The organism is Flavobacterium sp. Root901, assembly GCF_001429765.1.
Lineage (GTDB): Bacteria > Bacteroidota > Bacteroidia > Flavobacteriales > Flavobacteriaceae > Flavobacterium.
The window spans coordinates 461372-519042 of the sequence record NZ_LMJB01000006.1 but is presented as its reverse complement, the minus strand read 5'-3'; the positions used below and the strand labels follow the sequence as shown (position 1 = coordinate 519042).

The following is a 57671-nucleotide window of genomic DNA, read 5'->3' as shown; positions in this document are numbered from 1 at the left end:
ACTGGTGCAATTCATTTTCGGTCACATTGGGACAGATTTCCGTTACCGATTTTAAAAATAATGCTGCTCCTGACTCCATTTAACTTATTTTAGAATAATAAAATATAAATTTAAGAATTTTAACCATTAAACAACAGGAATAATAAGCAGGCAAATAATTCATTTTCAATTTATTGCATTATAGAACAAAATAAAAAAATCCCATTTCGAAATGAAATGGGATTTTATAGTCTTACAACCTGATTTTAATAAACTAATTCAAATAAGTTTAATTAGCTGCCAAAGCTTTTAGGGCAATATATCGATCTAGGCTTTTAAAATTATACCCTTTTGATCGCATCGATTTAATATAAGATGGTGTTGTACCAGTGGCTTTTGCGCCTACAATTTCTTCCAGATCAAAATCGTCAAATCCAAGGCTTTTGTATTCATTCACTAAATCTGGTGTAACTTCCTGGGATTTAAGCGCAATCAAATTTTCTGCTTCAATATTTTTATATCCTGCATTTTGAAAACTTTTTATATATTCCGGCGTTACATTTAGTGACTTCATGGCGATAAGATCACTTTTTGAAATGTTATTGTATCCCAATGCTTTAAAAGAATCTATAAATGCTTTATCAATGTTTAAGGCTTTAAAAGCAATAATGTTATCATCACTGTCATCGTCGTCATCCTCATTTTTACTGGATTTATTTTCAGCTTTGTTTTCATTTTTAGTAGAACTGCGAAAATCGTTAATGTATTTTGCATCAATTCCCTGCGATTTTAAAGCAATAATATTTCCCGGACTTACGTCTTTATAACCTGAATTTCGTATCTCTTCAATAAATGCATTGTCGATACCAAGTGATTTAAATGGAACAAGATTTTCTAAATCAATATCCGGAATTGATTTTTTAATAGAAGTAATATATGCCTGGTCAACTTCTAATGCAGCAAGCGGAATAATTTGATCTTTGTCTAAATCTTTAAAACCATTTTTCTTAAGCATTTGAGCATAAGAAACTTTGATGTTTATCAGAAAGAAAACAATCAGGTCATTCTCTTTCAGCTCCACTCCTTCTTTACGCATCGCGGTGCTGTACTCTTTGTTTGAAGTAAATTTATAAGTTCCCATTCCTCTTTCTCCTTCAAATTTTCCGGTAAAAGACATTGTACCGGCTTCGCGGGTAAGCGTAAATTCGCCTTCTTTATCTCTCGGAATACTGCTTAACTCACTTAATTGAAAAGTATGAGATGAGCTGCTGTCTTCGTCACTTTTAAAAGTAATTTCTACAGTATTGTTTTTGATAACGGCAAACCAGTTTCCGTCTGTTTTCATTCCGTCCTGTATGATTGCTTTGTTTTGATTCTGTATTAGAATGCAGGTTTTGACTTTGCGCTGCCGGTTGATTAAAAAGGCAGGCAAAAAGAACCAATAGCGGGATCAGGAAAAAATATTTCCACGTCGTGTGCACATTTGATTTTTTTGAGTTCATCATGATGATTCGTTTTTTTAATAATGATTGATTATAATTGGTTGTAAGACTCAAAGGAAATTGCGGGGCTGCTACTTTTAGCAGGCTAAATTGATAACTTTCTTTTTCGACAGTATCATGACGCAGCATTTGGTCATCTGTTAAAAACTCAAGATTTGTTTCTAATGCTTTTCGCCACTGCCAGGCAAATGGATTAAACCATTGAAAGATCAGGGCGATTTCGGCAAGCAAAAGATCAATAGTATGTTTCTGTTCAATATGAATTTTTTCATGCAGCAAAATCTGATTATAGGTTTCCCATTCGTATTTTTCAGGATTAATAAAAATGCTGCTGCCAAAAGAACATGGAGCTTTATCCTCTGTTATTTCAACAATTCGAAATTTACCATCCTGAATTACAGATTTAGAATTGGTTCTAACGAGTAATATAACAGCCTGCATTAAAAAATTAAGTCCAAATATTATCACTCCAAACCAGTATAAATAAATGAGAACCTGCAATAAGACTTCAACATTTATCAGTTGTTTTGTTTCTTCGGGCGTTGTGGTCTCGACAGGCTGTTCTTTTATTATTGCCGAAGCTGTATTTTTAACCGGACTATGGATAATAGTATGACTTGCTTCAGCAGGAATTTTTCTAAACGATAATTGATGCGGAACCGGAACTAAAGGCAGCGTAAAAGCCAGCACCATACACGATAATAATACATATCTGTTTAAGTGGAAAAATGTTTCCTTTTGCAAAAGCAGTTTATAAAATATAAAACAAGCTGAAAGGATTAGCGCTGTGTATAGAATATAAGGGATCATAACTTTTCTTTTTTAATGATGCTGACAATTTCATCCAATTCATTTTCTGAAAGCTTTTGTTCTTTTGCAAAAAAGGCCAGCATTCTGGGATAAGAATTATCAAAATACTGACTAACAATATCTTTTAATGCAAACTGCTGGTATTCTTCTCTGCTGATAATTGGATAAAAGCAGTGCATATTTCCGGCTGTTTCATAATTCAAAAAACCTTTTTCTGCCAAAATCTTAACTATTGTGGCTACACTGTTATAATGAGGCTTTGGGTCTGGCAGTAATGGAATAACATCTCGTATAAAGGCTTTTTTCAAATCCCAAAATACCTGCATAATTTGTTCTTCCCGTTTTGCTAATTTTATCATGGTTAAATATTTTGATGCAAGATACTACTAATTAATTAGTAGACAAACTAATTTTTTAGTTTTTTAACTAATTCTTTAGTAACTACAAAAAATATGGGATTCTGATTTTATCCCATTGCCTTATTTTTCAGGCTGCCAGATTCTATTATGGTAAATCTTACATTTCAAAAATAAAATAGATATTAAGGGATAATTGTGTGGTTTTTTGCGGGTCCAGCCATTATTTTAGAATTCTTTAACTATTATTATTTATACTTTTGTACTTTACTTCAAGCAAATGAATACTCCTCAATATCCTATACCAAACAATGAACTCGAACGTCTTGCAGCATTAAAACGTTATAACATTCTTGATACGCTGCCGGAAAATGCTTTTGATGATGCAACAAAACTTGTTTCTTATATATGTGCTGTCCCTATTGCTCATATTTCTTTTATTGATGGAAACAGACAATGGTTTAAGTCTGAAATTGGAATTGGAGTAACAGAAGTCCCCCGCGAAATTAGTTTTTGTCAATATACGATCCTCGAATCAGAAATGGTTGAAATTGGCGATACGCATTTAAATGAGCGTTTTAAAAATGATCCCAATGTGACAGGCGGTTTTAAAATCAGGTTTTATGCAGGAATTCCGCTTACAACGCCTGACGGTTATAATATTGGAACTATTTGTGCCATAGACCATGTTTCTAAAGAACTTAATGAAAATCAGAAAAATGCACTTTCAATAATTGCCAGACACGTTATGAATCTTTTGGAATTAAGAACAAAAAATATTGAATTAGCCGCTCAGAAAAAAATTGCACAGCGTGCTGTACTGGCAAAAGACAGCTTTTTGGCCAACATGAGCCACGAAATCAGAACGCCTTTGAATGCTATAATTGGTTTTACAGACCTTCTGGCGCAGACAAACCTAAATGCAGATCAGCGCGATTATATTGACAGCGTACAAATAGCCCAGGAAAATTTACTTTTAATCGTAAATGATATTTTGGATCTTTCTAAAATAGAATCAGGCAATTTAACCATTGATACACATCCCTTTAATTTAAAAAATACATTAAAGCATGTTTACGATTTACTCAAAGTAAAAGTTCCACAAAATGTTGAATTCAATCTTTTTTTAGATGCAGATATGCCTGAAAATGTAATTGGCGATCAGGGAAGATTAAATCAGATATTGGTTAATCTTGCCGGCAACGCAATTAAATTTACAGAAGATGGTGAAATAACCATTTCTGTAAAAAAAACAGCCGAAACAGAAGACCATTATTCGCTTAGATTTTCTGTTAAAGATACCGGAATAGGAATTCGAGAAGATAAACTTACTGCAATTTTTGAAAGATTTACACAGGCAGAAGAGAGTACAACACGAAAATTTGGCGGCACCGGACTTGGCCTTAATATCGTAAAACAATTAATTGAATTGCAAAACTCAGAAATTCAGGTAAAAAGCAAAGAAGGCCGCGGCTCTGAATTTTTCTTTACGCTTACTTATAAAAAAGCCCAGTATATTGAAACCACAGCCAAAACAATTTCTGAATACAATCCCGGCTCGCTAAAAATACTTCTTTGCGAAGACAATGCTTTAAATCAGAAACTGGTAAAAAACGTTATCCATAATTTTGGTTTTGAATTGGATATTGCCGAAAATGGTAAAATAGGAATCGATTTTTTATTACAAAATAAATACGATCTTATTTTGATGGACCTTCAGATGCCTGTTAAAGATGGGTACCAGACTACAAACTATATTCGAAACGAACTGCATTCAAACATTCCTATTATTGCCATGACAGCACATTCTCTGGTTGGCGAACAGGAACGCTGTTATAAAGAAGGAATGAATGGTTATGTACCAAAACCTTTTAAACAGGAAATACTTTTAGAAGCTATAAAAACCGTAATGAGTAAAGACATTACACTGATAAAAAAGAGAAAAATAGATTTGTCTTTTCTCGATCAGGTATCACCCGGCGATCCTAAATTTAAACAGGATATGATTGATCTTTTTATTGAAAAAATTCCCGGTGAAGTGATGCAGTTAAACGAAGCTGTCAGCAATAATGACTATGATGCCATAATGCGGCTTTCTCATAATATGAAATCAAGTCTGGATATTTTTATGCTGAATGACCTTAGCAATTATTTATCAATTATTGAAAAAGAAGCCAAAGAAGAACAACTTACCAGAGACACAACAGATAAAATAAAAACGCTGCATTCTGAAACCATAGAAATCGTTAAAATTTTAAAAGAAATGCGATAAAGGCATTTTTATAAAACTTTATCAAACAGTGTTTTAAAAGGTGCTGCACTTTCTTCTTGTCAGAGTATTGTTTTTTTCTTTACTTTTATTAGAGAATACTCTTAATATTCAAATTTTCTTCAAAATTCAGAACTAAATTTGCAGTATGAAAATTCTAATTATAGAAGATGAGCAGGAAATTGCTCAAAACATCAAAACGTATTTTAAGGACAATGGCATTCAGTGTGAAACTGCCAAGACCTACAATTTGGCGTTAAACAAAATTGATAATTACGATTATGACTGTATTCTTTTAGATTTAATGCTTCCTGACGGTGACGGTTTTGATATCCTGAGAGAACTTAAAAAGAAAAATAAAACAGAAGGTGTAATTGTTATTTCTGCCAAAGAAACTCTTGAAACACGCCTGGAAGGTTTTAATCTGGGTGCAGATGATTATTTAACCAAACCTTTTCATCTGGCAGAACTGCTGGTCCGCATGCAGGCACTTATACGACGTAAAAATTTTAAAGGAAACAATAATGTTGTTTTTAATGAAATTACGATTGATATTTTCTCAAAATCAGTTACTGTAAATGATCAAAAACTGGATCTTACCAAAAAAGAACAAGATCTTTTACTATTTTTGATAGGCAATCAGGATAAAGTACTTTCTAAATCGGCAATTGCAGAACATCTTTCCGGAGATATGGCCGATATGCTGGACAATCATGATTTTATTTATGCGCACATCAAAAATTTAAAAAAGAAACTGCATCAGGCGGGCGGCGGAGATTACATCAAAACAGTTTACGGGCTTGGTTATAAATGGGAAGATGAATAAAAAAAAACTGCTTCATAAAACCACACAAAGTTTTCTTATTTATGCAGTAATCATACTTTTGATTTCTGCACCCGTTTTTTATTACATCAGCGAATGGCTGTATGTTTATGAAACAGAAGAAGTCCTTTTAATGCACAAAGGCGATTTTATTAAAGACAGCCACCAAAACTTTACACAGGCCGATATTGATTCCTTTAACAAATACAATCGCGATGTAACGATTGTGCCTGATATGGGAATCAAAAAAGATTCAATTGTCGGCAAAATGATTTATGATTCAATTGCCAAGGAAGAAGAACCCTTTTATCTTATTTATGCTCCGGTAAGTATAAATGGCAAACCCTATACGTATGTCGAAAAAATCAATCTGCTGGAAATGGAAGGAATGGTTTTCAGCATTGCGGCAATGTTTTTATTTATCATTATTATACTTCTTATTGGTATAATCTGGCTTTCTAAAGCAACTTCAAATAAACTGTGGAAACCATTTTATAATACGCTGAATCAGATTCATGATTTTGAAATTGATAAAAACAAACCGCCGCAATTTATTCGGACTGATATTGATGAATTTGATCGTTTAAATAAAAGTCTGGAACAGCTTATTGAAAAAAATACGGTAATTTATAAAAGTCAGAGGGAATTTGTCGAAAATGCCGCTCACGAACTTCAAACGCCTCTTGCATTATTTCAAACCAAAATCGATACTTTGTCACAGCTCGAATTAAATGAAGAACAATCAAATCTTATTGGTTCTTTGAGCAAAGATGTTTCGAGGCTTAACAGACTTAACAAAAACCTTTTGCTTCTTTCTAAAATTGATAATGAAATCTATCTCGAAAAAACAGAAGTCTCCATTAACGATTATATAAAAAAACATCTTGACTTTTTTACAGAACAGGCTGCTTCAAAAAACTTAACGATAATCACCGAATTTACGTCAGATTTAAAAGTAAACAGTAATCCTGCGTTAACAGAAGTTTTAATTAACAATTTGTTTCTTAACGCAATACGTCATAATGAAAAAAATGGAAAAATTGTTATCACAACACTCGATAACGAATTGATCTTTTTAAATTCAGGACAAAATATGCCTCTTGTAATTGAAAAACTTTTTAACCGTTTTTCTAAAAATAATCCGTCTTCGCAAGGAAACGGACTGGGTCTTGCCATTATAAAAAAGATCGCAAAACTCAACAAATGGGAAATCAATTATTCTTTTTACAACGATCATCATTCTTTTAGCGTGAAATTCTAAAAATTCAGACTTTCTGCAAAATCGCTTTTAAACTTTGTACTGCATTTTATTTATTATAAAACAAGTACAATGAAATTAAAAACGATTATAGTGTTTTCTTTTCTATTAATGAAAACCTTTATTATAACAGCGCAAAACCATTCTGTTTCTATATCGGGACTAATAAAAATCCACAGTACAAAAAAGCCTGCAGCCTACGCAAATGTTGTTTTAAAACTGGCCGCAGATCAAAAATTTTATGCCGGAACAGTTACGAATGAAGAAGGACGTTTTATACTGGCCAATACGGTTTCAGGAAATTACATTCTCGAAATTACCGCTTCTGGTTTTAAAACCAAAACACAAAAAATATTTGTTGGAACACTTTCTGATTTTCTTGATCTGAATACCATTGAAATTGAAGAAGATATCCATGCTTTATCTGAAGTTATTGTCAATTCAAAAACTGCTGAAGTGAGTAACAAAATGTACAAAAAAACTTTTTTTGCCGCAGATAATCTTACGCAGAGCGGCGGATCTGTACTGCAGTCCATGCAAAATCTTCCGGGCATTACCATAAACGAAGGAAAAATTCAGTTAAGAGGAAACGATAAGGTAATGGTTTTAATTGACGGAAAACAAACAGCTTTAACGGGATTTAATAATCAGTCTGGTCTGGATAATATTCCGGCTTCGGCCATTGAAAAAATCGAAATTATTAATAATCCTTCTTCAAAATTTGATGCAAACGGTAATGCGGGAATTATTAATATTATTTACAAAAAGAACAAGCAGGAAGGATTAAATGGAAAAATCGGAATTGGTTCGGGATATGGTGCTCTTTGGAAACGAAAAGGAAATTTACCTACAATTCGTCCGCAGTATCAAATGACACCAAAAATCAATCCGTCATTATCCTTAAACTATCGTAAAAATAAAATAAACGCTTATCTGCAAGCCGATTACCTTTATACTGAAACGCTTAACAAAAATGAATTTGTAACCAGAACTTACGATGACGGAACGATTATCAACCAGCAAACTGTCAGAAACCGGAATACACATTTTACAACGCTGAAAACCGGAATAGACTGGAATTATAATGAGAACAATACTTTTGCTTTTTCGGGGCTTTTTGGAAGTGAAAAAATTCTGGACAACGGCGATGAGGCTTTTTTTAACAGCGATTATTCGGAACGCCTGCGTCTTTGGCGTTTTTTAGAAGATGAACTGAAAACTACCGTTATGGGAAGTGCTTCTTACGAACATAAATTCAAACAGGCGGGCCGAAAGTTAAATACAGGAATTAATTATACCTATCACCGCGAAGACGAAAAATATTTTTTTACCAATTTTATGCCTTCTTTTACAGGAAAGGATTCTTTTAAACTTCTTTCAGATGAAAAAGTAATTGATGTAAATCTCGATTATATTCAGCCTTTAAAATACGGTCGCTTTGAAACTGGTTTTAAATTCCGAAACAGGGAAATTCCAACCAATATGCAGTTTTTTCCGGGACAGAACTCCCCTATCGATGCAAATGCAGGCGGATGGGCATCTTACAAAGAAATTATTCCGGCTGTATATTCAAATTATATTTATGAAAGTGATAAAATCGAAGCCGAACTTGGGCTGCGTCTGGAATATGTGAAATTAAAGTATGATGTAAACCCAAATCATCCAACATATAAAAGTGACGGTTATAATTATACAGAACCTTTTCCGAGTATCAGATTTGGTTATAAAATAGACGACCACAACAAAATAACTGCCTTTTTTAACCGCAGGGTCGACAGGCCCAATGAAGTTGATATTCGTATTTTTCCAAAATACGATGATGCCGAAATTATAAAAGTTGGAAATCCGGCACTTCGTCCGCAGTTTACCAGCGCATTTGAAATTGGTTACAAAAAAAACATTCAAAAAGGATATTTTACCACTTCTCTCTATTACAGAATTGTAAACGGAACAATTACCAGAATTGCCACAACAGTGCCGGGAAGTCCGCTTATTTATAATGTATTTCAAAATGCAGATAAAAGTACTTCTGCAGGAATTGAAGCTGTATTTTCCAAAGAAATTATTTCATGGTATTCTTTTAACCTAAACGGAAATCTCTATAAAAACACAATTGATGCATTTTCTGTAACCAACTTATACCCTGTTCCAACGACTTATTTTGGAGAACGCCAGCAAATGGTTTCGGGAAATTTAAAATGGAACAATACATTTCAGTTTGATAAAACCTTAAAAGGACAGCTTTCTGCTATTTATCTGGCACCGGATATAATTCCGCAGGGAAAAGTAAACTCCAGATTTTCTGTCGATTTAGGAATCCGGAAAACCGTTCAGAAAGGAAAGGGTGAAATATTTTTGAACGCAGCAGATATTTTTAATACATTAGTCCTACAAAAAAAAATAAAAAGTACAGATTTTAATTACAAATCAAAAGATTATTATGAAACACAGGTTGTCAGATTTGGTTACAGTTATAAATTTTAATTCTCATAATAAAAACAAAAATTCAGATTTAATTCAGAATTCGATTGTAAAATTTGCCCAAGTTTATTAAAGTATTATGAGTAAATTATCTTTTCGATTCGGCAGGTATGCATTGCAGTTTCACTTCATGATCTGGTTTTTAATCCTTTCTCAGATTTTAAGAATCATCTTTTTTGTTTGGCAGTACGATGAAGTTTCCTGGAACATCATTAATGTTTTAAGAACCTTGCTTACAGGATTATTTTTTGATATTGGAACCATTACTTTCGTATCGCTTATTGGCCTTATTTATTATGCCATAATGCCAAATCGCTGGGTAGGATCGTATGTAGATAAAGCATTAATCAGCTTTTTTACAACGCTGACGATGTTTATACTTGTATTTACTTTTTTTGCAGAACTTACCTTTTGGGACGAATTTAAAACACGTTTTAATTTCATTGCCGTAGATTATTTAATTTACACTCACGAAGTTGTGGCCAATATAAAGCAGTCGTATCCGCTGCCTGTTTTAATTTCAGGAGTTCTGCTTTTAACCGCTGTTTTTCTTTTCATCTTCTATAAGCTGGATGCATTCAAAGCTGCCTTTACCTCTAAAGCAAGTTTTAAATCAAGAATAAAAGTTTTGGGAAGCTCAGTCCTGATTGCCTTATTTTTTGGATTTTTTATTTGCAATTATCAGGCAGAATGGTCTTCTAACCGATACAATTCTGAAATATCAAAATCCGGAATCTATTCTTTCTTTGCTGCTTTCAGGAACAATCAAATGAAATATATTGATTTTTATACTTCTATTGATAAAAACAAAGCTTTTAAAATTGTAAAAAATAAATTAATCGATTCTCATTCAGAATTTACAAGTAACGGATTATCGATACACCGAACTATAAAAGACAGTATAGCTTCTGACGAGAAAAAAAATGTAGTTTTTATTCTGGTTGAAAGTCTGAGCGGAAGTTTCCTGAAAGAATTTGGAAATAAAGAAAACATTACTCCGTTTATGGACAGTCTGGCACAAAAAAGTGTCTTTTTTAAAGATCTTTATGCAACAGGTACCAGAACTGTAAGAGGTATGGAAGCCGTAACATTATGCATTCCGCCTACTCCGGGACAATCAATTGTAAAAAGACCGGACAATCAAAACCTTTTTACAGTGTGTAGTGTTTTTAAAACCAGAAAATATGACTGTAATTTCTTTTATGGAGGCGACGGATATTTTGATAATATGAACGCTTATTTTGGCGGAAACGGTTTTAATATATACGATCGCGGACGCGGAAGTGTTTTAAGCGATGAAATTAAAACTATCCGAAATAATATTAATGACGACGAAGTTACGTTTGAAAACGCATGGGGAATCTGTGATGAGGATATTTTTAATAAAATGCTTAAAGTAGCAGATGCGCAGTACAAAACCGGAAAACCGTTTTTCAATTTTGTCATGACAACTTCTAATCACAGACCTTTTACTTATCCGTCTGGAAAAATTGATATTCCATCAGGAACCAGCCGCGAGGGCGCTGTAAAATACACTGATTTTGCTTTAAGAGAATTATTTCAAAAAGCCAGTACAAAACCGTGGTTTAAAAATACTGTTTTTGTTATCATTGCAGACCATTGTGCGAGCAGTGCCGGAAAAGATGAAATTGATGTGGCAAATTACCATATTCCTGCTTTTATTGTAAACCTTCCGGAACAATACAATCAGAAAATTGAGAAACAATGTTCGCAGATTGACCTGTGGCCTACTCTGTTTTCGATTTTTCACTGGAATTACCAGTCTGATTTCTTTGGAAAAAATGTTCTGGATCCAAAATTTGAAGAACGCGCCCTCATGGGAACTTACAGAAAACTTGTTTTAATGAAAAAGAAAAAAGTAATGATTCTTTCTGACCAGAAAAAACAAGCTTTTTATACCTGGAATAAAACAGATAACAGCTTAAAATCTATTCCAATGGACCAGTCTTTTCTGGAAGAAACGATTTCATGGTATCAAACAGCAGATTATCTGTTTACAAACAAACTTTTAAAATAAATAATGACTTATATTCATTTTATTATAAATCCTATTTCCGGAAGCGGAAAACATAATCTGGCGGCCTCTTTCATCAAACAGCAGTTTCCGGCTGATACCTATAAAATTGAAGTAGATTATACCAAACATAAAAAACATGCAGCCGAACTGACAAAAGCTGCAATCAGCCAAAATCCTGATTGTATTGTGGCCTGTGGCGGTGACGGAACAATTAATGAAGTGGCTTCGTGTTTAATTGGCACTTCCATTACACTGGGAATTGTTCCTGTGGGTTCAGGAAACGGACTGGCTTCTAACCTTTCGATTCCGAGAGATTTTAAAAAAGCGGTCGAGATTATCAAAAACGGAAAAACTGCCGCCATCGATGCCGGAAAAATAAATGAACAATACTTTTTCAGCAATACCGGAATTGGCATTGATGCTTTAATTATAAAAAAATACGAACGTTCCGGAAACAGGACGTTATCTTCTTACGTAAAAGCGGCGCTGTCTTCGAGTATGGAATTCAAAGCGCAGGAAACTATTCTTTCTTTTGATGAAAATAAGATTAAAGTAAAACCTTTTATGGCCTTTATTTCCAATTCTAATGAAATGGGTTATAATATGAGCCTGACACCAACAGCAAGCTTAAGCGACGGTTTGCTGGATATGGTTATAATTCCGGAACTTTCTTTTACAGAGAAATTAATTTTAGGATATTATGTACTTCGCAATTCAATTGAAAAATTTAAAAAAGCTAAACACTATTTAGTTCGCAATGTAAAAATTGAAATGCCGCAAAAAATTTTTACAGACATTCAAATCGACGGTGAACAGCATAATATTAAATCTAATATTATAGATGTTTCTATACTTTCAGGTGCTTTAAAAGTATTGGTGTAGAGATTATTAATCTGAATACCAAAATTATCTTTATTAATACGATAAAAATCTTTTCAATGGCACAAAAATCAGTGCTCATAAGTATTTAAAATATAATTTGATTTAATTTCTTTTAAAATCAAAAAATACAGAATTTCTTCAAAATTGAATCTGAACTTCGACTCAAATTACCAAAGCAAGTTAAAGATTGTCTATGAGAAAAAACTACGTTTTTAATTAACATTTTAATTTTATTTAATATGCTAAAAGCGGTTTTATTATTCTTTTTAGGCTTTGCTGCTCTGTCTGCACAAACTATTGTGAATGACAGCATTACAGTTCAGGACACGGTTCATAATTTGAAATTTAACTCCAAACAGCTCATCATTCCGGGTTTATTAATAGGATATGGAGTTATTGGTTTAGAAAGCGACCAGCTTAAAGGTTACAATTCTGAAATTAGAAAGGAAGTTCAGGAAGACATCGACCATAAAATTACAATTGATGACTTTTCTCAGTATGCTCCGGCTGCTTCTGTTTACGCTTTAAATGCCTGCGGAATAAAAGGAAAAAACAACCTGAAAGACCGTTCTATTATTCTGGCAGCTTCTTATTTGATGATGAGTACAACTGTTTTTGCCTTAAAAAATATCACCAAAGTCGAACGTCCTGACGGAACTTCGAACAATTCGTTTCCTTCCGGCCATACGGCAAATGCTTTTGCGGGTGCCGAATTTCTGTATCAGGAATATAAGGACCAGTCTGTCTGGTACGGCGTTGGCGGTTATATCGTGGCGACGGCAACGGGGCTTTTTAGAATGTATAACAACAGACACTGGCTTACAGATGTTGCAGCAGGCGCCGGAATCGGAATTTTGAGTACAAAAGCAGCGTACTGGCTTTATCCTTACCTCAACAATAAAGTATTTAAATCTAAAGAAAACAAAATTTCTTCTCCAAAAGAAAATAAAGTTTCTTCTATGATAATGCCTTTCTATAACGGAAAACAAGCAGGATGCGGACTTGTAATGCAGTTTTAATTCATTGTAGGGAACTTCAGAAAATGATCAATAAAAAAATCCTCTTTCATTACGAAAGAGGATTTTTTATGTAGTTTTTTTCAAATTTGAATGCTTATTTTTTGTTAACATCTCCTGGTTCCGGATCTCTGTCTTCATTACCTTCGTTAGCACGGGTTGTACCTTTTGTACCTGTATTTATAGAGGTGCTGTCTCCGGCTTTAATAGCATCTGATTCTGTTGATACTGAAGTTCCTGATGCAGAACTTGATTTACAGGAAATAAATAATGCGGTTAAAAGGATAAATACCAGAATTTCTAATTTATATATCGTTTTCATAATCAATTTTTTTAAGTTAATAAATAATACTTTCTCAAATTTAATTATAATGAAAGCCCGCTTTGTTTCATGATTTTGTGTTTTTATTACACAATTAACTACAAATCAATATTTTAAATAAAATGATGACAATTAAACAACTATTATTAAAAATGCTGTAAAAAAAATTATACCACCTCAGCTTAATTTTGAATTACTATTAGACAATATTGGTTTCAAATATTCAATATCAATTAAAAAACAGGAATTATGAGAGCAGATAACAATATTAATTACGATCAGTACGAAAGTAATTTTACTCAGGACAATCAAAGTTATGTTGACCAGTATCAACAAGAACATATTGGTGACGAAAACACTTTAGAACAGGAATATCTATTAAACGAAGATCAAAATTATCTGGATAATGAATTTTCAAATGCATTGGAAAGAGATGATGAAGAAGATGAAAAAGATGAAGATTGGGATCAGGATGACTGGGAAGAAGAAGATGACGCAGATGATGATGAAGATTTGGACGAAAGTGATCTTGATGACGATCTTGTCGAAGATTATGATGAAAATGATCGTGAACCGGAAACTTTTGCAGATGATGGTTATAAAATAGATTAATCCCGACTAAAATATTTAAAAAAGTGCTGTATGTATTTCATGCGGCACTTTTTTTTATACTAAAACACGTATTTATACTTTATTTAAAAGTCAATAATATAGTATTTTTGAGTTCAGCTTTAAATCACAAATTTATGTCCCAGGATATTCTTGAAAATTTATGGAAACGTACTTTAACTTCAGCAACTGATTTTGATACAGATACAAAAACCTGGGATCAGGAAATTAAGGCTTTGTATCAATTGGGAATCAGCATGGAGGATACAATGTCGTTTTTATATACCAAACAACCTGATTTTGAAAATTTTAAAAACTGGATTGATTCTAAAAAGAAAAACGCAATAGGCATTGAGGAAGAGGTTACTGATAATGTACTATCAGAAGAAGATCTGGAGTTTTGGAATGAAAACGGATATGTAATTGTAAAGAATGCAATTTCAGTAAAAGATTGTAAAGACACCGAAAAGGCGATTTGGGATTTCTTAAAAATGGATCCTGACCATAAAGAAACGTGGTATATGAGACATGAAAATCAAAAAGGTTTGATGCTTAATTTTTCAGATCATGAAACGCTGCATAAAAACCGATTTTCTCCAAAAATAAAAAAGGCGTACGAACAGCTTTATAAAACAACCCAAATATATAAAACGATTGACAAGGTAAGTTTTAATCCGCCGGAAACCGAAGATTTTTCTTTTTTGGGAAGTCCGCTGCATTGGGATATCAGCTTACAACAACCTCTTACTTTTGGGTTTCAGGGATTGCTGTATCTCACCGACTGCGGTATCAATGACGGCGCTTTTCAATGCGTTCCCGGATTTCATAATAAAATAATCGACTGGTTAAATAATCTGGAACCAAATGAAAATCCAAGAACAAAAGCTCTGGAAACTTTACAGCCAAAAGCGATTGTGGGTAATGCAGGCGATTTCATAATCTGGAATAATACGCTGCCACACTGCGCATCGCCAAACAGAGGCAAAAAACCCAGAATGGTTCAGTATCTTACTTATTTACCAAATGATTATGATTCTTCGGGAAAATGGATATAATTTGGCATGGTAAGAGTTTCTTCGGGATTGCAGGGAAAATAAATTTTTATATCGGTTCCTTTTCCTAATTTTCCAACAGCCTGAATGTTTCCTCCTACTGTCTGCATAATTTTTTTACATAAAGCCAGCCCTATTCCGGATCCTCCATATTGATCCTGATTGTGAAGTCTTGTAAAAACCTTAAAAATGGTTTCGGCATACTTTTGCTCAAAACCAATTCCGTTATCCGAAAAATTGACCCAGTGACAATAAATTTTATCCGCATAACCTACTAATTCAGGTTCTTCTGATGCTGTTATTTTAATGACCGGAGTTCTTTCGGGTGAAGCGTATTTTAAGGAATTCTGAATAATATTAGAAAACAATTGCCTCATTAAGAAACCAATTGCATAAACTTCAGGAAGGTTTTCACTTTCAATTACAGCATTACTTTCTTTGATATTTTCATTCATCTCAGCCAAAGTAACATTTAAAATCTGATTGAGATCTACTTTCTGCAAAGCATCACGGGTATTTTTTATTCGGGTAAACTTTAGAATATCTTCTAACAAAACCCGCATTCTTGCTGCCGATTTTGACACTCTGACTAAAGAATTAGAAATCGATTCTAAAGGAATAACATCGAGTTCTGTAAGCATTTTTGATGTAATTAACTGAATCTTACGAAGTGGTTCCTGCAAATCGTGTGTACTAATCCAGTTGATGTTTTCAAGCTCAGAATTGGTTTCCCTTAATATTTCACTTTGTGTACGGTACTTTTCTTCTTCTTCACTAAGCATAATCATCATCAAATAGTTATGAAGCGTATGTGCATATTGAGTTGCAGCATTAATTTCATACTGTTTCCAGATATTACTTTGGTTTTTAATAATCTGTTTCCAGATATTAAATGAATTTCTGGGATGAAGTCCGTTGGTGTCTTTTACGATCGCTTTTTCAGGTTCTCCTCCCCAGTTTATTTCTGAAATTGTTTCCGGTCTGTACCAAATTATATGATTAGAGCTGTCAAGAGAATAATAAATTATACCCGCAAAATCAGAACATTGTTCCATTTCGGGGAAACTTACATAATCACTTAATTTATTGGTAACAAATGTTTTGTCTGATACTTTATCACTAATTTGCTCAATTAATTCCGTAATCTGCTCATCAGACGGAACCAAACCACTTTTATAAATTTTATTTTTTGCAACAAGAGAAACTCCGGAAGCGTTGCAGATATTTAATAATTGCGGCGTATTTACAATAGTTTCTAAAGAAGTTTCTGAAAGCGGAAGTTCTAAACTTGTCAAATGTTCCAGTGCCTCTGATATTTTTCTTGCACTCACATTTTCATCATTTGACTGTCTTATATCAATCTGCGAAGTTATAAACTGTCCCTGAAGTTTGGCGGCAAGTCTTATTTCCGGAGAAATATTCTTTTTAGAATAATGATGACAGGCGATTAACCCCCAAAGTCTTCCCTGATGAATAAGTGAAATTGTCAAAGTTGCGCCAACTCCCATGTTTTTTAGATATTCTACATGAATTGGCGATGTGCTTCTTAGAATAGAAAGGCTTAAATCGAGGTTTTTATTTTCTTTATTATCATCAATTGTAAAAATAGGAACGGGTTTGTATTCTATATCGACAATTAACCTGAGTTGATTTTTTATGTATAATTCTCTGGCCTGAACCGGAATATCGGTATGCGGATAATGTAAACCTAAAAAAGGTTCCAGATCTTCCCTGCAATTTTCGGCATATACTTCTCCGTTGTACTGTTCGTCAAATCTATAGATCATTACACGATCATACCCTGTTATCTCCCGTGTTCCTTGTGCTACAAGTGCACACAAATCTTTTAGAGAAGTTGTATTGTTCATTTGGGTTACAAACTGAATAATCTGCGTGTAAACATCAGCCAGTTTTTCTCTGTCAGGAAATTTTGGTTCTGCTTCTAAAATATAAATGTCAAAGCTTTTATGAATACTGACCTGAAATAATTCGCCCAAAAGAATGATTTCGAGAGGAAATACATCCTGAATTTTATTTTCGTTATAATCTATAACCTGCTGCAGCGTTTCTGAACCAAAAATTGAAGCAAAATCTTTTCCGAGGGCTTCGGTATGTTTTATATTGATAAACGAAGAAATATTTTCGGTACAAAAATCAATTTTCCAGTCGGAATTAAGACCAATTAAAAAGCCGTGCGGCTGTATGCTGCCCGGAATATGGATGGGTTCGTGCTCACAATTGGTTAAAGTAACAATATTGCGGTTGACTATATCTTTAATCTTCATTATTTTCCTCGACTCTCAAAATGATTGTAAATACTATCAAAAGCATAGACAGCTCCTTTTATAATATCTTCTGAACAATTATTATGCTCTTCATATTCGGCAAACATATTTAGAAAATTTTTCCAGTAACTTCCTGTGGTGTCGCCATAACCTGTAAAATAAGATACGCCTTCACCGCCAGACAAACGCTGATTGGCTGTAATATTTTTTAAAATAAATCTTCCTCCCAAACTCGAACCTTCGATAACATAAAAGATACCAAGTGCAAAAGAAATACTCCTGCCCGAAACATCAAAAACTTTAGCCGCATCGGCTTTGTTGTAATTAAGAAATTGAAGATCACCTTCTATAAGGTGCTTCTTTTTTCTTTGACCCAAATCATCAATAACGCCCGCAAGCATCGGATAAATTACATCCTCTGTGTTTTTATGCACATCATGCATCAGGCTTAAATAGTGAATATAATCTTCTATTTTCATGTCCGGAGATAAAATAGAAGCAGAAACCGGAAGGCTTTCTAATTTTTTATGTGAATCTGCAGTTTGGGTTTTAATATCAGTTAAAAATTCTGAAGAAAGAAAAGATTTAGTATTTGTACTCATCGCAGGTAATAATTGTTACTATTTTAGGAGAGTCAAATTTTTTACTTCCTTATGAAAACAAATTTATAAAAAAACATTTCGATTCTTTTTAAAAATCCGGTACAATTTATTCTATTTTTCTAATTTTTATCAAAAATCAAAAATTTCTTTAAGCTCAATTATTATTGTGCCTGCAGGAAGCTTTTTGGGAGCGCTAACCAATTTTGACGCAAGAAGCTGCGTTTCAAGCGGTTTGAATTTTTTCAGAATCCCTATTGCATTTAATATCGTAATTAGTTTAACTGAAATTTTTTCGCCAATCCGGTCTGAGTCTTCCCGAACTAATGGTCCGGGCCTAAAAATTATATATTGTTCAAAATTAAGCTCTGCGATATAATCTTCCAGCTTTCCCTTCATTTTTGAATAAAAAACACTGCTTTTTGCAGATGCCCCGTATGAAGAAACCAAAACAAACGATTTTACTCCGTTATTTCGTGCTGCTACAGCAAATGCAGCCGGAATATCAAAATCTATTTTCCATTGATTTTCTTTTGATCCCGCAGCTTTTAATGTGGTTCCGAGACAGGAAAACAAAACATCTCCGTTAACCTGATCTTTAAAAGAATCAATAGCTGCAAAATCAACTATATGTTCTGTTAATTTAGAATGCACTATTCCGGAAGGCTTTCTAACAAAAGTAACGACAGCAGCATAATCATTATCTTCAAGGAGTTTATCTACTAAAAATTTTCCTGTTGAGCCTGTTGCTCCAATTATCAATGCCTTCATAATGAATTAAATAAATATTTTGAATAGTGCTAAAGATACTCAAAAAACATTCATTTATTACTACCTATTTTTTAGGTTTTATCCTCACAGAATCTTTGTCTATGTTTTGTTTTTTTGATGAGCTGGTATAAGTTGAACCATCTTCTGCATCTTCTCCTGGACCGGTTCCTGTTCCCGTTCCTCCGTCAGCTGTACCTTTTTTTCCTAAGTCAGCATCTGGTGTTGTACTTGCGGCACCCGTATTTGGGGTTCCGGTAGTTTTATTTGTTCCGGTTTCGTTTGTACCTGTACTATCTACCGGTTTTTGGGTACTGTCTGGAACAACAACGGTTTCAATTTCATCACTATACCCATCTTTATTATTTTTACACGAAAATAAAGCTGCGGCCAGAACAAGAACTCCTATAGTCGATTTGAATACTATTTTCATAATCAGAATTTTAATTTATTATTTTAAACAAGGTAACTGTAACACATTAGCATTTAAGGGCTGTTCGATTTTTCTTTCGAGTTTTTCCGGAGTTACTCTTATGTAAATTTCCATAGAACCTGTGCCCACTTTCAGGGCGAGAATGTGTCCTCCGTAAGCATTAAATTTATCATCGGCAGCAATTCCATGAATATGCAGGGAAGGTTTTCCTTCAGTCCATGCAATTGATCCGGTTAAATTTCCCATTTCGACTTTATTGAAAGTTTTTGGATTGAATTTCTTTTCAGTAAAATCATAAAATCCAAAAGTAACTTCCTGGGCAAAACCAATTCCGGTAAAATCTGCTGACGGAATCTGCTGCTGTTTTGCTAAGTTTTCAATTTCATTCAAAACATTGTCGCCTTCGCGCAAAACCATCAAATAACCATACGAAGTTTTAGTGAAACGGCATTTTTGACTGTCATTATTCTGCTGCGCCTTTGCGTTTACTGCGAGACTCATAAAAATAATAAACATGACTTTTCGAAAAGATAAATGCATTGCCTTAAATTTTAAATAGTTACAGAATCTAAAATTACCGTGATCTTAATACAAACTTTTATACTATTTAATGTTGTTCTTACAAAACTTCAACTTTCGACAATTTGCATGCAATAAATGCTATAATGAGTTGTTATAATTATAGATGAGTCTGGAATACGGCTTGTCAATATTGAAAAATAAAATAAAGTATATGAAGAAAATATTGTTTTTAATAATGGCCGCTGCTTCCTTTCATGCATATTCGCAGGAAGAAGTAAAAGGCAAATACCAGCCAATTCAATCAAAAACTCCGGAAAGTAAAGAAGTGATTCCGCCTGCAGAAACTCCTCCAACCGATGAGCCGACTCTTGCCAAAGATCCCATTGTTTTAAAAATAGATCCAAACGAACTTTTTAAAAACAATACACTGTATAAGAGAGAAGCCAATGTTGAAGGAATTTTTTACAGACGTAATGAGTATTTAGGAGGCTTTGTTACAAAATCGTCAACATCAACCGTTCGTTATCGCGATGCAGCTTTTGTTGACGGCGATAAAATACGAGTATATCATAACGATAAAGTTATTGAACCGGAAGTAAATTTAGTTGGAGAATTTAAAGGTTTTAAAATTAACCTGGTAAAAGGGATGAATAAAATCGATTTTGAAGCTTTAAACGAAGGTTCAGCTTCTCCAAATACAGCAGAATTTCAGGTTTATGATGACGAAGGAAAAGTTATAGAAGCAAGCCAATGGAATGTTGGTACTGGTTATAAAGCCGTTATTATTTTATATAAAGAATAAAGTTAATTCACATTACAAAAAAGCCTGCAGATCTTGCAGGCTTTTTTATGCTTTTCTTCCATACATTAAGAGTCTTTTAAAAGAATATATTGCCGGAAGTTTAGGAAAATGTTTTTCAATTCTTTCTTTATAGGCAGCAATAAAAAGTTCTTTTTCTTCTCCGTCAAGCCTTTCCATGTAAGGAATTAGTGCAGAACCGGAAATAAAATTATAAAGTGTATCGTGATCTTCTGCAATAATGGGATAAACTTTCTGGATGATTTCAATATCCTGCAGTCCGCCGTCAAAAAGTATTTGTGCATAATCGTCAATACTCAAAACTGGCGATTCTCTTTTATATCCTTTTAAAAACGTTTTAAAAGGTTCTTCATCCACCAGTTCAATGAGGATTTTGTTGAGTTTGTTTTCAGGCTGAACCGGCATTTGTACGGCAAACTGTCCATTTTTATGAAGTAAATTTAATAAGTCGGGAAACAATTTTTCATGATCATCAGACCATTGCAAAGCTGCATTACTAAAAATTAAATCCCATTTTTCTCCTGAAAGTATGGTTTCTTCGATCGTAGCTTTACGAAAACGCAGATTAGGAATTTCAAGCGATTTTGATTTCTCCAACATTTCTGCAGAAGAATCGACACCTGTAAAATGTGCCTGATTAAACTGATCAGCCAAAATTGCAGTCTGCTCTCCTGTTCCGCATCCTAAATCTATGGCTTTCATTCCATCAAAAGGTTGTATAAATTCTGTTAAATCATAAAATGGCTGATAGCGAATATCTTTGAACTTATTATATACTTCAGGATTCCAAGGCATGTTCTAATTATTTTTAGGTTAAATGTGCTGCAAATACAAGCATACTGCACATTTACTAAGTTACTCAATTTTCAATTTAACTGGTATGAGTCAAAATGCTAATAATTCTATAAAATTTAGAACTATCATAAAAAGGAAACAATTTAATACCGGTCCGTAATTAGAAATGAAGGTTAAATCAGAATAACTTGCCAAAGTTTATGTTTTTAATAATTTAATAAATAAAAGCTTTGTAAAACCAAGATTTTCATTCAAACAAACAATCCTTTAAAATTGCAAAAAATGGTAATTATATAATTATCGGCAAAAATTATGTAAGAAATTCAAACGCTTCTAGGTTAAATTTGATTATAGTAAAATTCTTAAAATATTTACTTATTGCTATTAATAAGTAAGTATTTTTTTAGTTTAATTAATATAGAAGTCTTTTTTTATGTTTTTCTAAAAACTGAAATCTTTAGAAATCATATTTAAAAGATTCATAAACTACTTTGAAAAAATAGTTTTCTATATAAGTCCATAATTTTTTAAATAATCCGATTATGAAAAAAATTACCTTCCTCTTTTATATCATTTCTATTCAGAGTTTTGCCCAAATGTATGTTGGCTCGAATACTCCTGTTTATGTAAAAAATCAGATCTTATTTGTGCAGCAGAATATTAATCTTGCGGCAAATTCCAATCTTTATTTAAGAAACCTTTCCCAGCTTGTACAAGGTACTGCCGGCACTTCTACCAACTCTGGAACCGGAACCATTTCTGTTTATCAGGAAGGAAGCTCAGATAACTTTGATTATAATTACTGGTGTTCGCCTGTTGGTGTCGGAAGTGTAACTGCAGGAAACAGTAATTTTGGGATTACATTGCTAAACAGACCTCTTACTTCGACAAACTCTACTCCTGCTGCTATACTTCCACTTGCCAATTATGACGGAACTGCAAATCCGCTTGCGATAGCTTCCCGATGGATATACAAATTAACAAATGCAAACTATTATTCGCAATGGGTTCAGGTTGGAGGAACAACCACACTCGCGCCGGGCGAAGGTTTTACTATGAAAGGCACCAGCGGAAGTGACGCTACAGATCCGGAAGGAACCGGAGCTAATAATCCCGGCAGCGGCGGAGGCGCACAACGATATGATTTTAGAGGAAAACCAAATGATGGAACCATTACTGTTACAGTGGGTACAAATGCCTCAACCTTAACAGGAAATCCTTATCCTTCGGCACTGCATTTAAATGCATTTTTATTAGATCCTTTAAATAGTGCCTGTACCAGAATCGCCTATTTCTGGGAACAGGACAAAACCATAAATTCTCATTTAATCGCAGCCTATAGAGGTGGTTATGCAACCTATTCGCCGGGAACTCTGGGCTCCAGCGGAATTTATGTTCCTGCAACTTTTAACAGTTATAAAGGCGATGGTTCTTTAAACAATGTAGGAACATCATCAGGACTTATGCGACAACGAAAATATGCTCCTATTGGACAGGGTTTTATTATAAAAGGAGCTTCAAATGGTTCTGTAGCTTTTAGAAATTCTCACAGGATTTTTTATAAGGAAGGCGCTGGTTTATCTCAGTTTGAAAAACCTGCCAGACCACAGACTACAGCAAAAAATACCGATGCGGAAAATGAAGAAGAAGAAGAAATTACAGAGATTCCTCATATCAGAATTAATACAATTATAAACAACCAATTTACAAGACAGCTTGCGCTGGCATTTTTACCGGAAGCCACAGATGGTATTGATCCCGGACTTGACGCAGTTAATATCGACAGCAGTTTGCCAAATGATGTTTCGTTTTTACTGGATGACAGAAATTTTATTATACAAGGGGTTAATTTTGATTCTGAAAAAAGAATTCCGTTAGCTGCGAAAGCTGCAGAAAGTACAACTCTTAAATTTTACATCCCTGAAGTTATAAACTTTGACCCTTCACAAAATGTTTATTTGTATGACGAATTAGACGGATCTTATCATGATATTAAAAATAGTAATTATGAAGTTACAATAGCTCCGGGCGTTTACAAGGATAGGTTTAAAATTACTTTTACCAATAAAACGCTTGGTATAAATGAGGAGACAAAAAATACTTTTATAATCCGTCAGGACAATTCAAATCATGTATTAAAAGCTTCAAATCCAAATCTGATACAATTTAAATCCTTTGCCCTATATGATATTCTGGGAAGAAAAATTCTCTCTAAAGATAATGTAGGAACAGAAGAATCATATGATTTCTCTACTTCCGGCTTAAGTTCCGGACTTTATATTGCTTCATTCATTACCATTGATGATGAAAAAATAACTCAAAAAGTAATTATTTCCAATACAGGCAAGTAAATATTGTTGTTGAATAATAGCCAAATAACTAAAAACCACAAATTATGATAACTAACACTGCCCCTAAAAACACAACATTCATAATACTGTTTTTTTTCCTTTTATCATTCGCAGGAAATGCACAAATTGGAATTGGGACTGTTACTCCAAATGCAAGTTCTGTATTAGACATTACATCGACTACTCAGGGAATGTTAACCCCAAGAATGACTACAGCACAGCGAACTGCCATAGCTGCTCCGGCAGACGGATTATTTGTTTACGATACTGATTTAAAAGCATTTTATTTTTATTCTACCGGAACATCTGCATGGGTAGCAGTCAACAGCGGTGTAACTCCCAGAATAAATTTCAAGCGTATCAGATCTACAGATAACTTAGCTACAGTCCTTGCAGCAGAACTTGCCGCCGGCGGTGGGAGCAAATATCTTCTAAATTCCAACACTTTATACGAAATAAACGGTACCGTAACATTTAATTTCCCTATAGATTTAAATAATGCTTACGTGCAGGGTCTTGACGCCAATGATGATATTATCCTGCGAACTTCAGGAAATATCTTTGAAGGAGCTACCGGGGGAAGCATTCGAAGTGTTACGCTCAGAGCGGCATCCGGAAGTGTTTTTAATCTAAACGGAGCTGCAACTCAAAATCTTGTTTTTAGAGATTGTATTGTGGCCAATTCGAGCAGTGTGGGTACAATATCTGGTTTTGGACTCGTTTTTATAAGTATTATTCAGTTTGCAGGAAATACAAACGGAATAACATACAATAATATAACACAGCTTTTATTAAGCAATCTGGGCTGGTTTAGCAGCAATGCAGGGACCTATGAAAAATTAACCGGTACCTTTACCTTAGTTGAAAAACAAGGAGGCTTTAGTCAGGTTGACGGAACCGCTATAGGATTTGATGTCTCTACATCTGGTTTGACTATTACAGGAGATGCGGTACTTGAATCTGTTGTGTTTACTGGTTCAAATACAACTGGATATGTTAAAGGCTATACAACAGGAACGTATCCGGGATATAATTTTAACAACAGCTGGAATGTAAGAGCAGCCGGAATCCCAACAGAAACAGATGCCAATGCCGCAGGGGATTTTGCTATGGATTATGCCGTAGGAAGCGGTTTAGGAGTTAGTTTTACAAGTGGTTTAAATCCGAGTAATATTGTAAAAGTAGGTTCCGGAACTCCGCCAACAACATATTCTAATCTATTTAGATTCTCAACTGACGCGCCAAACCGATTACGATATTTAGGAAAGAAAAAAAGAATTTTCCAGATATCAGGATCTATTTCATTTCAGGTACCTGCAGCGGGTACATACATCATATACATTGCAAAAAACGGAACTACTTTAAGTCAGTACAAAATTTACGGAAGAGGCCAGGCTACAAATGATATTGTAGTACTTCCTTTAAATGCTTCGGCTGAACTTGTTAATAACGATTACATTGAAGTTTATGCACAACGTTATACAGGAAGTAATTCAGATATCATAGTACCCAATATGACTGTTACTCTCAAATAATATTGCTTTTCAATTAAATCAAAATACAAACCCTATATTCAATATAGGGTTTCTTATTTATTATGCACTTTCGGGCTTTTTTCTATCAATAAATCCATAATCTTAGATCTCTACTACATTCTATAACCCATTCAATTCCTGATAATTATATAACCCAGAATTTTAATAGTATAATCATAAAAAGAGTTTCTAAAGTAACTTTGAATAAGCATTCAATTTTAAAGATTCTTTATATGATTTTATATGTTATACTACAATTATTGATCGTTTCAATTATGGCAACATCGGCCATGACTTTGTTTAGTTATGCCATATCAAATAGTTTTAGGGAATTGTATAAAGAGCCCGTTCTTTTAGCTTATGTTATTGATAAAATGAAAATAGAACTTTCAGCACAATCAAAAAAAACCTGGGGCTGGTTACTGCATTACGTAATCGGATTTTTGTTTGTTGCTGCCTATCATATAATTTGGGTAAAGGATATACTGCCAATTACCCCGCTCACTGCTCTTATATTTGGAGTAATCAGCGGCGCAATTGGCATAATCAGCTGGGTATATATGTTTAAGATGACCCATCATCAACCCCCAATTGATTTTAGAGGTTATTATATTCAGCTGTTCTTTGCCCATATTATTTTTGCAATTGTTGCTACGCTGTTCTACTCTATTACATTAACCCTTTTAATACTTGCAAAAACCTATGTCACTGTCTAAATACAACGAAAAAAGAGATTTTAAACAAACACGAGAACCAAAAGGCAAGATTCAAAAATCGGCCAGCGAATTGGTGTTTGTGGTACAAAAACATGCAGCATCGCATCTGCATTATGATTTTAGATTAGAGATGGACGGCGTTTTAAAAAGCTGGGCAGTTCCAAAAGGGCCTTCAATGGATCCTGAAGTAAAACGTCTTGCCATGATGGTCGAAGATCATCCGTACAGTTATAAAGATTTTGAAGGCACTATTCCCGAAGGAAATTATGGTGCCGGCAATGTTATTGTTTGGGATAACGGAACTTATATTTCTGATGAAAAAACCGATTCTCAGGAAAAACAATTATTAACTGATCTTAAAAAAGGTCGTTTGAGTTTTATTCTGAAAGGAAAAAAATTAAAAGGTGAATTTTCATTGGTCAAGCTTCATGGTAAACAGGAAAATGCATGGCTTTTAATTAAAAAACAAGATCAATATGCAACTGATGCCGATATTTTAGAAAAAGACAAATCTGTTATTTCTAAAAGAAGTTTAGACGAATTAGAAAAAAAATCGGAAAAACAAACTGCACAAACCGAAGAGAAAAAAGCAGTCAAAAAAATCACAAAAAAAAAGTCTGAAACAAAATCTCATGAGGTATCTTTTGTAAAACCAATGCTGGCCAATACAATCGATCATCCTTTTGATGATGAAGAATGGATTTTTGAAAACAAATATGACGGATACCGTACAGTAGCTGTAATTAATAATCAAAAAGCAGAGTTATTCAGCAGGAATAAAATTTCTTTCAACACCAATTTTAAACCCATTGCAGAAGAACTGAAAAAAATAGATCATACCGTAATCCTTGACGGTGAAATTGTAGTAGAAAATGAGTCTGGAAGAGCCGATTTTCAACTGCTTCAGAATTATCTTAAAACAGGTGTCGGAAATTTAAAATATTATGTTTTTGATCTGCTGAATTTAGACGGAAATCCTGTAACAGAATTGTCTTTACTGGAAAGAAAAGAACTTCTTAAAATCTTATTCAACAAATATGATTTTATTAATATTTTTTATTCTGAACATACAATTGGAAACGGAATTGAGCAATTTGAAAAAGCAGGAAAAAATAACAGTGAAGGTATAATTGCAAAAAAAGCTGACAGCACTTATTCTCTGGGCGCAAGAACCAATAACTGGCTGAAAATTAAGATTTCAAACGAAGAAGAAGCTATTATTATTGGAGTTACCGAACCTAAAAATTCCCGAAAATATTTTGGTGCCATTCTTCTGGGCCAATACAATGGAAAAGAACTTCAGTTTATTGGTAAATGCGGAACCGGATTTACAGAAACTGTTTTAAAAGAGCTTTATACAAAACTTAAACCTTATTTTATTGATAAATCTCCGCTTAACGTAAAAGTACCTTTGAGAGATAAGATTCAGTGGATTAAACCTAAACTGGTCTGTCAGGTAAAATATTCAGAATGGACACAGGATAAAAATTTAAGACATCCGGTTTTTTTGGGTCTGCGAATAGACAAAAAAGCCAGTGAAGTTGTTTTTAACGGAAAAAACAGCGGCATTAGCAGCAATGGTAAAAAAGAAAACGGGGAAAAGGAAAACAAAAAAATCAATCTCAATCAAAATAAAATGGAAGATTTAAAAGAAAAAACAGAAAATGATTACGATTTGAAAGTGGGAAAAGCTACACTTCATTTAACGAATCAGAATAAAATATATTTTCCGGAAGATGGTATTACAAAAGGCGAAATAGTGCAGTATTATAATGAAGTTGCGCCTTTAATCCTGCCTTACTTAAAAGATCGTCCGGAATCGATGAACCGTTTTCCAAACGGAATTGACTCTCCAAGTTTTTATCAAAAAGATATAGATTTAGATAAAACACCTAAATGGCTTAAAACAAAGAAAATCTTCTCAGAATCGAATGAGGAAAATATCGATTATCTTATTTGTAATGATAAAGAAACACTGCTTTATATGGCAAATTTAGGCTGTATAGAAATCAATCCTTGGAATTCAACCATAAAAAACATTCACAATCCCGACTGGCTCGTAATGGACCTTGATCCTGCAAATGAAAATGATTTTCATATTGTTGTTGAAACTGCACAAGTCGTAAAACAAATAATGGATGAGTTAGAAACAGAGTGTTTATGTAAAACTTCCGGAGCAACCGGACTCCATATTTACATTCCGCTTGGCGCACAGTACGATTATGATTCTATTAAAATTTTAGGAGAACTAATTGCAAGTGAAGTACAAACAAGGCTTCCCGATATTACGACTATTGAACGAAGCATCAAGAAAAGAAACGGTAAATTGTATATCGATTACCTCCAAAACCGACGAGGACAAACTTTGGCAGCACCTTATTCTGCACGTCCAAAACCCGGAGCTACAGTTTCTACTCCTCTGGAATGGAGCGAAGTAAATGAAAAATTACATCCATCGCAGTTTACTATTAAAAATGTATTAAAGCGATTTGAGAAAAAAGGAGATTTATGGGCACCAGTTTTATCAAAAGGAGCCAATATCAAAAAGATTATTAAGAAGTTAGAAGAAAACCAGGAAAAAATCTAAGATGATTTTTTCTTGGTTTCTAAACTTGCCTTCAGCATAGACATTAAATCATCATTTGGTTTACTGTGAACCACTTTAAGTTTAGTTGGTTTCTGTACTTTTCCTTTGGCTTTCTTTTTAATAATATTAAGAAGTTTAGCCGTATATTCATCTTTAAAACCTGTAATATCAAATTTTTCAGTAAGCTGGTCGATTAGTTTTTCGGCCATATCCATTTCCTTGGTGGCTTTTTTAGAAACAGGAGGAAGTTTCAGTTCGTCTGTACTTCTTATTTCCTGTTCAAAACGAATTCGGTTTAAAACAATGACATTTTTATAAGGTTTTAAAATCGCAAGACTTTCTTTATTTCGCAGCACAAAACGGGTTACTCCAACTTTTCCCGACGCCTGCAGGGCATCACGAAGTAAGCCGTAAGCATTCATCGCACCCTTGTCTGGCTCCAGATAATAAGGCTGTTCGTAATAGATGCTTTCAATTTCTTTTTCAAAAGCAAAACTCTCAATATCAATAGTTTTAGTCTTAACGGCATCTGCAGCTTCAAAATCTGAATCTTCCAGAATGACATATTTATTTTCTATTTTATACCCTTTTACAATATTGGCAAAATCGACTTCTTTTCCCGTGTTTTCATTAACACGTTTAAACTTGATATTAGAAAGATCTTTTTGATCCAGCATATCCATATCAAGATTGCTTTCCTGCACGGCAGAAAACATTTTTATCGGAATATTAATCAATCCGAAACTTACTGAACCTGTCCATATTGACCTCATAATTAGCTCTTTTAAAATTAATTAAAAATTACGAATTAAAATAGAGTTTCGGCTCCAATTTTTAATTCGTAATTTTTAATTCAATTCTGATAATTCACAATTAATAATTAACCATTAACAATTATTTCTTATCTATTCTGTAAAGTCTTCCCTGGTCTGTTACAGCGTACAATGCGCCGTCGCCGCCCTGAGTTATATCTCTAAAACGCTGCCCTTCACCTGCAAGAAGTCTTTCCTCTCCTACTACTTTATTATCCCTGATTACAAGTCTTGCAATGTGAGTTGCACTCAATGAACCTATGAATAAATTATTTTCCCATTCCGGTACACGATTTCCGCTGTAGAAAGTCATACCACTTGGAGAAATAACAGGATCCCAGTAATAAACCGGCTGTTCCATTCCTTCTTTTTGCTGAATTGCATCACCAATTGGCTGTCCGCTATATTCAATTCCGTAAGTAATTGTCGGCCATCCGTAATTTGCTCCGGCTTTCAAACGGTTGATTTCGTCTCCACCTCGTGGTCCGTGCTCACTCTGCCAGATTTCTTTCGTTACCGGATGAATGGCAAGACCCTGCGGGTTTCTATGTCCGTATGTATAGATTTCAGGTAAAACATTTGCTCCTCCAAATGTTGGATTTCCAGGAGCCGGCTGTCCGTCTTTAGTAATTCTGATTACTTTTCCAAGACTTGCAGTAAGCGATTGTGCCAAAGGTCTTGTCTGCAAAACAGATCGCTCTCCGGTACTCACTACAAGATTCCCTGTCTGATCAAAAAGAATACGTCCGCCGTAATGTAAATCACTTGGATTGGCAGGACTTGAACGGTAAATCACTGTGGCATTTTCGATTGTTTTTTCATTTGCTGCTAATTTTCCTTTTGCTACAGAAGAAATATTTCCGCCTGTTACCGCTTCAGAAAATACCCAGTAAATCATTCTGTTTGAAGCAAAGTCCGGATCCAGACACAACCCTAATAAACCGCCCTGATTGGCAGGATTTACGGTTGGCAAACCTGTAATAGGCTCACTAACTACTCCGGCTGTTGTAACGATTCGCATTGTTCCGGCTTTTTGGGTTACTAAAATTCTTCCATCAGGAAGTACTTTTACGCCCCACGGATTTGAAAGTGATGATGTAATAATATCAGCTTTAAACTCTGTATCTGTAGTCATACCATTTATTCTGGTCTGACCGCTAAAAGCAGGTTTATATTGTGTGTTTGCAGGATTAGTTTCTACAGGATCTGTTACGGTTCCGCCTCCATTTGCAGGAGTATCGTCATTGTTGCAGCTAAAGGCAAATAATGCACTCGAAAGAAGAAAAATATACTTTAGATTTTTCATAGTAGTTATTTATTAAATTAATTTGGGTTATAACTCCAAATATCTAAAATAATAAATGCAAAATTTTATATAATTTAAGGAAAGACTTACAGAATTATACCAGCCAAAAAAGCCCAATTCAGTGAATTGGGCTTTTAAAATTGATTTCTATCAAAAAATTTACCAGCTATATTTTAGAATTAATCTTGCATTAAATGGTGTTCCCGCCGTAAAATGGATTTCTTCAACCGGATCAGTTTCTGCGGCCAGACGGGATTCGGTCAGGAATTGTGTTTCTTTCCATTTTGTATCGAAGATATTGTCGATATTAACTCCTATGGATATTTTTTTAATTTGATAATTTACAGAAAAATCGGTTATGCAGTATCCTTTTGCAATTACTGAATTATCTTCATTTGCCGGGCGGTCAGCTAAAAATCTTGTTCTTAAGCTGCCTGAAAATCCTTTTAAATCCTTTACCGAAAAGCCGTTCATTAAAGTATGAACCGGAGCAAGCGGTAAGTAATCATTTCCTTTTGGTTCGTCAATCGATCTTGCGCGTGTATAGGTATAATCTGTGTTCCAGAATAACCAGTTTGTTAGTTGATATCTAAAACCAAAATCAAAACCTTTTCTTTCTGTTTTCCCACTTGGTTCTACAACCGCTTCATCTCCAACATAGACAAATTCCTGCGCCAGATATAAATACCAGACTGCTGAGTTAATAATCATTCTTGGAAAAGGTTTCCAGTTAATTCCTAAATCTGCTCCATAAGTTTCAGGAAGGTTTTTTTCTCCTTTTTGTGCCACAGCAACCCGGGTATCATTACTATGAAAACCTTTTCCTAATTTTAAAAAGTACTGGAGCTTTTCATTTTGAGTATATAAAAAGTTCAATTTCGGACTAACAATTGCTTTTGTCTGTGTCTGATTGGTATAGGTTGGCGCTAGCTGGTCTTCATAACCAAATTTGAAATAATCCAGACGCAAACCTCCATTTACCAGCCATCTGCCTGAAATAAAATCTAAACTGCTGTACGTAAATAGATTGGTCTGATTTACATTTCCTAAACTCAAATAATCGAGAACCGTTTTTCTATTTAAAGTATGCGATAATTCTACATCTTTATTATTATCGTTTCGCAATCCCGCACCTAATTTAAAAAGCCATTTTTCATTCAGTTTCTGATTATATTCTGACTGGAAACCTACAATTGTTCTGTTTTCTTTTTGTTTAATCTGATCGCCATTTACGGGGTCATTCAGGAAAAAGGTAAAATTAGAATACAATTCAAAATCATATTTACTTAAATATGCCGTATTTTTAATATGTGTGTTTTCATCAATCTGTGCATCATACTGCAGGTTAAAATTGGTTCTTCCGGTATTTCCTCCTTCGTTTGGATCTATTGCACCATAATGCGAAATCGTTCCGTCATTTACTGCACGATCCGGAATTTGTCCGCTTGCATCCCACTGACTTTTAAAATGGGAAACAGAGAGTGCAAGTTTGTCGCCGTTGGTCATTTTTGCCGCATATTTTCCGAATAAATTAATTCGGTTAAAGTTTTGAGGTGCATCAAAATAACCTTCTGTCATCATATATTCTCCTGCAAAATAAGCAGACTGGTTTTCTTTATTCAGTAAATTAAACAAAGCAACAGTGCGAAAAGTGTCAAACTGTCCGCCTTCAAACGAAACAGAACTGTTTTGCAGCGCATTTTTAGTATTAAAGCCAACAAATCCGGCGGTTGTAAAATCACCTTTGTCTGCAAAATAGGAACCTTTATTAAAATCAATATTGTCAACTGTTTCCGGAATTACAAAGTGAAGATCAGCATAACCTTGTCCGTGGGCATGCGAAACCATATTTACCGGCATTCCGTCAACGGCAACATTAATATCGGTTCCGTGATCGCAGTCAAAACCTCTCAGAAAAATTTGTTCTGCTTTTCCTCCACCCGCATGCTGACCAATAAAAAGTCCGGGAACTTTTCGCAATAAATCCTGAGAGTTCGATATGGGCTGAATTTCTAAATCTATCTTAGAAATTGTATTTAAGTATTTCAGATTATTTGTGATGGTAACTTCTTCTAATAAAAATGGCTTTTCATTTAGTTGAACAGCCAAAAAATCGTTAGATGAAAGTTTAATTTTCTGCGTAATAAATCCTTGTTTTGAAACCTGGAGACTGTCTTCGGGTCTGGCTTCTTCTAAAGTAAATTTTCCGTTTATATCGGTATGAGCATGTGTTTTTGAAATGAGATCACGAATTAAAACATCTGATAAAGGTTTTCCGGCTGCGTCATTTACAACACCCGAAACAGATTGTGATTTTACTGAAAAAGAAATGAAAATAACAGAGCATAAAAGTAGTAAACGCATATAATGAAATTTGGTAATGCAGGCCAAAAATAACATTATAATAAGGTTTACTCCAAACTTTTGTTTTGTATGTTGATGTGCGATTCAATTTGAAATAAAAAATATTGTTTACTTAAAATTTTATTTAAACACATAGAGACATAGAAGTTTTGATTTAAAAAAAAGAAACGAAAAAGAAACTAGTTTCTCAAACATAGCTTATGCAAAAGCTATGTGTTTAAATAAACTTTCAAACTTATTCCCGACTTTTATTTCTGCATCAAAGCTATGTTTGTTGAAGCAAGTGAAACACCTTTATACATAAAGCAAAACTATGTTTCTATGTGTTTAAATAAAACTTTAAATTTGCACTTATCAAATCTCTGTAAAAATGATTATCAGAAAAGCCAAAATATCCGATTCTAAACAAATTGCACCCATCTTATTATTGGCAATGGAAGATCTCATTTATAAGTTTTTCAATAAAAAAGATTATGCTGCTGCAAAAGACTTTCTGCAGTATTTTATTGAAAGAGAAAACAATCAATATTCCTATCAAAATTGTTTTGCAGCCGAAGCCGATAATGAAATAATTAGTGCCGTAAATATTTATAACGGCTCTGATTTGGAAGCGTTGCGTTCTCCAATTGTAGAATATGTAAGAACGCGTTTTAATCCCGATTTTGATCCTGAATTTGAGACACGTGCCGGAGAATTTTATATTGATTCGCTTGGTGTAAATCCTAAGTATCAGGGAAAGGGAATTGGATCTAAAATACTTCAGTTTTTAATTGATGAATATGTTTATAAAAACAAACAAACTTTAGGTTTACTTGTTGAAGAAGATAATCCGCTGGCGAAAAACCTCTATTTAAAACTCGGGTTTAAAGTTGTGGGCGAAAAAATGCTGGTTGGAAAAAAACTTTATCATCTCCAGATACACCCGAATTAAAATCGGCTCTGCCAAAAAAATCTACTTCGCATTCGTCCTAATATTTTAGCGTTTTCATCAAACTAAAAAACGATAAACAAAGGCAGAATTACATTAATAGCAAAAACCATTAAAAAATAGTGATTTTCAAATCAGGATTTGATGATAATAGGAATTTTAAACAATTTGAAGCTTAGAATATCGTTATAAAAAAGATTTCCCGACTTTATAATTCAATATTAAGTTGAAAAAACAATCGTTTAATTCCTATTTTGACAACAAATAATACACAGAATGAAAAATATCACAACATTAGAAGCAGGTTTGGTTTTAAGAATCATTTTAGCAATTACCATGTTATCAGCAGTAGCTGACCGATTTGGACTTTGGGGAGCCCCGGGTTCAAACGGAGTTGCCTGGGGAAACTGGGAAAACTTTGTTCTTTATACCCAGACACTAAATTCTTTTGCCAGTAAATCTACAGCAGAAATATTGGGTGCAATAGCCACTTTTTTCGAAATCTTATTATCTGTTTTGTTACTCTTTGGATTTAAAACCCGAATTGCGGCTTTGGGAACAGCGGCTTTAATGCTTTTATTTGCTTTTGCAATGGCAATATCAGTTTCTGTAAAAGCTCCTTTTGATTATTCTGTTTTAACAAGTGCAGCTGCAGCTTTACTTCTTTCGACAATTGGCAAAACTGTTTTTGCTGTTGATAATAGAATCTAAAATCGGCATTAAATCTTAAAAGCAATACAAGTTCGCTAAGCTGAGAAATCTTATAATAATGATTCTTTAGTTTCTGTTTGCGAATTTATCAGGTTATTATTGCAAGTACTGAAAACTGAGAACATTTTTAAGCTATATTTAAGGTCACGAACAAATATGTATTCGTAAATTAGCCTCAAACAAAATTTATCTTTAATGACAGTACTTACATTTACCCTGATAATGCTGCTTGGTGCTTTTTTGGCAGGTTTTATTGGTTCGTTATCAGGTTTGGGCGGAGGTATAATTATCATTCCGCTTTTAACTATTATTCTCGGTGTTGACATACATTATGCAATTGGAGCCGCTTTGGTTTCTGTAATTGCAACTTCTTCAGGATCTGCTGCAGCTTATGTAAAAGAAGGAATAACCAATATGCGCCTCGGTATTTTTCTTGAAATCGCAACAACAATCGGAGCTGTTTGCGGGGCATTACTTTCCACCATCGCACCTACTTCTTTTATCGCAGTTTTATTTGGTCTTACTTTAATATTTTCGGCTATAAATTCTCTCAGAAAAAAAGAAGAACATATTGTATTAGAATCCAGTCCTCTTGCTCAAAAATTAAAATTAAAAGGAACTTATCCAACCCATGACGGGCAACTAGTAAGTTACGGAACAAAAAATGTTATTGGCGGTTTCAGTATGATGGGAATTGCCGGAATGATGTCTGGTTTATTAGGAATTGGTTCCGGTGCTTTTAAAGTAATTGCAATGGATAACATTATGAGAATCCCGTTTAAGGTTTCAACTACAACCAGTAATTTTATGATGGGCGTTACGGCAATGGCCAGTTCTGTTATTTATATACAAAAAGGATATATCGAACCGGGAATTTGTATGCCCGTTGTCATTGGTGTATTGTTTGGCGCTATGGCGGGAGCAAAAATTTTGGTGAAAACAAATCCTAAAAAACTCAGAATATTTTTTGCCTGTCTGATTTTTGTTTTGGCGGTTAATATGATTTATAATGGACTTAATGGAAAAATCTAAAGCGATGACAAAAGAAAAATTTGGAGAAAAAGATTTCCAGAGCATTATTGGAAATTTATTACGCTATGGAGTCTGGATTTCTTTATCGGTAGCATTTATCGGCGGAATTATTTATTTGATGCATCATGGAAACGACGTTGAAGATTATTCTGTTTTTAAGGAAAATGACCAAAATATATTTGAAGTAATTAAAACGGTTTTTAATGGAGTAGCTTCCGGAAGCGGAGAATATTTAATTTTTTTCGGAGTTATATTATTATTTCTGACGCCCGTATTTAGGGTTTTGCTTTCTCTTTTTTCATTTATAATAGAAAAAGATTATTTATACGTTGTTATCACATTGATTGTGATTATGATTATTATAACCAGTATTTCATTTGGTTTTTCACATTAATAGGGGAATTTTATATTTCTGAATTTAGATTTTAGATTGGAATTTGGAATTTGGGATTTTAGAATTGGAATTAAAATTTTAAAAGAAATTTATAGAAATAGGAATAGATAGTTTTGCTTCGGCAATGTATGGTGACAGCAATACTTTGAGTAGTGTTGATGCAATGGAGCAGCTTTTACAGAGAATTGAATTTGCAGATCAGGCCGGACTGGATGTTTTTGGGATTGGAGAACATCATAAAAAAGAATTTCTGGATTCTGCAACAGCAGTAATATTAAGCGCTGCTGCAGCAAGAACCAAAAATATACGTTTAGCAAGTGCAGTAACTGTTTTAAGTGCTGCTGACCCTGTAAGAGTGTATCAAAGTTTTGCAACACTCGATCTAATTTCAAAAGGAAGAACCGAAATTGTTGTCGGCCGCGGATCTGCAATTGAAGCTTATCCTCTCTTCGGATATGATTTAAATGATTATGATGCTCTTTTTAAGGAAAAACTTGAACTGCTATTGCAAATTAGAGACAATGAGTTTATAACGTGGTATGGAAAATTTCGTCCGGAGTTAAATAATCTTCCGGTTTATCCGAGGGCTTTACAGGAAAAAATGCCGATTTGGCTTGGCGTTGGGGGAACTCCGGAATCTTTTATCAGAGCCGGAAGTTTAGGTCTTCCTTTAATGGTCGCTGTTATAGGCGGTCAGACACATCGTTTTAGACCATTAATTGATTTATATCGTGAAGCCGGAAAAGCTGCCGGTTTTAAACCGCATGAACTAAAAGTTGGATTACATTCGCCCGGTTATGTTTCGAAAACCACAGAAAAAGCCATTGAAGAATATTACCCGGGTTATGCCGAATTGTGGACAAAATTAGGATATGAAAGAGGCTGGCCACCGGTAACAAAAGGTAAATTTGATGGACTAATTGACGATTTAGGCGTTTTAATTGTGGGAAGTCCGGAAAGAGCGGCAGAGAAAATTCTGCGTCACAGCGAAGCACTGGGAGGAGTTGAAAGATTTACTTTTCAGATGGACAATGCAGGACTAACGCATTCTCAATTAATGAACGCCATAGAACTCATCGGAACAAAACTGATTCCTTTAATTAAAAAAGAAAAAGGGTAATATTTCGTGTTTTTAGCCACAAATAAAACAGATTAAACGGATTTGCACGGCTTATTTTTTATCTGTTACAATTAAAATAAACCTGCGTAAATCCGTTTAATCCCTTAAATCAGTGGGCAAATTTTAGCCACAGCTTAAACGGATTTACACGGCTTATTTTTTATCTGTTACAATTAAAATGAACCTCCGTAAATCCGTTTAAGCTGTTAAATTAGTGGGCAATATATTAGAATAGTTTGTACGTAACCCCAACTCTAAAATTAATTGGCTGTTCTGTCTGCCAGTAGTAAGAGTTTAACCAGCTGTAGTAAGAACCACTGTAAAGGTATTTATCTAAAATATTGAATACATTTCCTGTAATTTTAAATTTCCCTGTTTCATAAGACAAACCTCCGTCAAGTCTGAAATAGTCTGGAAGTTTTTCTAAACCTTCGCTCCATGTATCAGTTTGACGTCCTGCAAGGAAAGAACCTCCGATAGAAGCACCAAAACCTTTAAGTGCTCCGCCTTGAACAGTATAATTTAACCATGCATTGGCAGTATGTTTTGCATAACCCGGAACAATATCTCCCTTTTTAATTCCGGTTGCCAATGAAACTGCCGGATCGACTTCGTTTACAATAGATTCTGTAAAGGCATAATTGGCAATAAGATTAAGACCATCAAATAATTTTCCTCTTAAATCAAATTCAAAACCTTGTGCTCTTTTTTCTCCCAAAACCACACTATACTGCTGCCCGGGAATATTTGCAGGATCAGAGGTAAGTTCGTTTTTCTTTAAAATACTGTAGGCTGCTAAAGTTGTGCTCCAAGATCCGTCAAACCAGTCTTTTTTGATCCCAACTTCCATATTGTTTCCGGTAAGCGGTTTTACTTTATCACCATTTGTGATAACTCCGGATTGCGGAATAAAAGACTGATCGTATAATCCGTAAACTGCTGTTGTTTCATCAATAGATACACTTAAACCAACACGTGGTGTAATATGGCTGTCTTCGATTGGTGCGCCGCCCCAGCTTGCCTGACTAATCCAGGTATATCTTCCTGCCAGCGTAAGTCTTACTTTGTTTTGGAAAAATCCAAATTCATCCTGAATATATCCTGCAGCATAATCTGTATTCATTAATCCGCCTGCATTTTTTGCCCTGATGGAAAGCGGAGTGGTGTGATCAAAATTTGGCAGCCCGTTTGGCGGTGTACCATAATCTGGATTATAAACATTAAACGGATCATCTAAAGTATCCAGATCATGAGATTGTCCCCAATCTGCCGCATAATCTTTACTTCCTAAATCTACTCCGCCTAACACTTTATGAGAAACAGAACCTGTATTGAATTTTCCGTTTAAAAATATTTGTCCCAAATACATATTACTTTCAGCATCCCAGATTCCAACATTTCTAATAATATCTCCTGCTCCAATAGAAACATCCGGAGTATTGTCTCCGTCAGTATCAATATCAGCCGGGCCAACTAAACTTGGCCAGGAACTGTACCCTTGCTGAATATATTTAAAATAAGAGGTTTGAGCAGTAAGTTTCCAGTTATCATCAAATTTATGTTCGAAAGTGAGGTAACCGCTATGATCCTGAATGTTAGTATCAGGCAGTCCCGGCTGCGTCATTGTAAATCCTACCGGAAGTGTTGCATAGCCGCCAGATGCAGGTCCAAAGACATAAAAAGAACCAACTTCGGTCATATTTGCATATTGAAAATTATATTCTGCCGTAATTTTTGTTTTATCATCAATTTGATATGAAATAACCGGAGCAATTGAATAACGGTCATTGTGTTCAAAAGCACGGTGAGAACCTTTGTTTTGAGCCGCTCCGTTAAATCTGTACAGTAATTTTCCTTTCTTATCCAATTTTCCGTCCAAATCAAGACTTACTCTGTAAAAATCATAACTTCCGCCAATTGCACTGACTTCCGCTTTTGTAATTCCCGTAGGTTTTTTAGTAACGACATTATAAAGTCCGCTTGGATCTCCGCTGGAAAGCATAAATCCTGCCGGTCCTTTTACAAATTCAATATGATCAACAAAACTCATATCTTCAGTTAATGGTCCCCAAAAAGAAGAAACAACATTAAATCCGTTACGAAAAGCCTGGATTTGAGAACCACGCATTGTAATGTTAGTATACATATCTCCCCAGTGTTCTAAACGCACGGCACCACTTACATTACGAATAACTCCGTCACTCATACTAACAATCTGCTGGTCTTTTAGGGTCTGACCGCTTACGATTTGCACATTCTGCGGAATTTCTAGTACCGGAGTCTGAAGACGTAATGACAAAGAAGGTTTATCTTGTTTGTATTTGTTTTTGGTAATAACAACTTCATCAAGATCTTCCTGACTTTCAGAAAGCGAAAAGTTTTTTGTTGTAGTCTGTTTTGCATTTATTACGATTGAACTTTCAACGGGATGAATTCCAACTGCGCGCACACTAATTGTGTAAGAACCCGGTTTAACATTTTTAATTTCATACTGACCATTGTCGTTTGTAACAGCCGAATATTTTGTTCCTTTAAGAACAATAGAAACACCTGGTAATGGTTCGTTACTGCTTAAAGAAATCTTTCCGTTTACTTTTCCTGATTCCTGACTCATTGCATTTATGGAAGTCAAAAGAACCATTAAATAACAAACTTTCTTAATGATATTTATACTCATTTTAATACTATTTTAAGTTTTGTCCGGCAAAAGTAAATGCTATTGCCGGTCTTTCCAAATTATTTTTAATTATTCTAAATAAATATAATATATTAAGTTTATTTCGTGATATTTTTACACTTACAGGTTTAGAAACTTTCCGGGAAAGCAGATAATTAAAGGAAGTATACTTATCTTTAATCCGCAGAATAAATTTCCTTAACCAAAAAATAAATCCATGAATACCACAAAAACTATCAGAAAAGTTGCTATTGTAGGTTATAATCGAATTCCGTTTGCCAGAGCCAATACTGCTTATGCAGAAGTTGGAAACCAGCAAATGATGACCGCTGCCTTAAACGGACTCATTACTAAATATAATTTGAAAGGACAATTACTAGGTGAAGTTGCCGGAGGTGCTGTAATTAAACATTCGTATGATATGAACCTCATTAGGGAGTGTGTCATGAAAACCGAACTTGATCCTGCTACTCCTGCCTGCGACTTACAACAGGCCTGTGATACGGGAATTGAAAGTGCCGTATACATTGCAAACAAAATTGCGTTTGGACAAATAGAATCCGGAATTGCCGGAGGTGTAGATTCTATAAGTGATATGCCTATTGCCGTAAGCGAGAAACTTAGAAAAACGCTGCTAAAAGCCAGACAGGCAAAATCCTTAGGCGAAAAAATTAAGACATTTTTAAAATTGCGCCCAAAAGATTTTTCTCCATTAGTTCCAAGAAATGAAGAGTCGCAAACCGGACTTTCCATGGGCGGACATACTGAAATTACAGCAAAATATTATAATATTTCAAGAGAAGATCAGGATAATTTAGCACTTAAAAGTCATTTGAATATGGCAAAGGCCTATGATGAAGGTTTTTTTGATGATATGATTACACCTTTTAACGGACTTGATAAGGACAATAACTTAAGAAAAGACAGCAGTATTGAAAAGCTGTCCAAATTAAAACCGGCGTTTGATAAAACCAATGGAACCTTAACTGCCGGAAATTCTACACCTTTAACAGACGGAGCATCTTGTATTCTTTTAGCCAGTGAAGAATGGGCAAACGAACGCGGACTGCCAATTCTGGCTTACATTACTTTTGCAGAAATTGCTGCAATAGAATATGTCAAAAACCAACAAAATCTTTTATTGGCTCCCCTATTTGCTGCAAGCAGAATGCTTGAAAAGGCAGGTTTAAATCTGCAGGATTTTGATTATTATGAAATTCACGAAGCTTTTGCCGCACAAGTTCTGGCTACTTTAAAAATTTGGGAAAGTCCCGAACTTAGTGCCGAGTTAGGTTTGAAGAAAGCCCTTGGAACAATAGACCGCGAAAAACTAAATGTAAAAGGAAGCAGTTTAGCAGCTGCTCATCCATTTGCTGCTACGGGCGGAAGAATAATTGGCGTTATGGCAAAATTATTAAATGAAAAAGGTTCAGGCAGAGGATTTGTCTCCATTTGTGCTGCAGGCGGACAAGGCGTTACCATGATTATTGAAAAATAACATTTTTATCAAGGTTTAAAACTTTGACAAAGATTTCAGAATCTAAACTTTACGACAAACCCGACAGGTTTTAAAAACCTGTCGGGTTTGTTATTTAATAAATTGATTTTTTTATCTCAGCTTAAAAAGCAAATTCTTCTACAGAAGATAACGCTGTTGGTAAAGCATTTGCTGCAAAATCTGGTATTGCAGTTCCTTCAACACGAAAAGTGGTTACATCTGTCATACCCAAAAATCCCAAAACAGTTCTTAAATAAGACTCTGAGAAATCATAACTTTTGTACGGACCTTCAGAAAAAATAGCTCCGGATGCAATCGATAAATATACTTTTTTACCCGTTACCAATCCTTTTGCACCTTCCGGACTGTATTTAAAAGTCTTTCCTGCTCTTGCAACCTGATCAATCCATCCTTTTAAAACTGCAGGAATACCAAAGTTGTACAAAGGAACTCCTATGACAATAATATCCGATTCCAGCAGGGTTTTTATTGCTTCATCAGAATATTTCAATACTGCTGTTTGTTCTGGTGTATGTACATCTTCAGGCGTATAAACAGCATTAATATGCGAACCCGTTAAATAAGGCAGAGGTGTTTGAGTTAAATCAAGTGTCCGTACTTGAGTTTCAGGATCTGATGCTGTTAATTTTTCAATAACAGCATTCGATAATTGGTTACTAAACGAAGTATCTCCATTGGTACTGGTAATTATTCTTAGAATTTTTTGACTCATGATTGTATAATTTGTTTTATGATACAAACTTATCTACATTTGCTATCTCTTTTATAGTACTACCCTAAAGGATAGCGCTATCCTTGAAGATAGTAAAGCACTAATTATGGAAACAGCAGCAATAGAAACACAAAAAACAGACGAAAAAGATTGTAATCCAAAAGAATGCATGTCGGCTTTACTGCCTGTAAGAGATGCATTGGAAGTGTTAAGCGGAAGATGGAAACTGCCTATTTAATTACGCTGTCTGACCGGCCAAAACGTTTCAAAGAAATTTCTAAAGACATAAACGGAATTACGGATAAAATGCTTTCAAAAGAGCTTAAAGACCTTGAAATTAATAAACTGGTTATTAGAAGTGTTTATGATACTTTTCCGCCAACAGTAGAATATTCCAGAACAGAACATAGTAAGTCTTTAACCAATGTTATCATGGCCTTGAAAGACTGGGGAACTTTACATCGAAAAGAAATTATCGGGAAGTAAACAGCTGAAAAACAAAGTTTGGCAATTTAAATAGTGAATCTTCTAAATTCAATTTACGACTAAATCGTTATCGTAAAGAAATTTTACTAAACCTTATAATTATACAGAAAAAGATTAAATTTGGTTAACCCAAACCACTAAAATTCTGAATAATTATGAGAAAAAATCTACAATTTAAGATTAAAAAGCGATTCGGTTATTTATTAGCAGTCTTTGCTTTATTCATTTCATCAACATCCTATTCGCAATACATTACACAAAACCTTGCTCCTACATCGGTTATCAAAGAAGGACTTGCTCTGGAACAATCCTCTGACGGAAGAATTTTTATTGCAGAAAGAGGCGGTATTGTAAAAGTGTTTCAAAATAATACTGTATCGACTGTTTTTACTGTAGCAACAGTTACCGACAATGAACAAGGTTTACTCGGATTAACACTGCATCCTGACTTTGCTGCAAATGGTTATATCTATGTTTTTTATTCCATAAACGATGGAGTAATCAGGCATAGAATCGAAAGGATAAAAATCGACAACAACAATCAGGTAATAAGCAGACAGCAGATTTTGCTTTTAGAGCCTATTGGCGCCGGATTTCACAATGGCGGTGACTTAAAATTCTTTAACGGATATCTTTATGTAACTGTAGGTGACAGCCAGTTAAATACCAATTCTCAGGATTTGGATACTTATAAAGGAAAAATTCTTCGTATTACAGAAGACGGACTTCCTGCACCGGGTAATCCTTTTTACGGAAGCGGATCAGTACAAAGACAAAGCATCTGGGTTTACGGCTTTAGAAATCCGTGGAGATTAGTTGCTAATCCAACAGCCAATAAATTATTTGTTCTGGATGTTGGAACTTCCTGGGAAGAAGTAAACGAAATCAGTAATCCGGCCATTCGCAATTATGCCTGGGGACATCCGCAGGGAGGTGACGGAAAACAAACTGAAACCAATTTATTTACCAATCCAATTTTTACATACGCCACCGGAAGTATTGGAAATGCTTTAACAAACGGACTTCTTTATAATCCAGCAATATCACGTTATCCAAATCTACAGGGAAAATTTATAATAAAAGATTTTGTCCGAAATGCAATCCGCTGGTTTGATCCTAACATTGTCGATCCTGTTTCAACTGAATTTTATTCGGCACCACAGCAGCAGGCACTTGGGATGATGTTAGGGAATGACGGATACATTTATTACTGTGCTTACGGCAATAACGGTTCATTAATTAAACTGGATTATATCGAAACTGCCGCACCAACCATTGTTAATCATCCACTTTCTCAAACCATAATGGAAACCAATCCGGTAACTTTTACAGTTTCTGCAAGCGGAACTGGTTTAACATATCAATGGCAGTTTAATAACGTAGATATAAACGGAGCAACGGGAGCAAGTTATACAATTCCAAATGTTACAAATGCAAATGCCGGTTCTTATCGGGTAATTGTAACCAATACGGCAGGAAATATAACCAGCAATCCGGCAACATTAACTGTAACGCCATTTAGCAATGCGCCAACAGTTACCATTACGGCCCCTCTTCCAACCTTAAAATGGAATGCTGAGGATATAGTACATTTTGAAGCATCTGCAACAGATGTTGAAGACGGAACTTTACCTCCTAGCGCATTTTCATGGAGCATTGATCTTTTTCACGAAGATATTCCGGGAGCCGGGCATTCGCACCCTGGAGCAAGTCCGCAAGGCGTCCAATCAGGAAACTTTACGGCTTCTAACCAAGGAGAGAAAACACCAAATGTATGGTATAGATTTACCGTTAAAGTTACCGACAGCAATGGTTTAACCGCTGTAACTTTTGTTGATATCAAACCAAATTTAGTCGATGTTACCGCTGCAAGTTCTCCGGTTCCGCTTAATTTAGAATTCAATCAAAAACCTGTTACGGCACCATCAACAAAACAAGTGGTTGCAAATGCTGCTGTGCAAACGTTAAATGCTCCAACACCGCAATATATTGAAAATATCCGTTACGACTTCGATCACTGGAGTCAGGGCGGAGCAGCCAATCAAACCTTTAAGGCTCCTGCATCAGGAACAATTACTTATACTGCATTTTATACGGCAACAACGCTTCAAAACGAGCCATATCAGGGATTAATTGCTCAAATTCCGGGGCTAATTGAAGCAGAAAATTATGATGTTGGACCCGGTGCTTTTCTGGATAAAAACGGCGGAGGTGATAATACCTACAGACCCGGCGACGGCGTAGGAACTGAAGCCTGCAGCGAAGGAGGATTTAATCTTGCTTATGTCGCAAAAGATGAATGGCTAAAATACACTGCAAGGGTAAATACTACCGGAAATTATACGATCAATTTAAGAGTTGCAACACCTTATAATACCAGAAAATTACATCTGGAAGTTGACGGTGTAAACGTAACAGGAATTCTGGATATTCCAAACACAGGAGGTTTTCAGGCATGGCAGACAGTTGCTGTACCTAATATCGCTTTAACGCAGGGCAATCATGTTATTACGCTGTATTTTGATGAAAATGACATCAACGTAAACAAAATGGAATTTGTGTTAGCCGCAGCCGCAGCTCCTGTTGCCGATTTTGAGTTTACACCACAAATGGGATGCGTAAATGAAACCGTAACATTTACCTCTGTTTCCCTTGGCACAATTGATACTTACTCATGGAATTTTGGCGACAGTGCACAACCTGCATCTGCAGCCGGACCCGGACCGCATAGCGTAACTTATTCTGCAGAAGGAGATAAAGCAGTATCGCTTACCGTAACTAATTCAACAGGAAATAACACAAAAAATGTTACCTATATGGTTCATGACTGCCATCTTGGTGTTGAAAATCCAAATGCAGTATCAAATGAAATTGTCGTTTATCCAAATCCTTCCAAAGGAGTATTTCATTTATCAAAAGATCTGGAATGGACTGTTTATTCTGCTTCCGGAAGTAAAATTAAACAAGGCAGAGGAAATGTAATTTCAATCTCTGAACAGGCAGCAGGAATTTATTTCCTAAAAACCAATACTGCCAGTAAAGCGATTTCGATTAGCAAACAATAATTTTATTTTATAATTTAAAACCCGGCAGATTTAGATCTGCCGGGTTTTTTATTTTTATGAAAATAACAATTTTGCTTTTATTTCCAACAAAAGAGTTTTCTCAGAAGAAATACTTTTCATTTTTGCGAATTATATTTGTAGTCAGCTATCCAAATCAACCACATAATTATGAAAAAAAGTTTAATCCTTATTTTATTATTGATTCCGTTTATTGGTTTTAAAATAACGGCTCAAAACAAAAAACCAAATCCAAAACCCAATATTGTGATTATCAATATGGACGATATGGGTTATGGAGATACTGAACCCTACGGAATGACCGGAATTGCAACTCCGCATTTTAATCAGGTGGCTCAGGAAGGAATGCGATTTACTAATTTTAATGCCGGCCAGGCTATTTGTACGGCATCAAGAGCTGCTTTACTAACGGGCTGTTATCCTAACCGAATAGGAATGTCGGGGGTTTTGCTTCCGGGCGACAAACGCGCTTTAAATCCGAAAGAAGAAACGATTGCTTCCCTTTTAAAAAAATCAGGATACAAAACTGCCAATTATGGAAAATGGCATTTAGGAAACGAAATGCCCTACTGGCCTACCAACTATGGCTTTGATGAGTTTTTCGGGATTCCGTATTCGCATGATGTGTGGCCCGTTGATTATGATGGTTATTCGCTTGTAACGGATCCGAAAGATATGCGTTCCGGCTTTCCTCCTCTTCCGTTAATCAGCAATACTACGGTTATTGACACGATAAAAAACATACAAGAAGCTTCTAAACTGACCACTCTTTTTACTGAAAAAGCAGTTTCTTTTATTAAAAAAAATAAAAAAGAGCCCTTTTTCTTATACCTTACACATCCGCTGCCGCACGCACCTTTGGCCGTTTCAGCTAAATTTAAAGGTAAAAGTGATTTAGGTTTGTTTGGTGATGTTATTATGGAAATTGACTGGTCTGTCGGAGAAATATTAAAAACATTAGAAAACGAAGGACTTACTAAAAATACCGTTTTAATTATAACAAGTGACAATGGCCCCTGGCTTGTTTTTGGTGACAATGCCGGTTCTTCCGGAGGATTTAGAGAAGGAAAATCAACTACTTGGGAAGGCGGCACACGTGTTCCTTTTTTAATTCGGTGGCCGGGTAAAATTGAAGGCGGAACAGTAAATAGTTCTCTTTTGACCAATATGGATTTACTGCCTACAATTGCCGATATTACCGGAGCTTCTTTACCTGAGAACAAAATTGACGGTTTAGATTTCCTTTCTCTGTTAACCGGAAAAACCAAGAAAGGCCCAAGAGATACTTTCTATTATTATTTTGGCACCGGAAGCAATAACCTCGAAGCTATTCGCTATAAACACTGGAAACTGGTTTTTCCGCATAAAGGCACAACTTACAATAAAAATTTACCCGGAAAAGATGGTTTACGAGGAAAAGGTGCAACAGCTGAAATTCCGCTCGCCTTGTATGATTTGGCACATGATCCGGGCGAAATTCGGGATGTTCAGGAATTATATCCTGAAATTGTATCTCAGATTCAAAAAATAGCCGAAACCGCCAGAGAAGATCTTGGAGATGATCTTACACAAAAAACAGGCAAAAATGTTCGTAAGCCGGCGAGTTATTGATTTTAGATTTTAGATTTTAGATTTTAGATTTTGTCATTTCTCCTTCGTCGAAATGACAAAATCTAAATCATTTTTTAATATTTAAAAAGATTAATCGCTTTCATCTTGGGTTAAACTAAATTCCGAATTGTCCTTTTAGTCAAAAAACTTTGCAATTTGCTATTCCTAATAATTTTTAGGAAGAAAAATTTAATGCTTTTTCATCTTTAAACTTAGACTTCCAGAACTTTTACACTTCGAAACCTCTAAATTTCTGCTGCTCTAAACCTTTGTTCCCTTATTAAAAAAATATCAGTAAAAAAAAGATTTAGTAATGTACAACTAAACATATTTTCAGTAGATTTATCACGTGATATCCCCCAAATCAATATCGTAAAGAATGGCTTACAATAACACAGAATTACTTAGATTTCTAGATGCTCAGAATAAATTGTATCTAACTGCTCTTGAAGAAATTAAAAAAGGTAAAAAAGAATCTCCGTGGATGTGGTTTATTTTTCCGCAGATTAAAGGAATGGGTTCGAGCGATACCTCCAGATTCTATGAAATTAAAAATGCCGATGAAGCAATTGCCTTTCTCGAGCATCCAATTTTAGGAAAACATCTTATTGAAATAACTGCTGAGTTAGTCAAAAAAGAAGAAGCTGACGTTGTCAATATATTTGGATCGCCTGATGTTGAAAAACTTCAGTCTTGTATGACGCTGTTTGCAAGTATCCAAAATACAGAGCCTGTTTTTCAGGAAGTACTGCACAAATATTTTGACGGATCATCTGATTTTCATACACTACAGCTTTTATACAGCAATCTTTAAAAATATGTAATTTTGGGTTTAAATTTATTGATGGAATAAAATCTATTTTAGTACTTTTAGCAAAAATTTAAAAATAAAACTGTTAAAAAACAGCCTCAAATTACATATAATGAAAAAATTGCTTCTGATAAGTATATTGATTATTGCTTGTTATGCTTTTAGAGAGATCGTTTACAAACCGTACATGTGGAAAAAAGCGATGAATACTCCCGAGCACAGATTGCAAATTGGAAGTTTCCTTTTTAGTAAACAAACAGGTTCTAATGGCAGCCAGAGCACACAGAATAATTATTTTGTTTTTAAAGTAATTGAAATAAACGGCGATTATGTACGGCTTTCGGTTATCAGGCAATTGTCTGAAAAAGGACAGCTTAAATCTTCTGACTTTTCAATGACTGAAGAAACATACCGAAGCTTAAAACAGAATATTAAAAAAACTACAATAACAGGAATTTTACGTGACGATTTGTATAAAGAAGGTGCAGATTACACGATAAACGATTATTTGCTAAACAAATATCCTTCGTTAAAAAAATCCCGTTTTTACTACGAAGAGCTTTCTAAAGCTGAAAAAAATATGCATTTCCCGACACAATATTTTACTCTGGTTTATTCTAAAGAGAAAATTATTGAGAAAAGAAAGCTGATTCCGTGGATCATCAATAATGACAGCAAACCTGAACTGGCAAAAAGCCTGTCTCAAAAAGTCAGCTTAATTCTTAATTAAAGTCTAACCTTCTATTTTATTTTAGATATATAAGATTTTAGGACAGCCTTGACATTTTTGTAAATGCGTGATTATGTTTAAAATGTCTTCTCTATAATTTTTGTTTTAAATTATTTGTTTTGAAACAAACTATATCGTAATATTGCTATATAAAATTTAAATAAAATGGGAGCTACTAAAACAGAACATTTTACAGCAAAACAAAATCAGATCGCCACCATAGCAAAAGCTTTGGGACATCCGGCAAGAATTGCCATTATCGAATATCTTTTAAAGGTAAACGAATGTATCTGCGGCGATATTGTAAATGAGCTTCCACTTGCCCAGCCTACCGTTTCCCAACATTTAAAAGAATTAAAAAACGCAGGTCTGATAAAAGGAAATATTGAAGGAAACGCGATTTGTTATTGTATTGATGAAACTGCTTTTGATATTTTAAATTCTTATTTTTCCAATATTATTGCCACAACCAAAGAGCAGAAATGCTGTTAAAACCTTTTTTTGACAAACTATATCGCAATATTGCATTATAACTATAAAACAAATAAAAATGAAACTATCAGAAATTAAAAAGATTCTTCCTGATTTAGAAAATACTGTATTCCAATTAGAGAACGGGACTTTTGTACCGGAAAATTTTCATGTTACTGAAATTGGGACAACAACCAAAAAGTTCATTGACTGCGGAGGTGTAATTCGTAATGAAAGCGTAATTAATTTTCAGTTGTGGAATGCAGAAGATTACGAACATAGACTGAAACCAACAAAACTTTTAAATATCATTAAATTATCTGAAGAAAAACTGAATATTGAAGATCTCGAAATTGAAGTTGAATATCAAAATGAAACGATAGGAAGATATGATTTGGCATTTAACGGAAATCATTTTGTATTAAAAAACAAGAATACAGCCTGTTTAGCTAATACTGCATGTGGTATTCCTTCACTAAATCTAACAGAGTTAAATCCGGACGAAAAAAATTCATGTCTTCCAAATTCCGGCTGTTGTTAATGGTGAAAGATAAATGGATTAAATACAAAAGAGCAATTATTATTACAACATCTGTTATAGTATTGCAGCTCATTTTTGGTTTTGAACCCAAGTTCTGCATTATCAATATCATTTGGTTACTCGTTTAAATTATGACAAAAAAAATTCTGGTACTCTGTACAGGCAACAGCTGCAGAAGCCAAATAGCAGAAGGTTATTTAAGATACTTTTTAGAAAGCAAAGCTGAAATTTACAGTGCGGGCGTAGAAATACACGGGGTAAATCCCAAAGCCATTATCACTATGAAAGAAGACGGCATTGACATTTCTAACCACACATCAAATCATATTGACGAATATCAAAATATCGATTTTGATTTTGTAATTACGGTATGTGATAATGCAAAAGAAAGATGTCCATTCTTTCCTTCCAAAGCACAAAAAATACATCAAAATTTTAATGACCCTGCAAAAGCAAATGGCACTGATGAAGAAATTTTGCAAGAGTTTAGAACAGTCAGACAAACTATTAAAGAGTTTTGCCAGCACTTTTCTAAAAACAATTTTGAATTTTAATTATAAAAAAATGCGATGGTTAAATTATTAATTCACCGCATTTTTTTTATTTATTAAAACTTCATTTTCTGAATTCGGACTGCATTTAAAATCGCTAATAGCGCCACACCAACATCGGCAAAAACCGCTTCCCACATTGTGGCAAGTCCGCCGGCACCAAGAATCAGCACAAAAGCTTTTACAACAAAAGCCAGCGTGATATTCTGCCATACAATCTTTTTGGTTTGTTTCCCAATATTTATTGCCATCGCAATTTTACTTGGTTTATCATCCTGAATCACAATATCGGCAGTTTCGATTGCGGCGTCGCTTCCTAAACCTCCCATCGCAATTCCTACAGTACTTAACGCAATTACGGGAGCATCGTTTACACCATCGCCTACAAAAGCTATAGTTTCGTTTTGAGCTTTAATTTCGTTTACTTTATTTACCTTATCTTCCGGAAGTAAGTCTCCAAAAGCTTTGGTTATCCCGAGTTTATCAGCCACAAACTGCACAACATTACTTTTGTCTCCGCTTAACATTGTCAATTTTACACCCAGTGCTTTCAATTTAGAAACCGTTTCCTGAGCATCATTCTTAATTTCATCGGCAATGGTCAGATACCCTGCAAATTTTCCGTTGTATGCAATTGCAATTGTCGTATAAACAATCGAACCCGGGTCAAGATCATAAGCGATATTAAATTTGTCAAGCAGTTTGAAATTACCAACATGAAGTTCTTTTCCGTCAATTAGGGCTTTTAATCCGTGACCTGAAATTTCTTCGACATTTTTTAATTCCACCGAAGAATCTACCGGACCTACATGATTGTGAATTGCAGTTGCAACAGGATGTGTGCTTTGACTTTCTAAAGCATTCACCAATTTCAGAATTTCATCTTTATCAAAATCGGGATTTATCATTACTTCCTGCACTTTAAAAACACCTTCGGTCATTGTTCCGGTTTTATCCATTACAACATTTTGGATAGTCGAAATACTGTCCAGAAAATTACTTCCTTTAAACAAAATTCCGTTTTTACTTGCAGCACCAATTCCGCCAAAATAACCCAGCGGAATGCTGATTACCAACGCGCATGGACACGAAATTACCAGAAATACCAAAGCTCTGTACAGCCAGTCGTTAAAAACATAATTATCGACAAAAAGCATTGGAACTAAACAAATCGCAATTGCGAGATAAACCACAATTGGCGTGTAAATTTTAGCAAATTTGCGAATAAACAGTTCAGCCGGTGCCTTTTTTGACGCTGCATTTTGAACTAATTCCAATATTTTCGAAAGTTTACTGTCGTTGTAAGCGGTAGTTACTTTTACCTGCGCAATCGTGTTTCCGTTTATCATTCCGGCAAGAACGGTTTGACCTTTCTTTTTTGTATCAGGTTTGCTTTCTCCTGTTAATGCTGCAGTATTAAATGAAGCAGAATCTGATAGTAATTCACCGTCCAGACCTAACTTTTCGCCCGCTTTGAGCTGAATAACAGCACCAATTTTAGCATCAACAGCTTTTACTTTTACAGCAATATTATTTTCTAAAATCGTTACCTCATCAGGACGCTGATCCAGCAGGGTTTTAATATTAGATTTTGCTTTGCTGACTGCCATTCCCTGAAATGTTTCTCCTATAGTATAAAATAACATTACGGCAACACCTTCCGGATATTCTCCAATTGCAAACGCACCTATTGTGGCAATACACATCAGAAAAAATTCTGAAAAAACATCTCCTTTTAGAATACTTTCATACGCTTCCCTCAAAACCGGAATCCCTACCGGAAGATAAGCAATAATATACCATGTAATTCTAACATAACCGTTAAACCATGTCTGCGGGAAATAATTATCAAAACCAATGGCAATAAGCATTAAAATAAAAGACAATATGGCCGGAAGAAACATTTTAAACAAACTTCCTTCTGCAATATGCTCGTGATCATGATCGTGTCCGTGGTCATGTCCATCGTTGTCAGCTTTTTCAGATTCGTCATGAGAACAGCAGGAAGATTTGTTTTTATTTTTGGTATGTTTTATTTCTTTATCTTGATGTATCATTATAGCATTTCAGGTTTAAAGTTTCAAGTTTGGATTATCTGAAACTTTGGTTAAAATATGTTTTAAATTTAATCAATTTATGGCAATTAAGCTGCAGTTATACTGGTTTTAATCTCTCAATCCGACAGCTGTCGCAATCTAAATTTCAAAATTTAAAAGTAAACCTAACACCTCAGCACCAAACAAAAAATCAATGTTCATGCTCTCCTCCGCCCTTCATTGCAGATAGCAGATAAAAAGCACCTTTTATAACAATTTTTTCATCGGGAGAAATTTTATCTACAAACTTAACTTCTGTAAAACCTAAATCTGTTGTACCGGGAATTACTTCAATCGCCTTAAAATGAATTTCTTTTTCTGTTGATTTTTCTTTTATTTTTTCTTTTGAATTTTCATTGGCATGCTCTTCTTCTTGTGCAAAAACAAAATATTTATCTGCATTTCGAACCACTGCATCTTTTGGCAGGGCCGGGACTGTTGCATTTACAATATTGATATTCGCAGAAACATACATTCCTGAAATCAGGTCTTTTGCATCTGCAGGATCAATCTTAGCGTGAACGGCAACCGTTTTACTTTCGTTGGAAAATGATTTATTGATTCCGAAAATCTTTCCTTTAATTGATTTATTGGACTGGTTGGTCAACACAAAATCAATAACCTGACCAATAGAAATCGAACCTAAATCTTTTTCATACACATTGAGATCTAAATGCATCTGGCTGTTATCAACCACTTCAAAAAGTGCTGTTCCGGTTTGTGCAAAAGCACCTTTGGCAATACTGATTTTCCCCACATAACCACTTATTGGCGCTGTAATCGGAACTAGTGAAGTATTTCCTTTTACAGAAACATGCAGAGCTTCCAGTTTATTTTTCGCCGCCTGTGCACGGGCTTTTTCGGCTGCTAATCTGGCTTTTACTTCCTGAAACGTTTTCCTCGGATTTACGTTTTCCTCACTTAGTGTTTTCTGTCGGTTGTATTCTAACTGCAGATATTCAACATTAGCTGCTGCTGAATGATAATCTTCCTGCATTTCAATTACTTCAAGGTTTTGAATCGTTGCCAAAACTTTTCCTTTCGTAACATATGTCCCTTCTAAAACATAAATATCCTTTACAGTACCGCCAATTAAGGTAGAAACCTCGGCGGAGTTTTGCGGCGGAACCGTAGTGTAGCCATTTGCTTTAATGATTTTATTGAGATTTCTTTCTTCTACAAATCCTGTTTCAATGCCAACGGTTTTGTATTGAGATTGGGTTAAAGTAACTTCTGTTGTCGATTTTTCTTCTTCCTGTGGCTCTTCAGCTTTCTTTTCATTACAGCTTGTTATAGTAAACGCAAGGATTGCGAAGATAAAATACAATCTTAAACTTTCGTTATATACATTTTTCATTTTAATTGTTTTTAATGGTTGGAAACTGAAGTTCAATCGCACTCTGATTATAGCTGTGTACTGCTTCTGCAAACTGTTTTTTAATATCAATAGCCTGATTTAAGAAACTGATGTACGACCAATAGCTCATATCGCCGTTGGCATAACTTTTCTGCGCCGTCTCAATAATCTGACTGGCATACTGCAGGCCTTCATTTTGATAATAATTGAGGTTTTTCTGCTGCTTTTTAAAGTTGTTCTCCAGTTCTTCCTTTTGCAGCTTCAAAATCATTTTATTTTTATCTAATGCCAATTGCGACTGCGAAATACTGATTTCCGAAGCTTTTGCTTTTGCTGTATTGACACCGCCAAATAACGGAATTTGTAATCCGGCTGTAAAACCCTGAAACAATGATTCGGTATTGATTGTTTGTGCAAAATAACCTAAACCTATCTTAGGTGTCCGCAGTGCTTTATGTGTTCCGGCTTCTTTTTGATAAACCGAAATCTGCTGCTGGTAATAATCGTTCAGCAAAGTCTCCGTTTTTGCATCCTGATTTTCCATAAACGGATATTGCAGCGAAGTTGTTTCATCCGGAATTATATTTTCATTTGTCTGAACAAAAAACTGAAGCTGTTTTTGGTAAATGGCCAAATCGTATGCTAATTGCTCTTTTTGCGTTTCGATTTCTTTTACTTTGGCTTTGGCACTAATCACTTCGATATTGCCGCTTTCTCCGGTTTTAAAACGCAGTTCGGCATTTCTTAAAAATTTAGTGTAAATCTCGTTTAATTCAGAATTCAGCTTTTGAATTGAGATTCCATACAAATATTGATAATAGGCCAAAGTCACTGCTTTTTCAAGTTCGTAAGAAGATAATGCTTTTCGTTTTTCGGCCAGCTTTGCGAGTTCTTCCTGCAATTGCCGATTGGCTTTTGTAACACTTCCCAGCGGAAAATATTGCTGTACAGAAACATTATGGTCAAAATCGGCACTATTAAATTGTCCGCCCTGATATTGGATTTGCAAAGGATCGGGCTGAAAAGCAGTTTTTTTCAAAACGGTCTGTTTCTGTATTTCCTTGTCGGCAATTTTTAAATCTATATTGTTAGATTTGGCAAGATCTATTGCTTTTTCCAGACTAATTGATTGTTGTGCCGAAAGAGCTGTACTTCCCAATAGAAATGTGCTTAACCACAATCCCGATAGTAATCGGAAACAATGTTTTTTCAATTGATTTTTATATATCGGATTTTTCATTTTTATTTTTCTTTATCCCTCGCAGATTCTGCTGATTGAGCAGTTTTTGATTTTAATTAATCTGCGGGAGAATTATTTTATAAGCAGCAATACGTTTTCTAATTATGTTCTTTTTGTTTAAATTTTTCCAGCAGTAAATACAAAATCGGCAATACGATTAAGGTCAATAAAGTCGCTGAGATTAAACCTCCAATAACAACAGTTGCTAAAGGTTTCTGTACTTCTGCACCGCCGCTTGTAGATAATGCCATTGGCAAAAATCCCAAAGAAGCAACGGCTGCAGTCATCAAAACAGGACGCAGTCTCGTCCTGGTTCCAACTAAAACCCTTTGCAGCGGATTTTCAATTCCTTCAGATTTTAATTGGTTGAAATACGAAATCAGGACAATTCCGTTGAGTACGGCAATTCCAAATAAAGCGATGAACCCAATTCCGGCTGAAATACTAAACGGCATTCCTCTCAGCGAAAGCGCAAATACGCCTCCAATTGCAGATAACGGGATTGCAGTAAAAATTAAAAGCGCTTGTTTATAACTCTTAAACGTAAAATAAAGCAAAATTAAAATCAGGCTTAAAGCAATGGGCAATGCAATCGAAAGTCGTTTTGATGCTTCAATTAAATTTTCGAATTGGCCGCCATAAGTCACATAATAACCCGCAGGAAGTTTATAATTTTTATCGAGTTTCTGCTGAATTTCCTCAACAACGGTTTTAATATCCCTTCCGCGAACGTTTAGGCCAACGGTAATTCTGCGTTTTCCATCTTCACGGACAATCTGCACCGGACCCTGCTCGTATTCAACTATTGCGACCTGTGATAGCGGCACCTGCTGGCCATTTGGCAGCGGAATAAACAAATTGCTCACATCTGTAATATCAGTGCGATAATCCTGATTCATGCGGACTACCACATCAAACCGTTTGCTTTCTTCATAAATTTTTCCGGCACTTTCTCCCGCAAAAGAAGAACGGATAATCTGATTTATATCAGAAATATTCAATCCGTATAAGGCAATTTTATTGTAGTCGTATTTTACTGTAATTTGAGGCAGGCCTGTTATTTTATCCGCTTTTAAATCGCCTATTCCTTCGATACTTTTTATTTTCGAAATTAATTCTGATGCTTTTGAATCCAGGATTTCCAGATCATCCCCAAAAATTTTAATTGCAATATCACTTCGGGTTCCTGTCATTAATTCATTAAAACGCATTTGTATAGGCTGGGAAATTTCAATATTAACACCCGGAATCACTTCCATCTCTTCTTTCATGGCATTTGCCAGTTCTTCCCAATTATCATATTTCTTCCTCCATTCTTTTTTGTCTTTCAAAACAATAATTAAATCGCCGCTTTCAATGGGCATCGGATCGGTTGGAATTTCACCGCTTCCTATTTTGGTCACAATTGTTTTTATTTCAGGAAATTCAGCTTTTAAAATTTTTTCAAATCTGGTAGTCGTCTGAACGGTCTGCGAAAGCGAACTTCCTGTCATAATAGAAGCGTTTATGGCCAGATCACCTTCTTCGATTGTTGGAATAAACTCGCCTCCCATATTTTGGAAAACGATTAATCCCAAAGCAAATAATCCGAGCGAAATCCCCAAAACTGCTTTTTTACAGGCTAAGGCTTTATTTAAAAACGGCAGATATAAATTTTCAAGCCAAAGCATCATTCTGTCACTGAAATTTTCTTTGTGTTCTGTTTTCTTCGAAAGAAATAAAGCACTCATTACGGGTATGTAAGTCAGTGAAAGTATGAAAGCCCCAATAACTGCAAAACCAACTGTCATTGCCATTGGTTTAAACATTTTTCCTTCGGTTCCTATTAAAGCTAAAATGGGAAGATAAACGATTAGGATAATAATTTCTCCAAAAGCGGCGCTATTCCTGATTTTGGAAGCCGAATTGTAGATTTCAACATCCATTTCCTGCTGCGAAAGTTCTTTTTTTTGTTTGAGTTTTTGCAGATGATGCATCGAAGCTTCTACAATGATAACAGCGCCGTCGACAATGATTCCGAAATCTATCGCGCCTAAGCTCATAAGGTTTCCGCTTACGCCAAAGGCATTCATTAAAATAATAGCAAACAACATCGCAAGCGGAATTACCGAAGCTACGATTAAGCCCGCACGAAGGTTTCCAAGAAATAAAATCAGAACAAAAATGACGATTAACGCTCCTTCCAGTAAGTTTTTTGTAACCGTTCCTACCGCATTATCGACCAGTTTCCCTCTGTCGATAAAAGCTTCTGCAGCAACACCTTCGGGCAGACTTTTATTAATCTGCTCCATTCTCGCTTTGATTCGGTGTA

General features: G+C 34.9%; 49 protein-coding genes (2 of these 49 running past the window's edge). 29 read left to right on the top strand and 20 right to left on the bottom strand.

Features of this window, described 5'->3' with window-relative positions; all coding sequences use genetic code 11:
• The 4 genes from ASE21_RS11705 to ASE21_RS11690 form a co-directional block, all read right to left on the bottom strand.
• On the bottom strand, nt 1–79 hold the beginning of the coding sequence (locus ASE21_RS11705) for a Crp/Fnr family transcriptional regulator (RefSeq protein WP_057122850.1). It extends 512 nt beyond the left edge of the window; 79 of the gene's 591 nt are visible here — the first part of the coding sequence; its start codon is at nt 77–79; its stop codon lies off the left edge, out of view.
• A gap of 189 nt (nt 80–268) precedes the next feature.
• A complete protein-coding gene (locus tag ASE21_RS11700) occupies nt 269–1324 on the bottom strand; it encodes a hypothetical protein (protein ID WP_057122849.1) in 1056 nt (351 codons plus the stop codon).
• The gene (locus ASE21_RS11695) at nt 1263–2291 is read right to left on the bottom strand and encodes a M56 family metallopeptidase (RefSeq protein WP_082603466.1); all 1029 of its coding nucleotides are present in this window, start codon (nt 2289–2291) and stop codon (nt 1263–1265) included. The genes ASE21_RS11700 and ASE21_RS11695 overlap by 62 nt, the downstream gene beginning before the upstream one ends.
• Nucleotides 2288–2650 carry a BlaI/MecI/CopY family transcriptional regulator gene (locus ASE21_RS11690; RefSeq protein WP_057122847.1) on the bottom strand — a complete coding sequence of 121 codons (363 nt, stop codon included), beginning with the start codon at nt 2648–2650 and terminating at the stop codon, nt 2288–2290. The genes ASE21_RS11695 and ASE21_RS11690 overlap by 4 nt, the downstream gene beginning before the upstream one ends.
• A 277-nt stretch (nt 2651–2927) precedes the next feature.
• Here ASE21_RS11690 and ASE21_RS11685 point away from each other — a divergent pair, with 277 nt between their 5' ends.
• The 7 genes from ASE21_RS11685 to ASE21_RS11655 all read left to right on the top strand — a co-directional run bounded on the left by ASE21_RS11685 (nt 2928) and on the right by ASE21_RS11655 (nt 13417).
• Complete coding sequence (locus ASE21_RS11685; protein WP_057122846.1) at nt 2928–4919, top strand: ATP-binding protein; 1992 nt, start codon at nt 2928–2930, stop codon at nt 4917–4919.
• A 145-nt stretch (nt 4920–5064) separates the two neighbouring features.
• Nucleotides 5065–5742 (top strand): response regulator transcription factor, encoded by a 678-nt coding sequence (locus ASE21_RS11680; protein ID WP_057122845.1) that lies wholly within the window; start codon nt 5065–5067, stop codon nt 5740–5742.
• Nucleotides 5735–7000: a sensor histidine kinase gene (locus ASE21_RS11675; protein WP_057122844.1), complete on the top strand. Its 1266-nt coding sequence runs from the start codon at nt 5735–5737 to the stop codon at nt 6998–7000. Before ASE21_RS11680 ends, ASE21_RS11675 begins: the two co-directional genes overlap by 8 nt.
• A 69-nt stretch (nt 7001–7069) precedes the next feature.
• Nucleotides 7070–9481, top strand: a complete 2412-nt coding sequence (locus ASE21_RS11670; protein ID WP_057122843.1) for a TonB-dependent receptor domain-containing protein — start codon at nt 7070–7072, stop codon at nt 9479–9481.
• A gap of 76 nt (nt 9482–9557) precedes the next feature.
• Entirely contained in the window at nt 9558–11516 is a 1959-nt protein-coding gene (locus ASE21_RS11665; RefSeq protein ID WP_057122842.1) for an LTA synthase family protein, read from the top strand.
• A gap of 3 nt (nt 11517–11519) precedes the next feature.
• Complete coding sequence (locus tag ASE21_RS11660) at nt 11520–12398, top strand: diacylglycerol/lipid kinase family protein (RefSeq protein ID WP_057122841.1); 879 nt, start codon at nt 11520–11522, stop codon at nt 12396–12398.
• Between the two features lie 239 nt (nt 12399–12637).
• Nucleotides 12638–13417 (top strand): phosphatase PAP2 family protein, encoded by a 780-nt coding sequence (locus ASE21_RS11655; protein ID WP_057122840.1) that lies wholly within the window; start codon nt 12638–12640, stop codon nt 13415–13417.
• 94 nt (nt 13418–13511) lie between these two features.
• Here ASE21_RS11655 and ASE21_RS11650 read toward each other — a convergent pair whose 3' ends face one another.
• Nucleotides 13512–13736, bottom strand: coding sequence for a hypothetical protein (locus ASE21_RS11650; protein WP_057122839.1), 225 nt, complete (start codon nt 13734–13736; stop codon nt 13512–13514).
• A gap of 249 nt (nt 13737–13985) precedes the next feature.
• Between ASE21_RS11650 and ASE21_RS11645 the strand changes: the two genes are divergently transcribed.
• Together ASE21_RS11645 and ASE21_RS11640 are read left to right on the top strand one after the other, a co-directional pair.
• Nucleotides 13986–14348, top strand: coding sequence for a hypothetical protein (locus tag ASE21_RS11645; protein WP_057122838.1), 363 nt, complete (start codon nt 13986–13988; stop codon nt 14346–14348).
• 134 nt (nt 14349–14482) lie between these two features.
• Nucleotides 14483–15400 (top strand): phytanoyl-CoA dioxygenase family protein, encoded by a 918-nt coding sequence (locus ASE21_RS11640; RefSeq protein ID WP_057122837.1) that lies wholly within the window; start codon nt 14483–14485, stop codon nt 15398–15400.
• Here the strand turns inward: ASE21_RS11640 and ASE21_RS11635 are convergent.
• The 5 genes from ASE21_RS11635 to ASE21_RS11615 form a co-directional block, all read right to left on the bottom strand.
• A complete protein-coding gene (locus tag ASE21_RS11635) occupies nt 15373–17682 on the bottom strand; it encodes an ATP-binding protein (protein ID WP_057122836.1) in 2310 nt (769 codons plus the stop codon). The two genes, ASE21_RS11640 and ASE21_RS11635, sit on opposite strands and share 28 nt — an antisense overlap.
• The gene (locus ASE21_RS11630) at nt 17682–18284 is read right to left on the bottom strand and encodes a biliverdin-producing heme oxygenase (RefSeq protein ID WP_057122835.1); all 603 of its coding nucleotides are present in this window, start codon (nt 18282–18284) and stop codon (nt 17682–17684) included. Before ASE21_RS11630 ends, ASE21_RS11635 begins: the two co-directional genes overlap by 1 nt.
• 129 nt (nt 18285–18413) lie before the next feature.
• Entirely contained in the window at nt 18414–19052 is a 639-nt protein-coding gene (locus ASE21_RS11625) for an NAD(P)H-binding protein (RefSeq protein WP_057122834.1), read from the bottom strand.
• A gap of 64 nt (nt 19053–19116) precedes the next feature.
• Nucleotides 19117–19482 (bottom strand): hypothetical protein, encoded by a 366-nt coding sequence (locus ASE21_RS11620; protein WP_057122833.1) that lies wholly within the window; start codon nt 19480–19482, stop codon nt 19117–19119.
• Between the two features lie 18 nt (nt 19483–19500).
• On the bottom strand, nt 19501–20022 hold the full coding sequence (locus tag ASE21_RS11615; protein WP_057122832.1) for a PPC domain-containing DNA-binding protein: 522 nt from the start codon (nt 20020–20022) through the stop codon (nt 19501–19503).
• A 193-nt stretch (nt 20023–20215) separates the two neighbouring features.
• Between ASE21_RS11615 and ASE21_RS11610 the strand changes: the two genes are divergently transcribed.
• Nucleotides 20216–20806, top strand: coding sequence for a hypothetical protein (locus ASE21_RS11610; RefSeq protein ID WP_057122831.1), 591 nt, complete (start codon nt 20216–20218; stop codon nt 20804–20806).
• Nucleotides 20807–20851: 45 nt separating this feature from the next.
• Here the strand turns inward: ASE21_RS11610 and ASE21_RS11605 are convergent, their stop codons facing one another.
• Nucleotides 20852–21619, bottom strand: a complete 768-nt coding sequence (locus ASE21_RS11605; protein WP_057122830.1) for a methyltransferase domain-containing protein — start codon at nt 21617–21619, stop codon at nt 20852–20854.
• 542 nt (nt 21620–22161) lie between these two features.
• Here ASE21_RS11605 and ASE21_RS11600 point away from each other — a divergent pair.
• The 4 genes from ASE21_RS11600 (at nt 22162) to ligD (ending at nt 28808) form a co-directional block, all read left to right on the top strand.
• A complete protein-coding gene (locus tag ASE21_RS11600; protein ID WP_057122829.1) occupies nt 22162–23970 on the top strand; it encodes a T9SS type A sorting domain-containing protein in 1809 nt (602 codons plus the stop codon).
• A gap of 44 nt (nt 23971–24014) precedes the next feature.
• Nucleotides 24015–25505: a hypothetical protein gene (locus ASE21_RS11595; RefSeq protein ID WP_057122828.1), complete on the top strand. Its 1491-nt coding sequence runs from the start codon at nt 24015–24017 to the stop codon at nt 25503–25505.
• A 233-nt stretch (nt 25506–25738) separates the two neighbouring features.
• The gene (locus ASE21_RS11590) at nt 25739–26221 is read left to right on the top strand and encodes a hypothetical protein (RefSeq protein WP_057122827.1); all 483 of its coding nucleotides are present in this window, start codon (nt 25739–25741) and stop codon (nt 26219–26221) included.
• On the top strand, nt 26208–28808 hold the full coding sequence (gene ligD / locus ASE21_RS11585) for a DNA ligase D (protein WP_057122826.1): 2601 nt from the start codon (nt 26208–26210) through the stop codon (nt 28806–28808). Before ASE21_RS11590 ends, ligD begins: the two co-directional genes overlap by 14 nt.
• Here the strand turns inward: ligD and ASE21_RS11580 are convergent.
• The 3 genes from ASE21_RS11580 to ASE21_RS11570 all read right to left on the bottom strand — a co-directional run bounded on the left by ASE21_RS11580 (nt 28805) and on the right by ASE21_RS11570 (nt 33290).
• The gene (locus ASE21_RS11580) at nt 28805–29581 is read right to left on the bottom strand and encodes a Ku protein (protein WP_057122825.1); all 777 of its coding nucleotides are present in this window, start codon (nt 29579–29581) and stop codon (nt 28805–28807) included. The genes ligD and ASE21_RS11580 overlap by 4 nt on opposite strands.
• Before the next feature lie 121 nt (nt 29582–29702).
• Nucleotides 29703–30926: a PQQ-dependent sugar dehydrogenase gene (locus ASE21_RS11575; RefSeq protein ID WP_057122824.1), complete on the bottom strand. Its 1224-nt coding sequence runs from the start codon at nt 30924–30926 to the stop codon at nt 29703–29705.
• A gap of 159 nt (nt 30927–31085) precedes the next feature.
• A complete protein-coding gene (locus tag ASE21_RS11570; RefSeq protein ID WP_057123182.1) occupies nt 31086–33290 on the bottom strand; it encodes a TonB-dependent receptor in 2205 nt (734 codons plus the stop codon).
• A 370-nt stretch (nt 33291–33660) separates the two neighbouring features.
• Between ASE21_RS11570 and ASE21_RS11565 the strand changes: the two genes are divergently transcribed.
• The 5 genes from ASE21_RS11565 (at nt 33661) to ASE21_RS11545 (ending at nt 37475) form a co-directional block, all read left to right on the top strand.
• Nucleotides 33661–34221 carry a GNAT family N-acetyltransferase gene (locus ASE21_RS11565; protein ID WP_057122823.1) on the top strand — a complete coding sequence of 187 codons (561 nt, stop codon included), beginning with the start codon at nt 33661–33663 and terminating at the stop codon, nt 34219–34221.
• A 273-nt stretch (nt 34222–34494) separates the two neighbouring features.
• Nucleotides 34495–34929 carry a DoxX family membrane protein gene (locus ASE21_RS11560; protein ID WP_057122822.1) on the top strand — a complete coding sequence of 145 codons (435 nt, stop codon included), beginning with the start codon at nt 34495–34497 and terminating at the stop codon, nt 34927–34929.
• Nucleotides 34930–35124: 195 nt separating this feature from the next.
• A complete protein-coding gene (locus ASE21_RS11555; protein WP_057122821.1) occupies nt 35125–35961 on the top strand; it encodes a sulfite exporter TauE/SafE family protein in 837 nt (278 codons plus the stop codon).
• Nucleotides 35948–36355: a DUF1634 domain-containing protein gene (locus ASE21_RS11550; RefSeq protein ID WP_082603465.1), complete on the top strand. Its 408-nt coding sequence runs from the start codon at nt 35948–35950 to the stop codon at nt 36353–36355. The genes ASE21_RS11555 and ASE21_RS11550 overlap by 14 nt, the downstream gene beginning before the upstream one ends.
• Before the next feature lie 91 nt (nt 36356–36446).
• Complete coding sequence (locus tag ASE21_RS11545; protein WP_057122820.1) at nt 36447–37475, top strand: LLM class flavin-dependent oxidoreductase; 1029 nt, start codon at nt 36447–36449, stop codon at nt 37473–37475.
• Between the two features lie 226 nt (nt 37476–37701).
• Here the strand turns inward: ASE21_RS11545 and ASE21_RS11540 are convergent, their stop codons facing one another.
• Complete coding sequence (locus ASE21_RS11540) at nt 37702–40152, bottom strand: TonB-dependent receptor (protein ID WP_057122819.1); 2451 nt, start codon at nt 40150–40152, stop codon at nt 37702–37704.
• 217 nt (nt 40153–40369) lie between these two features.
• Here ASE21_RS11540 and ASE21_RS11535 point away from each other — a divergent pair, with 217 nt between their 5' ends.
• The gene (locus tag ASE21_RS11535; protein WP_057122818.1) at nt 40370–41650 is read left to right on the top strand and encodes an acetyl-CoA C-acetyltransferase; all 1281 of its coding nucleotides are present in this window, start codon (nt 40370–40372) and stop codon (nt 41648–41650) included.
• Between the two features lie 121 nt (nt 41651–41771).
• Here the strand turns inward: ASE21_RS11535 and ASE21_RS11530 are convergent, their stop codons facing one another.
• Entirely contained in the window at nt 41772–42383 is a 612-nt protein-coding gene (locus tag ASE21_RS11530) for an FMN-dependent NADH-azoreductase (protein ID WP_057122817.1), read from the bottom strand.
• Nucleotides 42384–42489: 106 nt separating this feature from the next.
• Here ASE21_RS11530 and ASE21_RS22400 point away from each other — a divergent pair, with 106 nt between their 5' ends.
• From ASE21_RS22400 to ASE21_RS11490, 9 genes are all read left to right on the top strand, one after another.
• Nucleotides 42490–42621, top strand: coding sequence for a hypothetical protein (locus ASE21_RS22400; RefSeq protein WP_262487410.1), 132 nt, complete (start codon nt 42490–42492; stop codon nt 42619–42621).
• Entirely contained in the window at nt 42603–42869 is a 267-nt protein-coding gene (locus ASE21_RS11525; protein ID WP_242410260.1) for a winged helix-turn-helix transcriptional regulator, read from the top strand. Before ASE21_RS22400 ends, ASE21_RS11525 begins: the two co-directional genes overlap by 19 nt.
• Nucleotides 42870–43024: 155 nt before the next feature.
• A complete protein-coding gene (locus tag ASE21_RS11520) occupies nt 43025–45934 on the top strand; it encodes a PQQ-dependent sugar dehydrogenase (protein ID WP_057122816.1) in 2910 nt (969 codons plus the stop codon).
• 168 nt (nt 45935–46102) lie between these two features.
• Nucleotides 46103–47563: a sulfatase gene (locus ASE21_RS11515; RefSeq protein WP_057122815.1), complete on the top strand. Its 1461-nt coding sequence runs from the start codon at nt 46103–46105 to the stop codon at nt 47561–47563.
• Between the two features lie 379 nt (nt 47564–47942).
• Nucleotides 47943–48377, top strand: a complete 435-nt coding sequence (locus ASE21_RS11510; RefSeq protein WP_057122814.1) for a DUF1810 domain-containing protein — start codon at nt 47943–47945, stop codon at nt 48375–48377.
• Nucleotides 48378–48486: 109 nt separating this feature from the next.
• A complete protein-coding gene (locus tag ASE21_RS11505) occupies nt 48487–49104 on the top strand; it encodes a hypothetical protein (RefSeq protein ID WP_128414691.1) in 618 nt (205 codons plus the stop codon).
• A 165-nt stretch (nt 49105–49269) separates the two neighbouring features.
• Nucleotides 49270–49596, top strand: a complete 327-nt coding sequence (locus ASE21_RS11500; protein ID WP_057122812.1) for an ArsR/SmtB family transcription factor — start codon at nt 49270–49272, stop codon at nt 49594–49596.
• A 58-nt stretch (nt 49597–49654) separates the two neighbouring features.
• Nucleotides 49655–50116 carry a DUF6428 family protein gene (locus ASE21_RS11495; protein WP_057122811.1) on the top strand — a complete coding sequence of 154 codons (462 nt, stop codon included), beginning with the start codon at nt 49655–49657 and terminating at the stop codon, nt 50114–50116.
• A gap of 131 nt (nt 50117–50247) precedes the next feature.
• Nucleotides 50248–50670: an arsenate reductase ArsC gene (locus ASE21_RS11490; RefSeq protein WP_057122810.1), complete on the top strand. Its 423-nt coding sequence runs from the start codon at nt 50248–50250 to the stop codon at nt 50668–50670.
• Nucleotides 50671–50723: 53 nt separating this feature from the next.
• Here the strand turns inward: ASE21_RS11490 and ASE21_RS11485 are convergent, their stop codons facing one another.
• From ASE21_RS11485 to ASE21_RS11470, 4 genes are all read right to left on the bottom strand, one after another.
• Complete coding sequence (locus ASE21_RS11485) at nt 50724–52724, bottom strand: heavy metal translocating P-type ATPase (protein WP_057122809.1); 2001 nt, start codon at nt 52722–52724, stop codon at nt 50724–50726.
• Between the two features lie 190 nt (nt 52725–52914).
• Nucleotides 52915–54120, bottom strand: coding sequence for an efflux RND transporter periplasmic adaptor subunit (locus ASE21_RS11480; protein ID WP_057123180.1), 1206 nt, complete (start codon nt 54118–54120; stop codon nt 52915–52917).
• Between the two features lies 1 nt (nt 54121).
• Nucleotides 54122–55360 carry a TolC family protein gene (locus tag ASE21_RS11475; RefSeq protein ID WP_057122808.1) on the bottom strand — a complete coding sequence of 413 codons (1239 nt, stop codon included), beginning with the start codon at nt 55358–55360 and terminating at the stop codon, nt 54122–54124.
• Between the two features lie 98 nt (nt 55361–55458).
• On the bottom strand, nt 55459–57671 hold the 3' portion of the coding sequence (locus ASE21_RS11470) for an efflux RND transporter permease subunit (protein WP_057122807.1). Its footprint extends 910 nt past the window's final position; the window shows 2213 of its 3123 coding nt (coding positions 911–3123); its start codon lies beyond the right edge, outside the window; the stop codon is at nt 55459–55461.

What these genes read in the sequence shown, in the direction of transcription:
- ASE21_RS11535 (WP_057122818.1), top strand. Translation starts at nt 40,370, where the DNA reads ATGAATACCACAAAAACTATCAGAAAAGTTGCTATTGTAGGTTATAAT.
- ASE21_RS11650 (WP_057122839.1), bottom strand. Translation starts at nt 13,736, where the DNA reads ATGAAAACGATATATAAATTAGAAATTCTGGTATTTATCCTTTTAACC.
- ASE21_RS11685 (WP_057122846.1), top strand. Translation starts at nt 2,928, where the DNA reads ATGAATACTCCTCAATATCCTATACCAAACAATGAACTCGAACGTCTT.
- ASE21_RS11655 (WP_057122840.1), top strand. Translation starts at nt 12,638, where the DNA reads ATGCTAAAAGCGGTTTTATTATTCTTTTTAGGCTTTGCTGCTCTGTCT.
- ASE21_RS11615 (WP_057122832.1), bottom strand. Translation starts at nt 20,022, where the DNA reads ATGCATTTATCTTTTCGAAAAGTCATGTTTATTATTTTTATGAGTCTC.
- ASE21_RS11640 (WP_057122837.1), top strand. Translation starts at nt 14,483, where the DNA reads ATGTCCCAGGATATTCTTGAAAATTTATGGAAACGTACTTTAACTTCA.
- ASE21_RS11480 (WP_057123180.1), bottom strand. Translation starts at nt 54,120, where the DNA reads ATGAAAAATGTATATAACGAAAGTTTAAGATTGTATTTTATCTTCGCA.
- ASE21_RS11570 (WP_057123182.1), bottom strand. Translation starts at nt 33,290, where the DNA reads ATGCGTTTACTACTTTTATGCTCTGTTATTTTCATTTCTTTTTCAGTA.
- ASE21_RS11595 (WP_057122828.1), top strand. Translation starts at nt 24,015, where the DNA reads ATGATAACTAACACTGCCCCTAAAAACACAACATTCATAATACTGTTT.
- ASE21_RS11490 (WP_057122810.1), top strand. Translation starts at nt 50,248, where the DNA reads ATGACAAAAAAAATTCTGGTACTCTGTACAGGCAACAGCTGCAGAAGC.
- ASE21_RS11620 (WP_057122833.1), bottom strand. Translation starts at nt 19,482, where the DNA reads ATGAAAATAGTATTCAAATCGACTATAGGAGTTCTTGTTCTGGCCGCA.
- ASE21_RS22400 (WP_262487410.1), top strand. Translation starts at nt 42,490, where the DNA reads ATGGAAACAGCAGCAATAGAAACACAAAAAACAGACGAAAAAGATTGT.
- ASE21_RS11675 (WP_057122844.1), top strand. Translation starts at nt 5,735, where the DNA reads ATGAATAAAAAAAAACTGCTTCATAAAACCACACAAAGTTTTCTTATT.
- ASE21_RS11605 (WP_057122830.1), bottom strand. Translation starts at nt 21,619, where the DNA reads ATGCCTTGGAATCCTGAAGTATATAATAAGTTCAAAGATATTCGCTAT.
- ASE21_RS11635 (WP_057122836.1), bottom strand. Translation starts at nt 17,682, where the DNA reads ATGAAGATTAAAGATATAGTCAACCGCAATATTGTTACTTTAACCAAT.
- ASE21_RS11630 (WP_057122835.1), bottom strand. Translation starts at nt 18,284, where the DNA reads ATGAGTACAAATACTAAATCTTTTCTTTCTTCAGAATTTTTAACTGAT.
- ASE21_RS11695 (WP_082603466.1), bottom strand. Translation starts at nt 2,291, where the DNA reads ATGATCCCTTATATTCTATACACAGCGCTAATCCTTTCAGCTTGTTTT.
- ASE21_RS11475 (WP_057122808.1), bottom strand. Translation starts at nt 55,360, where the DNA reads ATGAAAAATCCGATATATAAAAATCAATTGAAAAAACATTGTTTCCGA.
- ASE21_RS11665 (WP_057122842.1), top strand. Translation starts at nt 9,558, where the DNA reads ATGAGTAAATTATCTTTTCGATTCGGCAGGTATGCATTGCAGTTTCAC.
- ASE21_RS11485 (WP_057122809.1), bottom strand. Translation starts at nt 52,724, where the DNA reads ATGATACATCAAGATAAAGAAATAAAACATACCAAAAATAAAAACAAA.
- ASE21_RS11625 (WP_057122834.1), bottom strand. Translation starts at nt 19,052, where the DNA reads ATGAAGGCATTGATAATTGGAGCAACAGGCTCAACAGGAAAATTTTTA.
- ASE21_RS11555 (WP_057122821.1), top strand. Translation starts at nt 35,125, where the DNA reads ATGACAGTACTTACATTTACCCTGATAATGCTGCTTGGTGCTTTTTTG.
- ASE21_RS11530 (WP_057122817.1), bottom strand. Translation starts at nt 42,383, where the DNA reads ATGAGTCAAAAAATTCTAAGAATAATTACCAGTACCAATGGAGATACT.
- ASE21_RS11515 (WP_057122815.1), top strand. Translation starts at nt 46,103, where the DNA reads ATGAAAAAAAGTTTAATCCTTATTTTATTATTGATTCCGTTTATTGGT.
- ASE21_RS11645 (WP_057122838.1), top strand. Translation starts at nt 13,986, where the DNA reads ATGAGAGCAGATAACAATATTAATTACGATCAGTACGAAAGTAATTTT.
- ASE21_RS11560 (WP_057122822.1), top strand. Translation starts at nt 34,495, where the DNA reads ATGAAAAATATCACAACATTAGAAGCAGGTTTGGTTTTAAGAATCATT.
- ASE21_RS11590 (WP_057122827.1), top strand. Translation starts at nt 25,739, where the DNA reads ATGATTTTATATGTTATACTACAATTATTGATCGTTTCAATTATGGCA.
- ASE21_RS11525 (WP_242410260.1), top strand. Translation starts at nt 42,603, where the DNA reads ATGGAAACTGCCTATTTAATTACGCTGTCTGACCGGCCAAAACGTTTC.
- ASE21_RS11565 (WP_057122823.1), top strand. Translation starts at nt 33,661, where the DNA reads ATGATTATCAGAAAAGCCAAAATATCCGATTCTAAACAAATTGCACCC.
- ASE21_RS11520 (WP_057122816.1), top strand. Translation starts at nt 43,025, where the DNA reads ATGAGAAAAAATCTACAATTTAAGATTAAAAAGCGATTCGGTTATTTA.
- ASE21_RS11550 (WP_082603465.1), top strand. Translation starts at nt 35,948, where the DNA reads ATGGAAAAATCTAAAGCGATGACAAAAGAAAAATTTGGAGAAAAAGAT.
- ASE21_RS11575 (WP_057122824.1), bottom strand. Translation starts at nt 30,926, where the DNA reads ATGAAAAATCTAAAGTATATTTTTCTTCTTTCGAGTGCATTATTTGCC.
- ASE21_RS11505 (WP_128414691.1), top strand. Translation starts at nt 48,487, where the DNA reads ATGAAAAAATTGCTTCTGATAAGTATATTGATTATTGCTTGTTATGCT.
- ASE21_RS11670 (WP_057122843.1), top strand. Translation starts at nt 7,070, where the DNA reads ATGAAATTAAAAACGATTATAGTGTTTTCTTTTCTATTAATGAAAACC.
- ASE21_RS11540 (WP_057122819.1), bottom strand. Translation starts at nt 40,152, where the DNA reads ATGAGTATAAATATCATTAAGAAAGTTTGTTATTTAATGGTTCTTTTG.
- ASE21_RS11660 (WP_057122841.1), top strand. Translation starts at nt 11,520, where the DNA reads ATGACTTATATTCATTTTATTATAAATCCTATTTCCGGAAGCGGAAAA.
- ASE21_RS11600 (WP_057122829.1), top strand. Translation starts at nt 22,162, where the DNA reads ATGAAAAAAATTACCTTCCTCTTTTATATCATTTCTATTCAGAGTTTT.
- ASE21_RS11700 (WP_057122849.1), bottom strand. Translation starts at nt 1,324, where the DNA reads ATGAAAACAGACGGAAACTGGTTTGCCGTTATCAAAAACAATACTGTA.
- ASE21_RS11510 (WP_057122814.1), top strand. Translation starts at nt 47,943, where the DNA reads ATGGCTTACAATAACACAGAATTACTTAGATTTCTAGATGCTCAGAAT.
- ASE21_RS11580 (WP_057122825.1), bottom strand. Translation starts at nt 29,581, where the DNA reads ATGAGGTCAATATGGACAGGTTCAGTAAGTTTCGGATTGATTAATATT.
- ligD (WP_057122826.1), top strand. Translation starts at nt 26,208, where the DNA reads ATGTCACTGTCTAAATACAACGAAAAAAGAGATTTTAAACAAACACGA.
- ASE21_RS11495 (WP_057122811.1), top strand. Translation starts at nt 49,655, where the DNA reads ATGAAACTATCAGAAATTAAAAAGATTCTTCCTGATTTAGAAAATACT.
- ASE21_RS11680 (WP_057122845.1), top strand. Translation starts at nt 5,065, where the DNA reads ATGAAAATTCTAATTATAGAAGATGAGCAGGAAATTGCTCAAAACATC.
- ASE21_RS11610 (WP_057122831.1), top strand. Translation starts at nt 20,216, where the DNA reads ATGAAGAAAATATTGTTTTTAATAATGGCCGCTGCTTCCTTTCATGCA.
- ASE21_RS11690 (WP_057122847.1), bottom strand. Translation starts at nt 2,650, where the DNA reads ATGATAAAATTAGCAAAACGGGAAGAACAAATTATGCAGGTATTTTGG.
- ASE21_RS11500 (WP_057122812.1), top strand. Translation starts at nt 49,270, where the DNA reads ATGGGAGCTACTAAAACAGAACATTTTACAGCAAAACAAAATCAGATC.